This is a genomic window from Streptomyces sp. NRRL F-6676 (assembly GCF_000725625.1).
In the GTDB taxonomy this organism is placed as follows: Bacteria; Actinomycetota; Actinomycetes; order Streptomycetales; family Streptomycetaceae; genus Streptomyces.
Genome location: NZ_JOHS01000050.1, coordinates 1 through 48,051, shown reverse-complemented (window position 1 = coordinate 48,051; position 48,051 = coordinate 1). Strand labels below are relative to the sequence as shown.

The following is a 48,051-nucleotide window of genomic DNA, read 5'->3' as shown; positions in this document are numbered from 1 at the left end:
GCTCGGGTGGGTGGGGTTGGGTGGGGAGTGCGGGTGGGTGGGGGCTTGTCGCGCAGTTCCCCGCGCCCCTTACGGGGGCACGGTGAGTGCTCGCGCCCCCCGCGGCGGAGCCGCGCGAAGGACACAGCCCCGCGCCCCTTGCAGGGGCACGGTGAGTGCTCGCGGCCCTGCGGCGGAGCCGCGCGAAGGGCACAGCTCCGCGCGCCTTGCGGGGGCGCCCCGGCGCGTGGGGGGTCGTCTGGCTCGTAATAAAGTCGCCGCATGCTTGATGTCCTGACGTTGGTGACCGGGGTTGCCGCGCTGTTGCTCGGTGGGTGGTGCGGGTGGTCCGCCTCGCGGGATCAGCCGACGAAGGACTGGCACTTCATCGGCATGGCCGTTGTCTCCGCGCTCGCGCTTGTGCAGCTCGTCGTCGGTGTCGTGCAGCTCTCCCGGGGCGAGAAGCCCGAGCAGGGGACCACGATCTTCGTCGCCTATCTGCTGGGCGCGCTCGCGTGCGTTCCCGTGGCAGGCTTCATGTCGCTGGCGGAACGCACCCGCTGGGGTTCGGTGACCGTCGCGGCCGGCGGTGTGGTCCTCGCCGTCCTCGAAGTGCGGCTCTATGACATCTGGGGAGGCTGAGATGGCGGCGACACAGGAGCGGGACGCCGGGCGCGGCCGGCTCATCAGTGGGCCCGGCATGCTGCTGGTGTGGCTGTACGGCGTGATGGTCGTCGGCGCGGTGTCGCGCTCGGTGGTGCAGATCTCCACCGACTTCGACCGCGCGCCGCTCGCCTACTCGCTGTCCGCGGTCGCGGGCGTGGTGTACGGCTTCATCACGTACTCGCTGGTCCGCGGCGGGGAGGGCGCCCGCCGCGCCGCGCTGGCGTGCTGCGTGGCCGAGCTGGTGGGTGTGCTGACGGTGGGCACCTGGACGCTCGTCGAGCCGTCCGCGTTCCCGGACGCGACGGTGTGGTCGGACTTCGGGATGGGCTACCTCTTCATCCCCGTACTGCTTCCGCTGTCCGCGATCTACTGGCTGCGCAAGGGGAGTGCGGCCGGCGTCGCTTCCGCGTAACCGCCGGCCGCGCTGCCGCTCGGCTACGCCGTCGCCGCGTACGACGTCTCGGGGGCCGGCTTCTCCAGGACGATCATGCGGACGCCGTCGGGGCCCTCGGCGGTGCCGACCGTCTCGTAGCCCACCTTGCGGTACAGCCGCAGGTTGTTCTCGCTGCGGTGACCGGTGCTCAGCCGGAACCGCTTGGCGCCGCGCTCCTCGACCAGCGCTGCCTCGGCCGCGCGCAGCAGCCGGGCGCCGATGCCGTGGCCCTGCAACCGGGGGTGGACGCACAGCTTGCCGATGGCGGCGGCGCCGTCCTCGGTCACCGTGCCGTGCACCGAGCCCACGACCTCGTCGCCGAGGCGCGCCACGAAGACACAGTCGGCGGCGACCTCGGCGCGCACCGAGTCCAGCGGCTGGACCAGCGGGTCGATGCGGTAGTTCCCGTACAGCGCGGCTTCGCTCTGGAAGCAGAGGTATTGCAGTCTGAAGATCTGCTCGACGTCCTGCTCGGTCGCCACCGAGATGGTCACGCTCATGCCCATGTGCGCACGCCTCCCGCTCACCTGATCACCGGTCGTCCCCCACTCCTATCCCCGCCGTTCGCGGCCCGCAACCTCCGCCGCCAGCAATCGGCGCAGACAAGCCAGACATCTGGAACGTTCCGGTCCGAGACTGCCCTGTGAGATACCCAACTCCCCCGCGGTCTCCCGGTAGGTCAGGTCCCTCGGGGACAGCAGCGCGGCCATCAGTCCGGGGCAGCGGCCGGGCAGCCGGCGCACGGCGGCGTGGAGCGCGCGGTGGCGGGCGGCGGTGAGCGCCTGCTGCTCGGGGCCGGGCCCGCGGTCGTCGGCGGGTTCGCCGCCGTGGGGTGCGTAGGGCGTCTCGTGCCGGGTGGTACGGCGACTGCGGCGGGCCTCGGAGCGGACGGCCCGGCGCAGCCAGTCGGGCGGGTCGGCGGGCGGGGCGTCCGCGTCCAGCCGTTCCAGCAGGCGCAGCCAGACGGCCTGCTCCAGGTCGCCCGGTTCGGCGCCGGAGGCGTGGCCTTCCGCCGAGGCCTCCGCGGCCAGCAGCGGGCGCAGGGTGGTCAGCAAGTCGTGGGTCATGTGCGGCGTGACGCGGCCGCCCCGGCGCCGGTTGCCGGGGCGGCCGTACATCACCCGATCGAGGGGCCGGGGGGTGACGGGCCGTCAGGCTCTCCTGTGAAGCCCTAGTCGTTCCAGAAGTCCTCGCGGGCCAGGACGCCGGTGTCCGCGTTGTCGGTGAAGACGCCGTCGATGCCGGTGGCGAAGTACGCCTTGAACGCGCCGAAGGCGTCGCCGTAGCCGTCCGCGTCCGTGCCCTTGCGGAACTCGGCGGGGAGGAAGGGGTTCTCGTTGCGCATGGTGTAGGGGTGCAGGACGAGGCCCGCCCGGTGGGCGTCGGCGACCAGGGTGGTCGGGGTGGTGAGCCGGCCGGCGGAGTCCCTGGGGATGATCAGGTCGAGGGTGGGGCCGATGCCCTGGGCGTAGCCGGCGATCTCCTTGAGGCCCTTGGGGGTGATGAGGTCGGCCGTCGTGCGCGGGTCGCCGGTCGCGACGAAGTCCCAGGGGCGGGAGTCGGCGCCGGAGAGCAGCACGGCGAGCGGGTTGCCGACCAGTTCGCTCATCCGCCGGATGCTGGTGGGCTCGAAGGACTGGATGAGCACGGGAGAGTTCCGCCGGTGCTTGCCGTGCCGGCGCAGCAGCCGGGCGAGCCGCTCCTCGGTGCCGAGGCCCAGCTTGCGGAAGTAGGTGGGGTGCTTGATCTCGGGGTAGATCCAGACCTGCTTGCCGCGCCTGCGGGTCTGCTCGTCCTGCCACTTCAGGACCTCTTCGAAGGTGGGGATCTCGAAGCGCCCGTTGTAGAGGGTGTTGTGCGGGCGGTTGGCGGGGATCCGCTCGCTCGCGCGCAGGGTCTTCAGCTCGGCGAGGGTGAAGTCCTCGGTGAACCAGCCGGTGGTGGAGACGCCGTCCAGCACCTTGGTGGTGCGGCGGCCGGCGAACTCGGAGTGGTCGGCGACGTCGGTGGTGCCGCCGATCTCCGGTTCGTGCCGGCAGACGAGGTGGCCGTCCTTGGTGGGGACGAGGTCGCCGGCCTCGACGATGTCGGCGCCGAGGTCGAGCGCCAGTTCGTAGGAGCCGAAGGTGTGCTCCGGCCGGTAGCCGCTGGCCCCGCGGTGCCCGATGATCGTCGGCACGGGCAGGCCCTTCAGACCGCCGCCGTGCACGGGCCCCTTGCCCCCGGTGGCCCGCCCGGCTTCCGCCGCGCTCGCCGTGCCGGAGAGCCCGAGTACCGCGCCGCCCGCGCCGAGCACCGCGGCGCCGAGGAGCGCCCGGCGTCCGGTCCCCCGCCGCTGCCCGTCCGGCTCCCCGGGATCCGCCGGCCGGTCCGCCTGTCGAGACTCCATGCGCACTCCTTCTGGCTGTGATGGCCCGCACCTGCCAAAGCGGGACGATCGTAGGTGGCGGCGGGTGACGGTGGGGAGACGTGCAGCCGAACACGCGGGTGGGGCCGCATGTCGAGCGGCGTACCTCACACCGCTCCGGCGGGGGCGCGGGGCCGCGAGGACGCGCTGTCGCAGGTGAACGTGCGTCAATAGGGTGTATCCGTGGTGCGAACCCGGGATGCGCGCGGCGGTGACTCGCGAGTATCGTCCTCACCTGCACAGACTTCATCCTGGATCCATTGCCGTTTTCCCCGACACCGGAGGGCCCGTTGTCCCGCTTCGCGCTCATCAAGGCAGTACTCGGGCCGATCATGCGTCTGATGTTCCGCCTACGGGTGGAGGGCGCGGAGCGCATTCCGGCCGACGGCCCGGTCATCCTGGCCGGCAACCACCTCACCTTCATCGACTCGATGATCCTTCCGCTGGTCTGCGACCGGCAGGTGTTCTTCATCGGCAAGGACGAGTACGTCACCGGCAAGAGCCTCAAGGGCCGCCTGATGGCCTGGTTCTTCACCGGCGTCGGCATGATCCCGGTGGACCGCGACGGCGGCCGGGGCGGCGTGGCCGCGCTGATGACCGGCCGCCGGGTGCTGGAGGAGGGCCGCGTCTTCGGCATCTACCCGGAGGGCACCCGCTCGCCCGACGGGCGGCTGTACCGGGGGCGTACGGGCATCGCCCGGCTCACCCTGATGACCGGGGCGCCGGTCGTGCCGTTCGCGATGATCGGCACGGACAAGCTCCAGCCCGGCGGCTCGGGCCTGCCCAAGCCGGGCAAGGTCACGGTCCGCTTCGGCGAGCCGATGGAGTTCTCCCGCTACGAGGGCATGGACCGCGACCGCTACGTGCTGCGCGCCGTGACCGACTCCGTGATGGCCGAGGTGATGGAACTGTCCGGCCAGGAGTACGTGGACATCTACGCGACGAAGGCGAAGGCGGCGTAAGCGGCCACGCCTTCGTAACGTACGGCCAGGGACGGCGGGTTGCTCGGAGAGCGACCCGCCGTCGGCGTGGGCGGCGCGGCGGACGGCGGCGGCGGGCCCGGGGCCACCCGCCGTACCGGTACGGGCCTGCGCACCACGGCGTGCGGTGGGACGCGGCCCCGCACCCGGTGCTCACGGTCACGGTCTGCGGGGTTCGCCCGGTGCTCAGCGACAGGCGTTCAGTGCCAGGGCAGTTGGCCCCGGTGCGCCCAGTACGTCCGCGCGGGCTCGGCCAGCGCCTCCAGTCGGGCCTGTTGGCCGTCGTCGAGGTCGACGGCCGCCGCGTGCAGGTTGGAGGCGAGCTGGTCGACCGTCGCGGCGCCGGAGAGGACGACGCCGGCCCAGGGGCGGCGCAGGACGTACGCCAGGGCGACGGCGTCGCAGCCCGCGCCCGTCTCCTCGGCGACGGCCCGGAGTGCGGCCGGGGCGTTCGGGTCGGCCAGGCGGCCGTTGGCCATGCCTTCCTTGACGATCACCGTCAGCCCGGCGTCGTGCGCCTCGGCGAGGGCCGGGCCGGCCGAGGTCTCCAGGACGTTGTACGTCGACTGGACGGTACGGAAAAGCGGGGCGCCGTCGACCGTCACGGCGAGCGCGGCACGGATGGCGTCGGCCTGGGCGGGGCCGCTGGTGGAGAAGCCGACGGTGACGCCGCGCGCGGCGGCCTCGGCGAGCCGGGCGTGCAGTTCCCGGTCGGTGAGGGCGGGGCTGTCCGGCGTCACGGAGTGGATCTGGTAGAGGTCGAGCCGGTCGCCGAGAACCGCGTCGGTCTCGGCGCGCTGGCGTTCGTAGGTGGCCGTGCCGTGGTCCTTGACCTCGTGCTTCTCCGCGTCGGTGGTCCAGCCGGCGGTGTAGGTGTAGCCCCACTTGCTGCCGACGACGACATCGGTGACGTCCGGGCGGGCCCGCAGCCAGTCGGCGAGGAACTCCTCGGAACGGCCGTAGGAGCGGGCGGCGTCGAGGTAGCGCACGCCCTGGGCGTAGGCGGCGTCGAGGAGTTCGTGGGTGCGGGCGCGCAGGGCGTCGACGGTGCGCTCGGCCGGGAGGTCGCGGTCGCGGCCGAGGTTGATGTAGCCGGGGCGGCCGACGGCGGCGAGGCCGAATCCCAGGTGGCAGGTGGGGGTGGTGGCTGCGGCCAGCCGGGAGAAGGGCATCGCGGGTTCCGTTTCGTCGGCTCCGTCCGGTCGCCGACCAACGTAACCCGCGAGACCCTGTCCTCCCCCGCCGACCTGCTACTTCTTCGGGCCCGCCGCGTTCGCCCAGGCGTGTTGCGCGGCCAGGTTCTCCTTGACCTCGGCGAGCTGGACGGCGACCGCCTCCGGTGCCGTGCCGCCGCGCCCGTTGCGCGAGGCGAGGGCGCCGGGGACGTTGAGCACCGAGCGGACCTCGGGGGTGAGGTGGGCGGAGATCTTGGCGAACTGCTCGTCGGTCAGCTCGTCCAGTTCCTTGCCGTCGGCCTCGGCGACCTTCACGCACTCGCCGGCCACCTCGTGCGCGACACGGAACGGCACGCCCTGCCTGACCAGCCACTCGGCGATGTCGGTGGCGAGGGAGAACCCGGCCGGGGCCAGCTCCTCCAGCCGCTCGCGGTGCACGGTGAGCGTGGCCATCATGCCGGTGAAGGCGGGGAGCAGGATCTCCAGCTGGTCGATGGAGTCGAAGACCGGCTCCTTGTCCTCCTGGAGGTCGCGGTTGTACGCGAGCGGGAGGGCCTTGAGCGTGGCCATCAGTCCGGTGAGGTTGCCGATGAGCCGGCCGGACTTGCCGCGGGCCAGCTCGGCGATGTCGGGGTTCTTCTTCTGCGGCATGATCGACGAGCCGGTGGAGAAGGCGTCGTGGAGGGTCACGAAGGAGAACTCCTTCGTGTTCCAGAGGATGATCTCCTCGGCGATCCGGGAGACGTTGACGCCGATCATCGCGGTGATGAACGCGAACTCGGCGACGAAGTCGCGGGAGGCGGTGCCGTCGATGGAGTTGGCGGCGCTGCCGTGCTCGAAGCCGAGGTCGGCGGCGACCGCCTCCGGGTCGAGGCCGAGGGAGGAACCGGCGAGCGCGCCGGAGCCGTACGGGGAGACCGCGGTGCGCGTGTCCCACTGGCGCAGCCGTTCGGCGTCCCGGGAGAGGGCCTGGACGTGGGCGAGGACGTGGTGGGCGAAGAGCACGGGCTGGGCGTGCTGGAGGTGGGTGCGGCCGGGCATCGCCACGTCCGGGTGGGCCTCGGCGAGGCCGACGAGTGCGTCCTGGAGGTCGGCGATCAGTCCGCCGACGGTGCGGGCGTGGTCGCGCAGATACATCCGGAAGAGGGTGGCGACCTGGTCGTTGCGGGAGCGGCCGGCGCGGAGCTTGCCGCCGAGGTCGGGGCCGAGCCGCTCCAGCAGGCCGCGCTCCAGGGCGGTGTGGACGTCCTCGTCGGCGATCGTGCCGGTGAAGGAGCCGGCGGCGACGTCCGCCTCCAGCTGGTCGAGCCCGGCGATCATGCGGGTCAGCTCGTCCTCGGTGAGCAGTCCCGCCTTGTGCAGCACGCGTGCGTGGGCGCGGGAGCCGGCGAGGTCGTAGGGGGCGAGCCGCCAGTCGAAGTGGACGGACGCGGACAGCTTGGCCAGCGCCTCGGCGGGTCCGTCGGCGAAACGACCGCCCCAGAGCCGGACGTCACCGCTGTTGCTGCTCACTTGCGTGCTCCTCGGGGTGTCGATGGGACGCCGCCTCTCCGCGACGGGAGAACCGTGACGGGAGAACCTCGGCCTGCATGAGTATGCAGAACTCTGCATGAGTAGTCAATTTGCGGACGTCCGCGGGCCGGTCGCGTGAGCGGGCACCGTGGCCGTCCCGTGCGCCGGCCGGGGCGGCCGCGCTTCCGTCGTCGGGGGCCGGGTCCGCCGGGCATCTCAGGGAGCGAAATCACCCGGTCGACGGCGGGCCACCGCCGGATACTCGGGCGTATGGGAAAGACTCACGCGCGTATAGACGGCAGGCTGCGCACGTTCATCGAGGCGCAGCCGCTCTTCTTCACCGGGACCGCTCCCCTCTCCGCCGACGGCACGGTCAACGTCTCCCCCAAGGGTCTCAAGGGCTCCTTCGCCGTGCTGGACGAACGCACCGTCGCCTACCTCGACTTCGCCGGCAGCAACGCCGAGACCATCGCGCATCTGCGGGAGAACGGCCGCATCACGCTGATGTGGTGCGCGTTCGAGGGCCCGCCGAACATCGTGCGGGTGCACGGGCGGGGCGAGCCCGTCTTCCGCGACGACCCGCGCTTCGAGGAGCTCCTCGCGCACTTCCCGGACATCGACGCCGCCACGCACGGACTGCGCGCGATCGTCGTGGTGACGGCCGAGCTGATCCGGGACACCTGCGGCTACGCGGTGCCGTTCATGGCGTACGAGGAGGACCGCGAGCTGCACGGCAAGCGGTTCGCGCGGGAGGACGACGCCTCGCTGAGCGCGTACTTCACCAAGAAGGAGCACATCGCGACCAGCCTGGACGGACTTCCCGGGCTGCCGTTGCCGCTGCCGCCCCGTAGCGTCTGAAGGCATGCGCCCCGGTGTCGTCGCCGCCCTGTCCATCTCCGCCTGTCTGCTGCTCCTCGGTGCCGCGCCCGGCCCCGGGGCGCGGCGGGCACCGCTGCCCGACCGGATGGCGGACACCGGCGGCGGCACCCAGCTGATCACCGCGGTGGCCCCGGCCGCCGGCGCCACCACCGGCACGCTCACCTGGTGGGACCGGCGCGACGGCCGCTGGACGCGGACGGGCTCCGCCCCCGCCCGCTTCGGCGCGCGTGGCCTCGTCGAGGGCACCGCGCGCCGCCAGGGCACGAACACCACGCCGACGGGGCTGTACGACCTGCCGTACGCCTTCGGCATCCGGGCCGCGCCGCGCGGCACCGCGCTGCCGTACCGCAGGGTGCACCGGGACTCGTGGTGGTGCGAGGACACCGCCTCGGCGGCCTACAACCGGTGGACCGAGCCCCGCCCCGCCGACTGCCGGGCCGGTGCGGCCGAGCACCTGGCCGCGTACGACCCGCAGTACCGGTACGCGCTGGTCGTGGGCTTCAACTACCACCGTCCGGTGCGGGGGCGCGGGGCCGGGATCTTCGTGCACGTCAACGGGCGCGGGGCGACGGCCGGGTGCGTGTCCGTGCCCGAGGGGGCGATGCGGCGCCTGCTGGCATGGGCGGACCCGGCGCGGGGACCGCACCTCGCCGTCGGCACGACAGGTGGGGGCACGGCCGTGACCCGGTACTGAGGCCCTGCGTCAGGACACCGGCAGCCGGACCGTGAACGTCGTCGCCCCCGGTTGGCTCGCCAGCGTCACCCCGCCGCCGTGTGCCTCCACCACCGCCGCCACGATGGCGAGGCCCAGCCCCGCGCCGCCGCCCGCGGCGTCCGTACGGCGGCGGTCGGCGCGGGTGAAGCGTTCGAAGACGCCCGGCGCCACGTCCTCGGGCACGCCCGGACCGTCGTCGTGGACCGCGAGGACGGCCGTCGCCCCGTCGGACTCCAGCGACACGGTGATCTCGGTGCCCGCCGGCGTGTGCACGCGCGCGTTGGCCAGCAGGTTGGCCAGCACCTGATGGAGCCGGTGGGCGTCGCCGGTCACCGTCACGGGTTCCTCGGGCAGTTCCATCGTCCAGCGGTGGCCGGGGCCCGCGGCCCGCGCGTCGGTGACGGAGTCCAGGACGAGCCGGGTCAGGTCGACCGCCGTCCGCTCCAGGCCCCGGCCCGCGTCCAGCCGGGCCAGCAGCAGCATCTCGTCGACCATCTCGCCCATCCGCGCCGACTCGGCAGCGATCCGCTCCAGGGCCCGGGTCACCTTCTGCGGCACCGGGTCCGGGTGCAGCAGCGCCAGCTCGGCGTGGCCGCGCACCGAGGCGACCGGGGTGCGCAGCTCATGGCTGGCGTCGGCGGCGAACCGGCGCAGCCGCTCCTCGCTCGCGTGCCGTTTGGTCAGCGCGTCCTCGATATGGCCGAGCATCCGGTCGAAGGCGGTGGCGACCCGGCCCACCTCGCTGTGCGTGTCCGTCCCGCGGACGCGCGGCGGCAGTGCGACCTCGCCGCCGGCCAGCGGGAGTTCGCTGACCCGGGTGGCGGTGGCGGCGACCCGGTCGAGCGGCCGCAGCGACCAGCGCACCCACAGCGCGCCCGCCACGCCGGTCAGCGCGAGGGCGGCGCCGAAGACGAGCCCGGCGACCAGTTCGAGCCGGTGCACGGTGGCCTCGACGGGTTCCAGTGGCAGCCCGGTGACCAGCACGTCACCGTCCTTGCCCGCGGTCGCCGTCACCCGGTAGTCGTCCAGCGCCGACAGCTCGACGGTGTGGCCCCGGCCGTCGACGGGCACGGCGGCGAGGGCGCGCTCGTCGCGGGCGGTGAGCGCGACGGACAGGTCGCCGGGGTCGCTGCCGGAGCGGACGACGGCGGCCTGGGTGACGTGCGCGCCGACCAGCCGGGCGCCGAAGGTCCCGGCGGGCTGGCGGCGGGTGTCGCCGTGCTCGTCCCCGTCGTGGTCGTCCGCGGTCCGGTTCACCGAGGGCGGCGTCCCGCCGTGTTCCAGACTGGCCGGGAACCGCACGCCGACCTCCTGCAACTGCTCGTCCAGCCGCCCGGTGAGGAACCCGTCCAGCTCGACGACCGCGGCCACGCCGACCGCCGCGCAGCTCACGGCGAGCAGCACGACGAGGCCGGCGGTCAGCCGCGCCCGCAGGGTGCGGAACCGGGGCAGCACCCGGCCGAACCCCCTCATCAGGGGCCCGCCGTCGCCGGCTTGAGGACGTAACCGGACCCCCGCACCGTGTGGATCATCGGCGCGCGGCCCGCGTCGACCTTCTTGCGCAGATAGGAGATGTACAGCTCGACGACGTGCGCCTGGCCGCCGAAGTCGTAGGACCACACGCGGTCCAGGATCTGCGCCTTGCTGAGCACCCGGCGCGGGTTGCGCATCAGGAAGCGGAGCAGTTCGAACTCGGTCGGCGACAGCTCGACCAGCGCCCCGCCCCGGGTGACCTCGCGGGCCTCCTCGTCCATCACCAGGTCGCCGACGGTGAGCCGGGGGCCGTCCGCGACCTGACGGGCCATGCCCGCGCGGCGCAGCAGTCCGCGCAGCCGGGCGACGACCTCCTCCAGGCTGAACGGCTTCGTCACGTAGTCGTCGCCGCCCGCCGTGATGCCCGCGATGCGGTCCTCGACGGCGTCCCGGGCGGTCAGGAAGAGCACGCACACGTCCGGCCGCACGGTGCGCAGCGCGCGCAGCACGGCGAGGCCGTCGGTGTCGGGGAGCATCACGTCCAGGACGACGGCGTCCGGCAGCAGCGCGCGGGCGGCGGCGAGCGCCCCGGCGCCGTCGCCCGCGGCGCGCACCTGCCAGCCCTCGTAGCGCAGGGCGCCGGAGAGCACCTCGGCAAGGTCGGGGTCGTCGTCGACGACGAGCACCTTCAGCGGGGTGCCGTCGGGCCGGGCGAGCGCGGGGCGGCCGGTGCCGCGGGAGCGGGGCGTGTTCATCTCCCCTCCAGGATGCGGCCTGCGCGGGTCGGGCCGCCCGTGAGCGGCCTCTGAGTTTCCTCTGAGTACGTGCTGCGCCCCCTCCCGCCCCGGCCGGCGGGTTCTCCGTCGCCCACGAGGCCGTGCGGGGGTCCGGCCGCCGTCGTCCGGGCCCCGGCTCAGAGCCCGTTCAGAGGTTGCCGGGTGACGCTGGGCCCCGGCCGACGGCGGAAAGGACACACACATGACGACGGTCCACGGGCCCCGGGCGGCCACGACGCTGCCGCCCGCTCCCCGGCGCGGGCGCTCCCCCGCCGGTGCCGTCCTGGTCCTGCTGTGGGCCGGGGCCGCCGCGGTGCTCGCCCTGTGGTGGTACGGCACCGGCTCGGTGTCGGGCACCGCCGGGTGGCTGACCGGGGCGGGGCGGATCGCGGGGCTGCTGTGCGGGTACGCCTGCGCGGTGCTGGTCGGTCTGATGGCCCGCGTCCCGCTCCTGGAGGAGCGCGTCGGCTCGGACCGGGTGGCGCGCTGGCACGCGCGGGCGGGCCGGTACACGGTCTGCCTGCTGCTCGCGCACCTCGTGCTGATCGTCGCCGGGTACGCCGCCCAGTTCCGCGCCTCGCTCGTCGACGAGGCGCTCTCGGTCGTCCTCGACTACCCCGAGATGATCAAGGCGAGCCTGGGCACGGCCGTCCTGCTCGCGGTCGGGATCGTCTCGGCCCGTGCGGTGCGCCGCAGGGTCTCGCACGAGTTCTGGTACTACGTCCACCTGGGGACGTACGCGGCGGTCTTCCTCACCTTCTGGCACCAGCTCGCCCTCGGCGCCGACTTCGTCGGGAACGCCGCCGCGCGCGCCGCCTGGTACGCGCTCTATCTGGGGGCGGCGGCGCTGGTGCTGTGGTTCCGGGTCCTGGTGCCGGTCCGGCTCAATCTGCGGCACCGGCTGCGGGTGGACTCCGTGCACCGGGAGGCGCCGGGCGTGTACTCGGTCGTCGTACGGGGCCGGCGGCTGGAGCGGCTGGGGGCGCGCCCGGGGCAGTTCTTCCGGTGGCGGTTCCTGGCCCCCGGGCTGCGCTGGACCTCCTCGCCGTACTCCCTGTCCGCGCCGCCGCGCCCGGACCGGATGCGGATCACGGTCAAGGCGCTCGGCGGCCACAGCGCGGCCGTGGCGCTGCTGTGGCCGGGCACCCGGGTGTGGGCCGAGGGGCCGTACGGCTCGCTGACCGCCGACCGCGGCGAGGGCCGCAAAACGCTGCTGCTCGCCGGCGGCGTCGGCATCACCCCGCTGCGGGCGCTGTTCGAGACGCTGCCGGGCGACGTCACCCTCGTCTACCGGGCCCGTACCGCCGAGGACCTGGCGCTCGGCGGCGAGCTGGAGGCCGTCGCGCGATGGCGCGGACCGGAAGCGCGGGTGCTGTGCGCGCTCAACGGCCCGCGCGGCGAACGGCCGGGCCTGGGCGCCGAGTCGCTGCGCCGCGCCGTGCCCGATCTGGCCGAGCGGGACGTGTACCTGTGCGGCCCCCGGGGCTTCGCCGAGGACCTGTACGTGTCGCTGCGGGCGGCCGGGGTCCCGGACCGCCGTATCCACCACGAGTCGTTCGAACTGTGAGGACGCCGACGTGCACGCGTTGAGGAAGGACCGGCCGCTGCGCCGGATCGTACTGGCGAGCGCCGCCACCGTCTCCGGAACGGTGCTGCTGCTCGCGCTGAAGCCGCAGGGCGGGCAGAGCGCGGCGGGCGCGGCCGCGCCGGCCCCGTCGGTCTCGTCGGCTCCGTCGGCCGCCCCGGCCCCGTCGGCGAGCGGCGCCGGCGGCCGGGCCGTCACCGGCGGCGAGGCGCAGACGCGCTGGGGCCCCGTCCAGGTGAAGGTCACGGTCTCCGGCGGCAGGGTCACCGACGTGACCGCCGTCGAGTACCCGACCGAGAACCCGCGCGACCAGCAGATCAACTCCTACGCCCTGCCCCAGCTGCGCACCGAGGCGCTGGCCGCGCAGAGCGCGGACATCGACACGGTCTCCGGCGCCACCTACACCAGCGAGGGCTACAAGCAGTCCCTCCAGTCCGCGCTGGACGCCGCCGGACTGTGAACCACGAGGGCACGTCGCGCGGAAGCCGGTCCGTGAACCGCCGCGTCCGTTGAACACCCGGCTCGTGCCGCCCGTACTCCAGGCCAAGCGGGCCCCGGGCCCGACCACGCAGGACCACGGAGGAGACCGTGTCCACGATCGCCGGTGGCCGCGCCGCGCGGCGCCAGACGATGCGCCGCATCCGCCCACGCCGCTCCCCCGCCGTCCCGCTGCTGCTCGCCGTCCTCGCGGGCGCGGCCGGGGTGCTGTGGCTGTGGTGGACGAACACGCCGTCCCTGGCCGACACCAACGCCAAGATCCTCAACGCGGGCCGGATCACCGGTCTCCTCGCCGGCTATCTGATGGCCCTGGTGGTGCTCCAGATGGCCCGGGTGCCCGCACTGGAGCGCCGGGTGGGCTCGGACCGGGTGGCCCGCTGGCACGCGATGAGCGGCCGCTACACCATCAGCCTCGTCGTCGCCCACGTCGTCCTGACGATGTACGGGTACGCGTTGCAGGCCGGGAAGGGGTTCGGCGACATCGTCCGGCAGACGGTCGACTCCGTCGGACAGCTGCCCGACCTGGGCAAGGCGGTGATCGGCACCGGGCTGCTGGTGCTGATCGCGCTGCTGTCCATGGGGCCGGTGCGCCGCCGCATCCCGTACGACTTCTGGTACCACGTCCATCTGCTCACCTACGCGGTGGTGTTCCTGACCTTCTGGCACCAGCTCTCCACCGGCAACGACTTCGTCGTGGAACCCACCGCGAAGACGTTCTGGTACGCGCTGTACGGCTCGGTGACCGCGCTGGTGGTGTGGTACCGCATCCTCACCCCGCTGCGGCTGAACCTGCGGCACCGGATGCGGGTCGAGGCGGTGATCGAGGAGGCGCCCGGGGTGGTGTCGGTGCTGATCACCGGGCGCCGACTGCACCGGATCGGCGCCGAGCCGGGGCAGTTCTTCCGCTGGCGGTTCCTGGCGCCGGGGATGCGGTTCAGCTCGCACCCCTACTCGCTCTCGGCGGCGCCCCGCCCGAACATGCTGCGCATCACCGTCAAGGCCATCGGCGACCACAGCTCCGCGCTGCGCGGACTGACGCCCGGCACCCGGGTGTGGGCCGAGGGCCCGTACGGGGCGATGACCGCGCAGCGGCGCAGCCGGGGCAAGGTGCTCCTGGTGGCGGGCGGGGTCGGCATCACGCCGATGCGGGCGCTGTTCGAGACGCTGCCCGGCGCGGCCGGCGATCTGACGCTGCTGTACCGGGCCAACACCACGCAGGACCTGGCGCTGTGGGACGAGCTGGCGCGGATCGCCCAGGAGCGCGGCGCCCGGCTGATGTACGCGGTCAACAGCCCCGAGGGGGAGCGGCCGGACATCTCCGCCGACACCCTGCGCCGCAAACTGCCGGACATCGACCGGCACGACGTCTTCCTGTGCGGGCCGCCCGGCTTCGCACAGCAGGTCTACGAAGCACTGCGCGGCGCAGGCGTCCCCGCCCGCCGCATCCATCACGAGTCGTTCGAGATGTAGCGACGGGACGCACGGGAGTTCGTAGCAATGAAGAAGAGCCATCCCATACGCCGGATCGTGCTGGCCTCGGCCGCCACCGTGTCCGGGATCGTGCTGCTGCTGTCGCTGAAGCCGTCGTCCGGCCCGGCCGGCGCGGTCGCCGACGGCCCGGCGCCGCAGCGGACGGCGGCGGCCCAGGAGTCGCCGCAGGGCGGCACCGGGAAGCAGGCGGGCGCCACGACGGTCATGGGCGACGCCGCCCAGACCCAGTACGGCACGGTCCAAGTGCGCCTCACCCTCGCCGACGGCAGGATCACCAAGGCGGAGGCGGTGCGGGCGCCGAGCGGCGGTCACAGCACGGAGGTCACCAATGACGCGGTGCCCAAGCTCAACCAGGAGGCCGTCAGCGCGCAGAGCGCCGACATCGACGCGGTGTCGGGGGCGACGTACACCAGCGGCGGGTATCTGAAGTCCCTCCAGTCCGCGATCGACAAGGCCGGTGGCTGACCGGGTGAGCGACGACCGAGTGAGTGACGACCGGGTGGGCGAGCCTGCGGAGGCGCCAGCCGTGCTGCGTCACGCCGAGGAGGTGATGGGGACCGTCTTCTCCTTCGACGTGCGCGGTGGTGATCCGGACGCCGTGCGGCGGGCGCTGACCGAGGCGGTCGCCGGACTCCACCGCGTGGACGAGGTGTTCAGCACCTACCGCGAGCACAGCCAGATCTCCCGGCTCGCCCGGGGCGAGCTGGCCGTGGAGGAGTGCGATCCGGAGGTCGCGGAGGTGCTGGCGCTGGGTGCCGAGGCCGAGCGCCGCAGCGAGGGCTGGTTCAGCGTGCGGTACGAGGGCCGGCTGGACCCGACCGGCATCGTCAAGGGCTGGGCCTGCGAGCGGGCCGCCCGTGCGCTGGCGGCGGCCGGGGCGACCGGGGTCAGCGTCAACGGCGGCGGTGACGTGCAGCTGTTCGGCGTGCCCGGGCCGCAGCGGCCCTGGCGGGTCGGGATCTCCGATCCGTTGCGGCCGGGCGGGCTCGCGGCGGTGGTGTCGGCGGCGGGGGTGGAGCGGCTGGCGGTCGCCACGTCGGGGACGGCGGAGCGGGGGGCGCACATCGTGGATCCGCGGACGGCGCATTCCGCGGTGACCGATCTGGTGGCGGTCACCGTGGTGGGGCCGGCGCTCACCTGGGTGGATGCGTGGGCGACGGCGGCGTTCGCGATGGGGTCGCGGGAGGCGTTGGGGTGGCTGGAGTCCCTCCCGGACGCGGAGGCGCTGCTGATCACGGCGGGGAACGAGGTGCGGGCGACCAGTGGGTTGGCCGCGCGGCTGGGGTGACTTCCAGGCTGCGGCGAGTGGGAGCTTCGCGCGGGAGTTCTCGCCCCCGCCGCCCCTTCCCGTTCCCAACCCCCGGGGGCGGGCCCCCGGACCCCCGTACAGGGCTTTGCCCCGTTTTGCACAGTTCCCCGCGCCCCTGGAGGAGCTCAGTGGCCGTTCTGGGCCAGGCGCAGCAGATGGTCCGCCAGGTTCTGGCCCCCGGAGGGGTCCCTGCTGATGAGCAGCAGCGTGTCGTCCCCCGCGATCGTGCCCAGGATGTCGTGCAGTTCCGCCTGGTCGATCGCCGAGGCCAGGAACTGGGCCGCGCCCGGCGGGGTGCGCAGGACCACCAGGTTCGCGGACGCCTCCGCGGAGATCAGCAGCTCCGCGGAGAGCCGCCGCATCCGCTCCTCCTTCGCCGACTCTCCCAGCGGAGCGCGCGGCGTACGGAAGCCGCCCTCGCTCGGCACGGCGTAGATGAGGTCGCCGTCGTTGTTGCGGATCTTCACCGCGTTGAGCTCGTCGAGGTCCCGGGAGAGCGTCGCCTGGGTGACGCTCAGCCCGTCGTCGGCCAGCAGCTTGGCGAGCTGGCTCTGCGACCGCACCGGCTGCCGGTTGAGGATGTCCACGATCCGGCGGTGGCGCGCGGTGCGCGTCTGCGGCACCGCGGGCCCGCCCGCCTGGTCCTGGTCCTGCTCGTGATCCCGGTCCTGGTGCTGCGGCTGACTCATCGTCGTCTCACTCCGGATCTCCGTCCCCGTGGGCCTGCGCCAGGACGCCGGGGAGCGCCCGGAGGAACGCCTCCACCTCGTCGTCGCCGAGGTTCAGCGGCGGCATCAGCCGGACGACATCGGGGGCGGGCGCGTTCACCAGGAGGCCGGCGTCCTGAGCCGCCTGCTGCGCCTTCTGGGCAAGCGGCTCGGTGAGCACGATACCCAGCAGCAGTCCGGCGCCCCGGACATGGTCGATCAACGGGTGGCCGAGCCCCTCGATGCCCTGGCGCAGCTTCTCGCTCTGCCGCTTGACGTTGTCGAGCAGCCCCTCGTCGGCGATCGTGTCGAGGACGGCGAGCCCCGCGGCGCAGGCGACCGGGTTGCCGCCGAAGGTGGAGCCGTGGTGGCCCGGCCGGAGCAGTTCGGCGGCCCGGCCGAAGGCGACGGTGGCGCCGAGCGGCAGCCCGCCGCCGAGCCCCTTGGCGAGGGTGACGACATCGGGCAGCACGCCCTCGTGGGCCTGGTACTCGAACCAGTGGCCCGTCCGGCCGACGCCGGTCTGCACCTCGTCCAGGACCAGCAGCGAGCCGGTGGCGGCGGTGATCGCCCGGGCCGCCTTGAGGTAGCCGGGGGGCGGGACGACGACGCCGTTCTCGCCCTGGATGGGTTCGATGACGACGAGGGCGGTCTCCTCGGTCACCGCGGCGGCCAGCGCCTGCGCGTCGCCGTAGGGGACGTGGGTGACGTCGCCGGGCAGCGGCAGGAACGGGTCGCGCTTACCGGGCTGGCCGGTGAGCGCGAGGGCGCCCATGGTGCGGCCGTGGAAGCCGCCGTCGGTGGCGACCATGTGCGGCCGCCCGGTCAGCCGGCCGATCTTGAAGGCGCCCTCGTTGGCCTCGGCGCCGGAGTTGCAGAAGTAGACCTTGCCGTCCCGGCCGAAGCGCTGGAGCAGCCGCTCGGCGAGCGCGACCGGCGGTTCGGCCACGAACAGGTTGGAGACATGGGCGAGGGAGGCGATCTGCCGGCTGACGGCCTCGACGACCGCCGGGTGGGCGTGGCCGAGCGCGTTGACCGCGATGCCGCCGACGAAGTCGAGGTACTCCGTGCCGTCGGCGTCCCACAGCCTGGCGCCCGCGCCGCGCACCAGGGGCAGCCGGGGGGTGCCGTAGTTGTTCATCAGCGCGCCCTGCCAGCGGGCGGTCAGTTCCTCGTTGCTCACGACTCCCCCTGCTCGTGCTGCTCGTGCTGTTCGTCCGGCACGACCATCGTGCCGATGCCCTCGTCGGTGAAGATCTCCAGCAGGATCGAGTGCGGGACCCGGCCGTCGATGACGCGGGCGGTGGTGACGCCGCCCCGTACGGCGTGCAGACAGCCCTCCATCTTGGGCACCATGCCCGAGGAGAGCTCCGGCAGCAGTTTCTCCAGCTGGCTCGCGGTGAGCCGGCTGATCACCTCGTCGCTGTTCGGCCAGTCCTCGTAGAGGCCCTCGACGTCGGTGAGGACCATCAGGGTCTCGGCGCCCAGCGCCGCAGCGAGTGCCGCAGCCGCCGTATCAGCATTGACGTTGTAGACATGGTGGTCGTCCTGACTGCGCGCGATCGAGGAGACGACCGGGATGCGGCCGTCGGCGAGCAGGGCCTCGATGGCGCCGGTGTCGATGGCGGTGATCTCGCCGACCCGTCCGATGTCGACCAGCTCGCCGTCGATCTCGGGGGTGTGCTTGGTGGCGGTGAGGGTGTGCGCGTCCTCGCCGGTGAGGCCGACGGCGAGCGGGCCGTGCCGGTTGAGCAGCCCGACCAGTTCGCGCTGCACCTGCCCGGCGAGCACCATCCGTACGACGTCCATGGCGTCCTCGGTGGTGACGCGCAGCCCGGCCTTGAACTCGCTGACGATGCCGTGCCGGTCGAGGGCGGCGCTGATCTGCGGGCCGCCGCCGTGCACGACGACCGGCTTGAGCCCGGCGTGCCGCAGGAAGACGACGTCCTGGGCGAAGGCCGCCTTCAGGTCCTCGTCGACCATGGCGTTGCCGCCGAACTTGATGACGACGGTCTTGCCGTGGTGGCGGGTGAGCCAGGGCAGCGCCTCGATGAGGATGCGGGCCTTGGGGAGCGCGGTGTGCTTCCGCGTCTGGTTGCTCATGAGGAGTACGCGCTGTTCTCGTGGACGTAGTCGGCGGTGAGGTCGTTGGTCCAGATCGTCGCGGTCTCCTCGCCGGCCGCGAGGTCCGCCACGATGTGGACCTCGCGGTAGCGCATGTCGACTTTTTCGCGGTCCTCGCCGACGCCGCCGTTCTTGCAGACCCAGACGCCGTTGATGGCGACGTTGAGCGCGTCGGGCTCGAAGGCGGCCTTCGTGGTGCCGATCGCGGAGAGGACGCGGCCCCAGTTGGGGTCCTCGCCGTGGATCGCGCACTTGAGGAGGTTGTTGCGGGCGATGGAGCGGCCCACCTCGACGGCGTCGTCCTCGCTGGCGGCGTTGACGACCTCCACCTTGATGTCCTTGCTGGCGCCCTCGGCGTCCCGGATGAGCTGCTGCCCCAGGTCGTCGCAGACGGTGCGGACGGCCTCGGCGAACTCGGCGTACTCCGGGGCGATGCCGGAGGCGCCGGAGGCGAGGAGCAGCACCGTGTCGTTGGTGGACATGCAGCCGTCGGAGTCGACGCGGTCGAAGGTGACCTTCGTGGCCGCGCGCAGGGCGCTGTCCAGGGTGGCGCTGTCGAGGTCGGCGTCGGTGGTGAGGACGACGAGCATGGTGGCGAGGCCGGGGGCGAGCATGCCGGCGCCCTTGGCCATGCCGCCGACGCTCCAGCCGTCCCTGGTGACGACGGAGGTCTTGTGGACGGTGTCGGTAGTCTTGATGGCGAGGGCGGCCTTCTCGCCGCCGTGCGGGGACAGTTGAGCGACCGCCTTGTCGACGCCGGGCAGCAGCTTGTCCATCGGCAGCAGCACGCCGATGAGTCCGGTCGAGCAGACGGCGATGGTGCCGGCGCCGTGCCCGCCCGTCTCGTCGTGGCCGGCGGTGTTGAGGGACTCGGCCGCCTTCTCGGCGGTGGCGTGCGTGTCCTGGAAGCCCTTCGGGCCCGTACAGGCGTTGGCGCCGCCGGAGTTGAGGACGACGGCGCTCACCTCGCCGCCGCGCAGCACCTGCTCGGACCAGAGCACCGGCGCGGCCTTGACCCGGTTGGAGGTGAAGACGCCCGCGGCGGCGAGGCGGGGCCCGGTGTTGACCACGAGGGCCAGGTCGGGGTTGCCGTTCTCCTTGATGCCCGCTGCGACGCCGGAGGCGGTGAAACCTTTCGCGGCAGTGACACTCACGGTGCGACTCCGATCGTGGAGAGACCTGTCGTCTCGTCGAGCCCGAGGGCGATGTTCATGCTCTGCACGGCACCGCCCGCGGTGCCCTTGGTCAGGTTGTCGATGGCGCTGATCGCGAGGACACGGTGCGCGGCGGGGTCGTACGCGACCTGCACCTGGACGGCGTTGGAGCCGTACACGGAGGCGGTGGCGGGCCACTGCCCCTCGGGGAGCAGGTGGACGAAGGGTTCGTCGGCGTAGGCCTTCTCGTACGCGGCGCGCACGGACTCGGCGGTGACGCCGTCGCGGGCCTTGGCGCTGCACGTGGCGAGGATGCCGCGGGGCATCGGGGCGAGGGTGGGAGTGAAGGAGACGGTGACGGGCCCGCCGGCCACCGCGCCGAGGTTCTGGATCATCTCGGGGGTGTGCCGGTGGCCGCCGCCGACGCCGTAGGGGGACATGGAGCCCATGACCTCCGAACCCAGCAGATGCGGCTTGGGCGCCTTGCCCGCGCCGGAGCTGCCGGAGGCGGCGACGACCACGGCCTCGGGCTCGGCGAGCCCGGCGGCGTAGGCCGGGAAGAGCGCGAGCGAGACGGCCGTGGGGTAGCAACCGGGCACCGCGATGCGCTTGGACCCCTCCAGCGCAGCGCGGCCGCCCGGCAGTTCGGGGAGGCCGTAGGGCCAGGTGCCGGCGTGCGGGGAGCCGTAGAAGCGCTCCCAGTCGGCCGGGTCCTTCAGCCGGAAGTCGGCGCCCATGTCGACGACGAGGACGTCCGGGCCCAGCCGCTCGGCGACGGCGGCGGACTGCCCGTGGGGCAGGGCGAGGAAGACCACGTCGTGTCCGGCGAGGACCTCGGGGGTGGTCTCCTCCAGCACGCGGTCGGCGAGCGGGAGCAGGTGGGGCTGGAGCGCGCCCAGGCGCGTCCCCGCGTTGGAGTTCCCGGTGAGTGCGCCGATCTCGACCTCGGGGTGCGCGAGGAGCAGGCGCAGGACTTCCCCGCCCGCGTATCCACTCGCTCCGGCCACTGCCGCACGTACAGCCATGAACCCTCCATCCGTGATGGCATGACTATACGTAGCGTTGCAGAGTTATGCAATCGCGGGCTCAGGCCTCTCGCTGTGCGGGCAGACCCTCCCCCTTCGGCTGCATGATCATGCGGGAGACCACGAAGGTGAACGGAATCGCCGCGGCGGAGGCCAGCAGCGGGGCGAAGCGGCTGCCGGAATGCAGGACGTCGACGATCAGATAGAGGCCGGCGGTGGTGAGGAGGAAATTCGTGGCGTTGGTCAGCGGAAAGAGCAGGAATTTGCGCCAGGTCGGCCGGATCCGGTAGGTGAACCACGCATTGAGAAAAAATGAACCGACCATGCTGATCAGAAAACCCAGCACATGCGCGGCGAGATAGGGAAGCCTGGTCAGGAGCAGGAGATAGCAACCGTAGTACGTGCCGGTGTTCACCACGCCGACGGCGGAGAAGACGAGGATCTGCCGCGCCATCGGACGGGCGGGCGGCGCGGCGGCGGTCTCGGTCGTGCGGGTCGTGGACATCAGGGGACGAGGTGCTTCCGTGTGGTTCCCGTACCGGTCTCCGTGCCGCTGTCCGTGCCGCTCTCCGTCCCGCTCGCCAGGTGCGTCACGCCCTCCCCGGCCTCGTCGCCCTTTCCGGCCTCCCCGGTCTCCGCGCCCCGCACATTGCTCGCCTTCACCAGGAAGTGCGGGCGGCCCTTGACCTCGTAGTAGATCCGGCCGGTGTACTCCCCCACGACGCCCAGCATCACCATCTGCACCCCGGCCAGCGCCGTCACCACGGTGATCGTCGTGACGTAGCCGGGGGTGCGCACCCCGTTGACGAGTGCCGCGCCCACGATCCACGCGGTGTAGAGCGCGGCGCACAGCAGCAGGCCCATGCCGAGGTGGAGGGCGGTGCGCAGGGGCCGGTTGTTGAACGACAGCAGCCCGTCGAGGCCGTAGTTGAGCAGGGACTTCAGCGTCCAGGAGCTGCGGCCGTGGGTGCGCACCTCGTTCTCGTAGGCGAGCGTGGTGCCGGGGAAGCCGACCCAGGCGAACAGGCCCTTGGAGAAGCGGTTGTACTCGCTCATGGACAGCACCGCGTCCACCACGCGCCGGGACAGCAGCCGGAAGTCGCCGACGCCGTCGACGAGTTCGACGTCGACGAGCCGGTTGACGATCCGGTAGTACAGGCGGGCGGTGAGGGTCCGGGTGAACCGGTCGCCGCTGCGGTCGCGGCGGGCCATCACCTGGTCGTAGCCCTGGGCGTGCAGTTCGACCATGCGGGGGATCAGCCGCGGCGGGTGCTGGAGATCGGCGTCCATGACGATGACGCAGTCCCCCGTGGCGTGGCGCAGTCCGGCGAGCAGGGCGGCCTCCTTGCCGAAGTTGCGGCTCAACGAGACATACCGTACCCGCGGATCGCGCTCGGCGAGGGAGCGCAGCAGAGTCAGCGTGCGGTCGCGGCTGCCGTCGTCGACGTACACGAACTCGGTGTCGTGACCGAGCGGCAGCAGTTCGTCGGCGACCTTGCCAACCTCCTCGTGGAAACGTTCGATGACGTCTTCCTCGTTGTAACAGGGGGCGACGATCGAGATGAGCATGGTTCTCCAGTGGCGCGGTCAGCGAGCGTGGGTGACGCGCTCGCGCGGTGGTGCGGCCGCCGGCGGGGCCGAGGGCCCCGGGGTCCGACGGCGGCGGACGGCGGCGAGGACGGCGAGCGCCGCCGTGGCGAGCAGCGCGACACCTCCGATCGCGGAGCCCAGCCGCAGGCCGGGCGGGTGGAAGGTGCAGGTGAACGTGGTGGCGGAGCCGTCGAGGGGGACGGCGATCAGCCCGTGGTACGTGGCGGCGGGCCGTTCGGCCCCGTCGCCGGCGGCGCAGCGCCAGCCGGCGATCCGGGGTGCGGCGAGGACGGCGGTGCCCGTGCTGCCGGCCGGGAGCCGGGCGTGGACGGTGGCGCCGGAGACGGAGACCTCGGTGGCGCCGGTCTGTGTAAGCCGGTCGACGGCGGCGCGCAGCCGGGCGGGGTCGAGGCAGCCGACGGCGCCGGAGGGGACGGTGGTGCCGGCCCGGTTCGGGGTCAGCGCGATGCGCAGCCGGCCGGAGTCCGGGACGGTGCCGAGGGGTTGCATGGCCGCGGCCTGGCTGCCGTCGGCCTTGGAGCGGAAGCCGGCGGCGGAGGCAGGGGTCCCCGTGAGCCGTGCCGTGCCCGAGAAGTGCGGGGCCCACAGGAACGCCTCGTCGCCCGCCCGGCACCGCGCGGTGACGGCGGCCGGGCCGCCGGCCCCGGTGCGGACGGTGGCGCGGGGCACGGTGTAGACACGGCTGCCGAGCAGCAGTTCCTGGTTGCGGTAGGGCGAGGTGCCGAACCCGGCGGTGGAGCCCTTGTCCGGCCGCACGGTGACCAGGGGCGGCACCTGCCTGCGGGAGACGGTCACCGGACTGTCGTCCCGCGGGTTCCAGCGCTGGTGCTGGTCCGGCGGGGAGTGCACACGGGCGCCGACGGAGAACACGGCGTCGGTGACCGGGTTGTCCAGGCTTTGCAGACTGCGCCCGAGCGAGGTGGAGCCGCCGCCGAGCGCGGTGAGCGTCCGGCTGAGCACGTCGGCGGTGAGGCTGCTGTAGTACTGCGCGCCCTGGCCGCCGACCATCAGCGGGTCGTTGGCCACGGTCTGCTCCCGGCCGGGGTCGGTGCGGTAGCGGGGCCAGCCGTCGGCTTCGTCGACCGCCTTGGCCTGCTCCTCCTGGCGGCTGCCCCAGGGCGCGTAGTCGTCCATGTGGTTGAGCCGCAAGCGGGTGGCCACGGCGTCCGTCGCCCCGGCCTCGCCGAGCTGCGTGGCGGTGAGCAGCACCACCGCGAGACCGGCGAGGACGGTGCGGCGGCGGCCGGTACCGGGCGCCGCCCCGGCGCCCCGCTCCCCGGCGTACCGGGTGAGCAGGGCGAGTCCGCCCAGGGCGCCCGCGGCGGCGAGGAGCAGCACCGGCAGGGCGTAGGAGGGGTCCTCCAGGCCGCTGCGGCTCGCCACCGCGGCGAGCACGGCGAACAGCAGGCCCCCCGCGCCCAGGGCACGCCACCCGGGCGGCCCGTAGGCGAGCGCGTGCCAGGCGGCGCACACCAGCAGCGCGCAGAGCACGAAGGCCTGCCGGTACGGGCTGCCGTTGGGCGTGGTGAAGGCGTGCCAGGCCAGATGGGTCGGCGTCCACTGCATCGACAGCGCGACGGCGACGACCAGCACCGTCCACCCGGCCCGCTCGCGCACCGGTACGGCCCGGTGGAAGGGCAGGGCGAGGGCGAGCACGAGCGCGGTGACGCCGACGTAGAGGCCGGGGCTGGAGTAGGAGTACGTGGTCGGCAGCAGGCGGGCCAGCAGGTCCTCGCCTCCCACCGGCCGGAAGGTACTGGTACGGCCCGGGTAGGCGTGGCGGGTGCCGACGTACACGACCACGACCAGCGGTGCGGCCAGGCCCACCCCGAGCGCGGTGGTGAGTACGGCCCGGCCGGCCGCGGCGAACGCCCGCCGGCGCGGCAGTCCGCTGAGCCAGAGCCGCAGCAGGAGGACGAGGCCGGCGCCGAGGGTGGCCATGTAGGCGGTGTAGAAGTTGGCGGTCCAGGCGAGCGCCACGATCAGCACGCCCGCCACCCGGTGCCGCCCCTCCCGCGCCCACTCCCCCACCAGGCACAGCAGCGGCAGGGCGAGGAGGCCGTCGAGCCACATCGGGTTGTACGAGGCGTAGGACAGGGTCCAGCCGCACAGGGCGTACGAGGCGCCGAGCAGCCCGGCGGCCCACCAGGGGCCGGGGCGCAGGCGCGGCAGCAGCCAGGCCATGACGGCTCCGGCGCACGCGGCCTTCAGGAGGGTGATCACGTACACCGCGAGGTCGATCTCGTCCCGCGGGAAGAGCGCCACCAGCGGGGCGAACGGGCTGCTGAGGTAGGTGCCGAGGTCGGGCAGGAAGCTGGAGCCGTACCCGGACTGCCAGTTGACGAACAGTCCGCCGTCGGCGCGGCCGTGCAGCAGGTCCCACAGGTGCGCGTGGAAGGGCACGTACTGGTTGCCCAGGTCGTTGACGTCCCGGGTGCGGGAGCCGAAGGGGTAGCTGCGGGCCAGGACGTCGCCGACGCAGAGCGCGGTGGTGGTGAGCACCGCGGCGAGCAGCGCGGCGGCCCGCCCGTCGCGCGGGAGGCGCGCCCACGCCGCGGCGACACTCGGCCGGATCGACCCGTTCATACTCGGCAGACTCCCCATTGTTGATTCGCCCGTTAAGACGGGCAGACTTTCCGCATGGTTGTACTCGCTGATGGAATTTCCGCAACGGATTCGCGGTGATTCGGAATACGAACGAGTACGGAGGAGTTCTTTTCAACGGAATTCTTGCGAATGGAAGAACAAAAGCCGAAGCGTATGCGAAGCGGGGGTTAATTCACGGTCCCGTCCCGCGGGCGGCAGGATGGAGGGGTGCGGGCACGCCGACGGGGCGTGCGGCGGACCGGGGTGCGACGGAGGACGTGACGTGAGGGGCGAGTTCTGGCCGGTACCGGACGTGCTGGCGTATCTGGCCGGGGAGTGGCGGGTCGAGCGGTCGGCGCGGGACCTGTCCGGCGGCGAGGAGGGCCGGTTCACCGGGACGACCGGGTTCGCGCCGCTCGACGGGGGCGGGCTGCTGCACGAGGAGGCCGGGACGTTCGTCTGGCAGGGCGTGGCCCGGCCGGCGACGCGGACGCTGCGGTTCCTGCCGGGCAGCGGCGGGGCGGCCACGGCGGACGTGCGGTTCGCGGACGGGCGCCCGTTCCACGACCTGGACCTGAGCAGCGGGCGGTACGTCGCCGACCACCCGTGCGCGGCCGACTTCTACCGGGGCGAGTTCACCGTGCGGGACCAAGACCACTGGCGGACGGTGTGGCGGGTGGGCGGCCCGGCGAAGGACCTGGTGCTGACGACCGACTACGCGCGGGCGGACTGAGGGCGGGCGGGGGCACACGCCGACGGGCCGAGGACGGAAGCGGGCCGGGGCCACGCGCGGACGGGCCGAGGACGGGGCGGGCCGGGTTCAGGCCCGGAGCGGCTGGGGCGCGACGCCGTCGAAGCGGAGGTTCCAGTAGCCGGCGCGGCCGGTGAGAGTGGTCGTCGACAGCGGGTGGACGTCGAGGTTCCAGTACGTGGCCGGGGGCGCCTTCAGCGCGTAGACCAGGGCCGCGCGGACGACCGAGGGCTCGGCGACGGCGACGATGCGGCAGCCCTCCTCGGCGGGCCGGGTGTCCAGCCAGCCGCCGACCCGGGAGATGAACGACAGCAGGGACTCGCCGCCGTGCGGGGCGGCGCGCGGGTCGGCGAGCCAGGCGTCCACCGACTGCGGCTCGCGGGCCATGGCCTCGCCGAGGGTGAGTCCGCGCCAGCGGCCCATGTCGCAGTCGCGCAGGGCGAGTTGCACCAGAGGGGCGTAGCCCAGAGCGTCGCCGGTGGCGCGGCTGCGCGGGGTCGGCGAGCAGTAGCGCAGTTCGGCGGCGGCGAGCGGGAGCAACTGCCCGGCCACGTGCAGCACTTGGTCCCAGGCCGCCTGGTCGAGCGGTCGGTCGTCCTCGAAACGTTCGGCGAGCAGCGAGGCGTTGCGTGCCGCGGCGACGAACGTGACCCGAACGTGCATGCCGTGATGGTGGGCCGCGCAAGTACGCAGGTCAAGGGCCGTTACGCGCCAGTTACCGAGGGTATGCGTCTCCTCACCCGAAAAGGGAGGCGGCGAAGACGTCGTCACAGGCCGCCCGCAGTCGTCGTACGCCCTCGGTGATCTCGGCGGTGCCCGCGACCGCCGCGAAGCTCAGCCGCAGATGGGCGGCGGGGGGTTCGGCGCTGAAGTAGGGGCGGCCGGGGGTGAGCGCGACGCCGGTGCGCAGGGCGGCGGCGACCAGCGCGGACTCGTCGGTGCCGTCGGGCAGCCGCAGCCAGAGGTGGTAGCCGCCGGACGGCACATGGGGCAGGGCGAGCGCGGGCAGGTCGCGGCGGAGCGCGGCGGTCATCGCCTCCCGGCGGGTGCGCAACTCGGCGGAGACCGCCCGCAGATGGCGCGGCCAGGCGGGTGCCCCGACCAGTTCGAGGGCGGCCTCCTGCAACGGGCGCGGCACGAAGAACGTCTCGACGACGTGGATGGCCCGCAGCCGGTCCAGGACAGGGCCCCGGGCGGCCAGCGCGCTCACCCGGAAGCTGGGCGAGGTCACCTTGGTCAGCGAGCCGACGTGCACCACCACGCCGTCCGGGTCCTCGGCGGCGAGCGGCGGCGGCAGCGGGCCCGCGTCCTCGTGCACCAGCCGCCGTACGAAGTCGTCCTCGACGACGAACGCCCCGGCGGCGCGGGCGATCCGCAGCACCTCGCCCCGGCGCTCGGGTGCCAGTACCGCGCCGGTCGGGTTCTGGAACAGCGGCTGGCAGACGAGGACCCGGGCGCCGCTGGCCCGGAACGCGTCGGCGAGCAGGGCGGGCTTGAGGCCGTCGGCGTCGACCGGCACGGGGACCGGGCGCAGCCCGGCGGCGCGGGCGATCGCCAGCATGCCGGGGTAGGTGGGCGACTCCACCAGGACCGGGGCGCCGGGCGGGGCGAGCGCGCGCAGCGCGGTGGTGAGCGCGGACTGGCCGCCGGCGGTGACCAGCACGTCGGCGGCGGTGACCGGGCCGCCGATGCCGCGCGCGAACCAGTCGCGCAGCTCGGGCAGCCCCTCCATGGGAGGCCGGCCCCAGGCGCCCGGGCGGCGGCCGGCCCGGGCGAGCGCGGCACCCATCGCCCGCTCCGGCTGGAGCGAGGGGTGCAGATAGCCGCCGTTGAACTCGATCACCCCGGCGGGCGGGGCGGCGAGCGAGACGAGCACACCGGAGGCGTCGACGCTGCGGGGCACATGCTCGGTGGCCGGATCGGCGCTGAGCGCCACCTCCTGCCAGGCGGTGTCGCCGGCCGGGGCGGGCGCCTGGCGCGGGTCCGCGCGGAACGCTCCGGAGCCGGGGCGGGTGACGACCAGGCCCTCGGCGGCGAGCTGCGCCAGCGCGCGGGAGACGGTCACCGGGCTGACCCGGAACCGCTCCACGAGGGCCCTGCTGGACGGCAGCTTCTCTCCTGCGGAGTAGCGCTTCACCTCCGCCCGAAGGGTTCCTGCCAGGTCGGCGACGCTGTTACGCTCGTGCATGAGAGCAGAGAGTAGCGCTATCCCAGGTCGTGCGATAGCGGTCGACGGTGCGGGGCCGGGTCCCGGGGCGCGGCCCGGGACGAGTTCCGGTAGGGGTTCCAGGGATTCCGGGACGGGCGCCGTCCAGGCCGGGCTCGGTGTCGTCGCCTTCTCCCTCACGTTTCCCGCCACGGCCTGGGGGCTCGAGTCGTTCGGGCCCTGGTCGCTCGTGGCCGTGCGCAGCGTGCTGGCGGCGGTGCTCGCGGGCGGCTGCCTGCTGGCGCTGCGGATACCGGTGCCGCCGCGCCGGCACTGGGGCGGGATCGCGGTGGTGGCCTGCGGGGTCGTCGTCGGGTTCCCGCTGCTCACCACGTTGGCGCTGCGCACCTCGACGACCGCGCACGCGGCCGTGGTGGTCGGACTCCTGCCGCTGACCACCGCGCTGTTCTCGGCGCTGCGGGTGGGGTCCCGGCCGTCCCGGTCCTTCTGGATCGCCGCGTGCGCCGGGGCGGCGGCGGTGATCGCGTTCACGGTGGGGCAGAGCGGGGGCGCGCTGACGGGGGCGGACGCGTATCTGTTCGGGGCGCTGGTGGTGTGTGCGGCCGGGTACACCGAGGGCGGCCGGCTGGCGCGGGAGCTGCCGGGGTGGCAGGTGATCGGGTGGGCGCTCGTGCTGTGTCTGCCGGTGTCCCTGCCGGGGGCCTGGCTGGCGTTGTCGTACGAGCCGGTGGCGTGGGGGTGGCACGGCGTGGCGGGGGTGCTGTGGGTCGCGGTGGGGTCGCAGTTCCTGGGGCTGGTGGTCTGGTACCGGGGGATGGCGGCGGTCGGCATCCCCCGGGCGAGTCAGTTGCAGCTGGCGCAGCCGTTGCTGACCCTGGTGTGGTCGGTGCTGCTGCTCGGTGAACGGCTGACGTGGGCCGCGCCGGTGACGGCGGTGGCGGTGCTGGTGTGCATCGCGGTCACGCAACGGGCGCGGGCCTGACGCCCGTTGCCCCGCCGCGCCGGTGTACGCCCGGCGCCGTCGTCCCCGCCGCGCCGGTGGGCCCGGCGCCGTTGTCCCCGTCCCGTCGGAGGGCGGGGGCGGTCAGCGGAACCGTCGCCGGGTGGACGCGTCGGCCGGCAGGAAGGTCTCCATGTGCAGGCCCTCCAGGGCGGCGTCGGTGGGGGTGGTGAGCCGGGCCGAGGTGCTGAAGAAGCGAAGGGGTGGGCCCTCGTCCGTGGTGAGTTCCAGGGTGAGGACGGGGCTGCCGGGCGGTGCGGTGCGGCGGGTTCCGGCGAGGTGGCGCCCGGCCTCCTCGGCGAGGGCGAGGTGACGCGGGTCGTGGGTGCGCTCGGCGCGGTGGACGAGCTGGTGGTAGAGGTGCGAGGCCCACTCGGCGAAGTTGCCGATCCGCGGCGCCAGACCGTCGGGGTGCAGACACAGCCGGACGACGTTGACCGGGGGTTCGAGCAGTTCCGGCGCGCAGCCCGCGAGGAGCGTGTCGACGCCGGCGTTGGAGTCGACGACGTCCCAGTAGTCGTCCAGCAGCAGCGCCGGGTGGGGCAGATGCGCGTCGAGCAGTCCCCGCAGCCCCTCCATGACCGGGGCGAGCGAGACGTCGTCCAGGCCGCGGTCCCGGTACTGGGGCGCGTACCCGCCCGCCAGCAGAAGCCGATTCCGCTCGCGCAGCGGGACGTCGAGGTGGTCCGCGAGGTGCAGGATCATCTCCGGTGTCGGATGCGCGCGGCCGGTCTCCACGCGGCTGAGGTGCCGGGTGGAGACCGAGGAGCGGTTCGACAGCTCCTGCTGGCTGAAGCGGCGGCGCTCGCGCCAGCTGCGCAGCAGCGGGCCGACCTCGCGGGTGTCCGTGGCCGTGGTCATACCGGCAGCCTAGAGGGGCCGGGCGTGCCCGCCATGACCTCACAGGTCATGGTCCGGCGCACGCTGCGCCTCCACTCTTGGTCACGTCAACGCACCGACCGATCCGGAGGATTGACCATGGACACGAAGAGCGTCGTCGAGGCGTACCTGGCCACGTGGAACGCCGAGGGCGAGCAGCGGGCGAGGCTCCTGGCCGGGCACTGGGCGCCCGACGTGACCTACACCGACCCGCTGGCCGAGGTGACCGGCCATGCCGGACTCGCCGCCCTGATCGACGGGGTGCACGGGCAGTTCCCCGGCTTCGTGTTCACGCCCGTCGGCGAGCCCGACGCCCACCACGGCCAGCTGCGGTTCCGCTGGGGGCTGGGGCCCGAGGGCGCCGAGCCGGTGGTGATCGGCTTCGACGTCCTGGTCCTGGACGGCGAGGGCCGTATCCGCGACGTCCGCGGCTTCCTCGACAAGGTGCCCGCCGGCGCCTGAACCGGGGGCACCGAGGGGGGCCACCGGGCGGCGCGCGGCGGCCCCCTCAGTGCACCGGGCGCCGCCCCGGGCGTGCCACCCGGTCGTAGTGGTCCTCGACCACTGCCGTCATCGCGCCGATCGGGTCCGCGCCGACCTCCTTGGCGGAGAAGAAGACATGGCCCGTCACCTGGGGGTACTCCGCCGCGAACGTGAGGTGGCGGGAGAGTTCGGCCGGGTCCTGCCAGGCCTCCGGCTGCGCGGGGTCGCCCGCCTTGTACAGGGCCTCCCCGATGTACAGCTCCACGCCCGTGCCCTTGGCCACGGCCGACCACCACGGCACCAGTTCCGCGTAGTCCGCCGCCGGGAAGCCGATGTTCCAGTAGACCTGCGGGCAGAGGTAGTCGATCCACCCCTCGCGCACCCATTTGCGTGTGTCCGCGTACAGGTCGTCGTACGTCTGCACGCCCGCCCGCGTGGCCGAGCCGCGCGGGTCCGTGGCGGCGTTGCGCCAGACGCCGAAGGGGCTGATGCCGAAGCGCGCGGCGGGCCGCACCTCGCGGATGCGGGCGGCGGTCTCCAGGATCAGCTTGTCGATGTTGTCGCGGCGCCAGGCGGCCCGGTCGGGAAAGCCGTCGCCGTGCGCCGCGTACGCCTTGTCGTCGTCGAAGGTCTGGCCGGCCACCGGGTACGGGTAGAAGTAGTCGTCGAAGTGGACGCCGTCGACCCGGTAGCGGCGCACCGCGTCGAGCATGGCGTCCTGGACGAAGGCGCGGACCTCGGGCAGCCCGGGGTTGTAGTAGAGCTTCCCGCCGTACGGCACGACCCAGTCGGGGTGGCGGCGGGCGGGGTGGCTCGCCACCAGCCGGCCGGGGTCGGTGTGGTTGGCGACGCGGTAGGGGTTGCACCAGGCGTGCAGTTCGAGCCCGCGCGCGTGGGCCTCCCGCACGGCCGTGCCCAGCGGGTCCCAGCCGGGGTCCTGCCCCTGGGTGCCGGTCAGATACTCCGACCAGGGCTCGTACGGCGAGGGCCACAGCGCGTCGGCGGTGGGGCGGACCTGGAAGAAGACGGCGTTGAGCTTCCGCTCGACGGCGATGTCCAGGTGGGTCAGGAGTTCGGCCCGCTGCTGGGCCGCGGTCAGTCCGGGCCGGGTGGGGAAGTCGCGGTGGGAGACGGTCGCGAGCCACATGCCGCGCATCCGGTTGGTCCTGCCGCGCCGGCCCCGGCCGTCGCCGGAACTGTCGATGGCCGCCGCGTCGCCCGCTACCACCAGTGACGTCAGCGCGGCCATGGCGAACGCCCGCCGTGACAACCGTCCCATCGCACACCCCACACTCCGCGGACCCGCCCGGTTGCGGGTCGCCCGGCGCACCAGCATGCCCGACCCGGGCGATCGATCATCAGTACTTGGGGGTAACGTGCACGATCGGAGCAGGCGACGGACCACCCGCCCTGGCGAACGCAGCGGAACGAAGAGAAACAAAGGGGACGATGTGACCGACATCGAACGCGTCGGAGTGGTGGGCTGCGGCCAGATGGGTGCCGGTATCGCGGAGGTGTGCGCCCGGGCAGGTCTGGAGGTGCGGGTCGCCGAGACCACCGGCGAGGCCCTGGAGATCGGCCGTACCCGGCTGTACAACTCGCTGACCAAGGCGGCCGAGCGCGGCAAGATCAGCGCGGAGGAGCTGGAGTCGACGCAGGCGCGGCTGAGCTTCACCACCGATCTGGGCGAGTTCGCCGACCGCGATCTGGTGATCGAGGCGGTCGTCGAGAACGAGCAGGTGAAGACGGAGATCTTCCAGGTGCTCGACCAGGTGGTGACCCGCTCCGACGCGATCCTCGCCTCCAACACCTCCTCGATCCCGCTGGTGAAGCTGGCGGTCGCCACCTCGCGCCCCGACCATGTGATCGGCATCCACTTCTTCAACCCGGCGCCGGTGCAGAAGCTCGTCGAGCTGATCCCCGCGCTCACCACCTCCGAGGGCACGCTCGGCCGCGCCCAGCTCTTCGCCGAGAAGGTCCTCGGCAAGCACGCGATCCGGGCCCAGGACCGCTCCGGCTTCGTGGTGAACGCGCTGCTGATCCCGTATCTGCTCTCCGCGATCCGGATGTTCGAGTCGGGCATCGCCAGCCGCGAGGACATCGACAACGGCATGGAGATGGGCTGCGCCCACCCGATGGGCCCGCTGAAGCTGTCCGACCTGATCGGCCTGGACACGGTCGCCTCGGTGGCCGACAGCATGTACCAGGAGTACAAGGAGCCCCTGTACGCCGCTCCCCCGCTCCTCCAGCGCATGGTCGACGCGGGCCGGCTGGGCCGCAAGACCGGCTCGGGGTTCTACACGTACGCCTGACGTCCTTTCCCACGGACCCGGCACTTCCTCCCCGGAGAGTGCCGGGTCCGTGGCGTTCACACGGTGTGTGCGGGGCGGGTTCGCATATGCCAGTCGCACACTCTCCTCAGCGGTCGGGCGGAGGAGTTCACTCCTCATGCACATGCAACGAACGGGTCGACCAGGAAAGGAGCGGACCCGTGACCGCCGACCCCGATCATCCGGTCATCCATCCCGACGTGGCGGAGCTGCGCCGCCGGCTGGACGTGGCGCACGCCCGCGTCGAGGGCGGACTGGCCCTGCTCACGCACCGCACCGAGCAGACCGCCAAGGACGTCGACGAGCTGAGCACGCGGCTCGCCGCGCTGGAACACGCGCGCTGGCCGCTGCCCTCGCTCGCCGTCCTGACCGCCCTCGGCGCGCTCGTCGTCGCGGTCTGGGAGGCGCTGGGCCACTGACCGGCGGCGCAAGGACTCAGGGCCGCGTGTCCTGACCGAGTCGGAGGTGATGCAGGAGCAGTAACGCGGCCGCCATGTTGGCGGCCGGGACCTCGCCGCGGGCGACCAGGTCGGGGACGAGCTTGAGGGGCACCCACTCCCTGCGGTCCGATTCGAAGTCGTCCACGGGGTGGCCCGTGTAGGCGCCCTCGTCGGTCCAGTAGACGTGGTGGCGGGCGTCGGTGAGCCCGTTGGACGGCTCGACGCTCATCAGGTGCCGCAGCGGTCCCGGCCGCCAGCCGGTCTCCTCCTCCAGTTCCCGGGCGGCGGCCGCGGCGATGTCCTCGCCGTCCTCGACGACGCCCGCCGCGAGCTCCCACCCCCAGCTGTCGGTGATGAAACGGTGCCGCCACAGCAGCAGCACCTCGTTCGCCTCGTTGACCACGGTGGCCACGGCGACGGGCCGCAGCCGGATGAGGAAGTGGTCCAGGTGCCGGCCGTCCGGGAGGACGACGTCCGCCAGATTGACGCGGAACCAGCGGTTTTCATACACGGTTTGTTCGTTCTCTTTCGTCCACTGCACGGTTCTGCCACCTTTCGTCGAGTAGGTGGCAATATCGCAGCAGCGGTGGCGGGGCCTACAGCGGTACGCGGAGGGCGCCGTCGATAAGGGCGGCGGCCTCGGCCGTGCCCGCGCAGCCGCTGCGGACCAGATGCTCACGGACCGCGCGGAGCCGGTCGCGCAGCCGCTGGGACTCCATGCCGCGCGCGGCCTCCGTCATCTCCACGGCCGTCGCGGCCGCCTTCTCGGCGTTGCCGCGGCGCAGCTCGATGTGGCTCAGCATGGCGAGCCGGTGCACCCGGCCCCGGTCGTGCGCCGGGGTGCCGACCGCCGCGGCCGCGTGCCGCCCGGCCGCCGTGAGGTCGCCGAGGCTCAGCAGCGCCTCCGCCACCTGGACGTTGACCAGACCGGGCTGGACGTACCCGGTCTCGTCCGGTTCCCGGCCGCGCCGGATGTGCTCGGCGGCCGCCTCGGCCCGCCGGATGCAGGACAGCGCGCCGCTGCCGTCGCCGAGGTGCGCGTACGTCTTGGCCTGCATCGCGTACAGGTCCGAGGCGAGCGCGGGGGTGATCGTCTTCCCCGCGGCGCGCAGCGCGGCCTCGGCGAAGGCGACGGCCTGCCGGTACTCCCGCAGGAACAGCGACTGGTTGACGAGCAGCGCGATCACGTACGCGCCCAGCCCCCGGTCCCCGCTCGCCTTCGCCAGCCGCAGCGCCTGGTGGAAGTAGCGCTGGGCCAGCCCGTGGGCGTCGGAGTCGTACGCGCAGATCCCGGCGATCGCCACCAGGCCGCCGGTGGCGCGGTGCAGTTGGCGCCCGGTGGCGTCGGTGTAGCCGCCGCGCAGCAGCGGGGCCGCCTCGGCGTTGAGGAAGCCGACGATACGGGCGCGGGTCGCGACGCCGCCGGCCTTGCGGTACATCTGCTCGTAGTGGCCCCGGGCGGTGCGCAGCAGGTCGATGTCGGCGAGGCTCACGTGGTGCCGTCCGCCGCGCGAGACGTCGGTGTCCTCGGGCGGGTTCTCCCACTCCCACACCGGCATCACGGCGGGCGTGCCGGTGACGGCGGGGGCGCCGAGGACGTGCGGGCGCTGCTGTTCGTCGGAGCGCCACAGGGCGGTGGCCCGCTCGACGAAGCCGGAGAGGGTGGAGTGGCCGGCCGGGTGCGGGGCGGCCTGGTCGCCAGGGCCGCCGGGGAGGCCGAGCCCGATGTCGTCCAGCGTCACCGGGCGGTGCAGCCGGGCGGCGAGCACCTCGCAGATCAGGTCGGGGACCTGGCCGCGCGGGCGCTGCCCCTTCAACCACCGGGCGACAGCGGTGTGTTCGTACCGCAGGGCCAGGCCGCGGGCGCGGCCGGCCTGGTTGACGTGGGCGGCGAGGCCGGCGTGCGAGACGCCCGCCTCGTCGAGGATCGCGTCGAGCAGAGTGTTGGGCTGCATGGGTGCCCCCGGTCCCTCGGTGGGCACAGGGTAGTGCGGACCGGTTCACACGGGGTGTGAACGGAGTGCGCGCGTCCGGGGCGTGCGTTCGCTGCCGCGGGGGGTGGGGGGCCGGTTGACTGGGGTGCCTCGCAAGAGGCGGCCGGGCCGCCGGCTCCCCCTCGCACCAGACGGCGGCCCGCCCCCGGCGTATCGGTTCGCACCGGTACGCCGGGGGGGCCCAAGCCGCCCTCTCAAGGCTCACCGGGGGTACCTGGGAAACGCCGGGGGCGTGCGGGTGTGTACGTCAACTGCGGATGCATCGTGGCTTGTCGCGCAGTTCCCCGCGCCCCTTGGAGGGGCGCTGCGCGCCCGATCAGGGGCGCGGGGAACTGCGCGAGCAACCATGTACCGGCCGCAGCCGACGCACGACGCGAACCCCCTTGTGCAGAGGGGCCCGGGGCGTCAGCCCCGCAGTGTCGCCCCCGTCCGCTCGCCCGCGAGGGCGACCGCCGCGTCGCGCGCCGCCGACGCCTCGTCGACCGTGAGCGTCCGGTCCCCCGCGCGGAAGCGCAACGCGTACGCCAGCGACTTGCGCCCCTCCCCCAGCTGCTCCGCGTTCTCGTAGACGTCGAACAGCCGGACGGACTCGAGGAGTTCACCGGCACCCTCGCGCAGCGCGGCCTCGACGTCGGCCGCGGGGACCGCCTTGTCGACGACGAGCGCGACATCCTGCGTCGCGACGGGGAACGTCGAGATGCGGGGCGCCCCGAGGACGCCCTCCCCCGCCCGCTCCAGCACGTCGAGTTCGACCTCCGCCGCGCACGTCCGCTCCGGCAGGTGCATCGCCTTGACGACCCGCGGGTGCAGCTCACCGGCGTGTCCGACGAGCGTCTCCGCGCCGTCGACCACCGCGTAGAGCCCCGCGCACCGCCCGGGGTGCCACGGCGCGTGCTGCTCGGCGCGGACCGTCAGCTCCACGCCGTACTCGCCGGCGACGACCCGTGCCGCCTGGATCGCGTCCGCCCAGTCGGACGGGCGCCCCTTGCCCCACCAGCCGGCCTGCTCGCGGGCGCCCGCCAGGACGACCGCGGCCCGGCGCGGCTGGCGCGGCAGTGCCGCGTCGAGCGCGGCCAGGTCGGCCTCGGAGGGCCGGCGGTCGACCGGCAGCCGGGCCGGGATCCGCTCCTCGCCGGTGGGCCGGAAGACCAGGCCGGTCTCGAACAGCGCCAGGTCGTGGCTGCCGCGCCCGTCGTTGCGGCGCAGCGCGCCGAGCAGGCCCGGCAGCAGCGTCGTACGGAGGGCGGGCTCCTCGTCGGAGAGCGGGTTGACGAGGGTGACCAGCGTCCGGCGCGGGTCGTCGGCGTCCAGGCCGAGCTGGTCGAGGGCGGCCTCGCCGAGGAACGGGTAGTTCAGCGCCTCGACGTATCCGGCGCCGGCGAGCGCGCGGCCGACCCTGCGGTGCAGCCGCTGCCGCTCGGTCAGCCCGTGGCCGGGCAGCGGCCGGGGCAGCGTGGAGGGCAGGTTCTCGTAGCCCTCCAGGCGGATGACCTCCTCCGCCAGGTCGTTGGGGTCGGTGAGGTCGGGCCGCCAGGACGGCACGGTGACGAGCAGCTCGTCCTGCCCGTACACGTCGCACCCGATCTGCTGGAGACGGCGTACGACGGTCTCGCGGCCGTACGCCACGCCCGCCACCCTGTCCGGGTGGTCGGCCGGGATGGTGATCGTGTGCGGCGCGGAGGGCGCGATGATCTCGGTGACACCGGCCTCGGCGGTGCCGCCGGCGAGCAGCACCAGCAGGTCGACGGTGCGCTGGGCGGCGGCGGAGGCCGCCTCCGGGTCGACGCCGCGCTCGAAGCGGCGGGAGGCCTCGGAGGAGAGCTTGTGCCGGCGCGCGGTGCGCGCGACGGAGACGGCGTCGAAGTGCGCGGCCTCCACGACGACCTCGGTGGTGGTGCCCTCGGCGTCGTCGATCTCGGTGTTGGCGCCGCCCATGACGCCGGCCAGGCCGATCGGACCGCGGTCGTCGGTGATGACCAGGTCGTCGGTGGACAGCTTCCGGGTGACACCGTCGAGGGTGGTCAGCTGCTCGCCCGCCTCGGCCCGGCGCACGCCGATGGTGCCCTGGACGCGGGAGCGGTCGTACGCGTGCAGCGGCTGGCCGAGCTCCAGCATCACGTAGTTGGTGATGTCGACGGCGAGCGAGATCGGGCGCATGCCCGCCTTCTGCAACCGCCGGGTGAGCCAGATCGGGGAGCGGGCCTCGGGGTCGAGGCCGGTCACCGTGCGGGCGGTGAAGCGGTCGCAGCCGAAGGGGTCGGCGACCTTGACCGGGTGGCCGAAGGCGTTCGGCGCGGGCACGTCGAGCAGCGCCGGGTCGAGCAGCGGGATGCCGTAGGCGATGGCGGTCTCGCGGGCGACGCCGCGCATCGACAGGCAGTAGCCGCGGTCGGGGGTGACGGCGATGTCCAGGACCTCGTCGACGAGCTGGAGCAGCTCGATGGCGTCGGTGCCGACCTCGTACTCGGGCGGCAGCACGATGATGCCGTGCGTGCCGTCGTCACCCATGCCCAGCTCGTCGGAGGAGCAGATCATGCCGTGCGAGACCTTGCCGTAGGTCTTGCGGGCGCTGATCGAGAAGCCGCCCGGCAGGGTGGCGCCGGGCAGCACCACGACGACCTTGTCGCCGACGGAGAAGTTGCGGGCACCGCAGACGATCTCCTGCGGCTCGCCGGTGCCATTGGCCTGCCCGACGTCGACGGTGCAGAAGCGGATCGGCTTCTTGAAGCCCTCCAGCTCCTCGATGGTCAGCACCTGTCCGACGACGAGCGGGCCCTTGAGGCCGTCGCCGAGCTGTTCGACGGTCTCGACCTCGAGGCCGGCCGAAATGAGCTTGGCCTGCACATCGCGGCCGGTCTCGGTGGCCGGCAGCTCGACGTACTCCCGCAGCCAGGAAAGCGGGACCCGCATCAGATCTCCATCCCGAACGGCCGGGTGAACCGGACGTCACCCTCGACCATGTCTCGCATGTCTTCGACGTTGTGGCGGAACATCAGCATCCGCTCGATGCCGAACCCGAAGGCGAAGCCGCTGTACTTCTCGGGGTCGACGCCGCAGGCGGTGAGCACCCGGGGGTTGACCATGCCGCAGCCGCCGAGTTCGATCCAGCCCTCGGAGGAGCAGGTGCGGCAGGGCCGGTCGGGGTTGCCGACGGAGGCGCCCTTGCACACGTAGCAGAGCATGTCCATCTCGGCGCTCGGCTCGGTGAAGGGGAAGTAGTTCGGCCGCAGCCGGGTCTTCATCTCCGGGCCGAACAGCGACTGGACCATGTGGTCGAGGGTGCCCTTGAGGTCGGCCATGGTGAGGCCCTCGTCGATGGCGAGCAGCTCGATCTGGTGGAAGACCGGGGTGTGCGTGGCGTCCAGCTCGTCGGTGCGGTAGACGCGGCCGGGGCAGACCACGTAGACCGGCGGCTCGCGGTCGAGCATGCTGCGGGCCTGCACCGGGGAGGTGTGGGTGCGCAGGACGACGCCGCTGTCCTCGCCCTCGGCGCCCTCAACGCCCTGGACGAAGAAGGTGTCCTGCATGGTGCGGGCGGGGTGGTTGGGCGCGATGTTGAGGGCGTCGAAGTTGAACCACTCGGCCTCGACCTCGGGGCCCTCGGCGATCTCGTAGCCCATGGAGACGAAGACGTCGGCGACGCGCTCCATCATCGTGGTCAGCGGGTGCCGGGCACCGGCCGGGACGCGGTCGTACGGCAGCGTGACGTCGACGGCCTCCTCGACCAGCACACGGGCGTCCCGCTCGGCCTCCAGTTCGCTCTGGCGGCCGGCCAGGGCCTTGTTCACCGCGCCGCGGGCCATGCCGACGCGCCTGCCGGCGTCCGCCTTGGCGTGCGGGGGCAGGGCGCCGATCTCGCGGTTGGCGAGGGCCAGCGGGGAGGCGGGGCCGGTGTGGGCGACCTTGGCCTCGTGGAGCGCGTCGAGGGAGTCCGCGGCGGCGAAGGCGGCGAGCGCCTCGTCCCGCATGCGCTCGATCTGTTCCGGTTTCAACGCCTCGACCTCGACAGGGTCGTACGACTTATTGGGTGCCGACATCTCTTCCCGTGCTTCCGGTTGGCTGGCTGAAGGTCCCCGTCACCGATCCGAGCTGGGATCGTCACCGACTTCGGGACGCAAAGGTGCCAAAGGCCAAGTCTAACGGGGGTGAGGTGTGCGGATGCGCCCGTGGGTCGGGGCCTGCTCTCAGGTGAGGTAGGCCGGGAGCGCCACGGGCAGCGTAAATCGGAACCGCGCGCCGCCGCCGGGGGCGCGGCCGACCGTGATGACGCCGCCGTGGGCCTCGACGATGCCCTTGACGATGTACAGCCCGAGGCCCGTGCCGCCGCGCTTGCTGCCCCGCCAGAAGCGGGTGAAGACGCGGTTCATGGACTCCTCCGGGATGCCGGGGCCCTCGTCGCTCACCGTGACCGACGTGCCGGCCTCCTCCCCTTCGCGGGGGGACGCCGAGGGCGTGATCTCGATGGTGACGGTTCCCTCGCCGTGGCGCACGGCATTTTCCAGCAGATTGCTGAGCACCTGGTCGATCTTGTCGGGGTCGGCCCACAGCGCGGGCAGCGGGTGTTCCAGGCGGAGCAGGAACCGGTCGGCGGGCTGTCCGGCGGCGACGTAGGCCTGGATGTGCCGGCCGACGGCGGCGCCGATGTCGACGGGCTGGCGGCGGACCTCCAGGCGCCCGGAGTCTATGCGGGAGATGTCGAGGAGTTCGGCGATGAGCCGGGTGACCCGGTCGGCGTCGGCGTCGACGGTCTCCAGCATCAGCCGTTTCTGGTCGTCGGTGAACCGCTCCCATTTGGCGAGCAGGGTCGCGGTGAACCCCTTGACGCTGGTGAGCGGGGAGCGCAGTTCGTGGGCGACGGTGGCGATCAGCTCGGCGTGACTGCGCTCGGTGCGGCGGCGGGCCTCGGTGTCGCGCAGGCAGACGACGACGCGGCGGACGGGTCCGGTGGGCTCGGTGCGCACGTAGCGGGCGGAGACCAGGACCTCGCGGCCGCCGGGCAGCAGCAGATTGCGCTCCGGCTGGCGGGTGCGGGTGGCGAGGCCACCGTAGGGGTCGGTCAGCTGCCACCAGCGGCGGCCCTCCAGGTCCTCCAGCGGCAGGGCCTCGGCGAGAGGGCGGCCGAGGACGTCGGCGGCGCGGCGGGCGGTGACGCGCTCGGCGGCGGCGTTGAAGCGGACGACGCGGCCGCGCTCGTCGGCGACGACGAGGCCGTCGGGGAGGTCGTCGGGGTCGATACCGGCGTCGGTGCCGGGCCCGGCCGGGTCCGCGTCGGAATCACCGGCGTGGCCGCCCCGACCGTCCCGCAGGTCCCCGGACCCGGAATCCGGTCCGGCCCCGGAATCCGGCCCGGATCCGGTCCCGATCCCCGGTTCCCTGCTCGTGCCGACACTCATCCCCGCACCCCACCTCTCTTCCGGCGTGGGCCCCGAACCCTGGTCACCCTACTGGCCGTCGGTGACGGACCGGCACCCTCCGGCGGCGCGCTGTGCACGCGCGGACGCGTAGAGACATACGGCCGCGGCGGTCGCCAGGTTCAGACTTTCGGCCCTTCCGTGGATCGGGACGCGTACGACGGCGTCCGCGAGGGCGCGGGTCTCCTCGGGCAGCCCCCAGGCCTCGTTGCCGAACACCCAGGCGGTGGGGGTGCCCATGGTGCCCTTGTCGAGCTCGTCGTCGAGGTCGTCGGCCCCGGCGCCGTCGGCGGCGAGGACGCGCACCCCGGCGTCCCGCAGCCCGCCCACGGCCCGCTCGACGGTGACGCCCACGGCGACCGGCAGATGGAACAGCGAGCCGACGGAGGCGCGCACGGCCTTGGGGTTGTACAGGTCGACGGAGGCGTCGGTGAGGACCACCGCGTCCGCACCGGCGGCGTCCGCGCAGCGCAGCACGGTGCCGGCGTTGCCGGGGTCGCGGACGTGGGCGAGGACGGCGACGAGGCGGGGCCGGGCGGCGAGGATCTCCTCGAACGGCGTGTCGAGGAACCGGCACACCCCGACGAGGCCCTGCGGGGTGACGGTGGTGGAGATGTCGGCGATGACGTCGTCATCGGCGAGGTGCACGCGGGCCCCGGCGTCGCGGGCCGCGCCGACGATGTCGGCGTACCGCTCGGCGGCGTCGGCCGTCACGAACAACTCGACGAGCGTGGCGTCACCGCCCGCGTCCCGGTGCGCGGCCGCCTCCCGCACGGCCTGCGGCCCCTCCGCGAGGAACAGCCGCTTCTTCCCCCGAAAATTCCGCCGCCCGAGCCGCCGGGCGGCGCCGACACGGGGTGAACGGGGAGAGATGAGCATGGACTACCTTCAGGCTCGATGAACGGGCACCCGCATGCGGGCAGCAGGGGCGCCAGGCTGTGTTCTCTACGCGGCTCACCGTGCCCCGTAAGGGGCGCGGGGCCGTGTTCTCTGCGCGGCTCCGCCGCGGGGCCGCGACCAGCCCCCACCGGCGGTCAGCCGACAACGCACCCCCGGGGTCCAAGGGGCGGAGCCCCTTGAAAGGACGGGAAGGGTAAGGGCGGCGGGGGCGAAAACGCACTCGGCACCACCACCGCCCCGACGCAGTCGGACCCGCAGGCCGGCGAGGGCCTGCGGGTCCGATCCGGCGACGGCTCAGCGCCGACGCGACGTCACGCGGCCTTCGGCGCGTTGACGTCCGACGGCAGCGCCTTCTGCGCGACCTCGACGAGCGCCGCGAACGCGTTCGCGTCGTTGACCGCCAGCTCCGCCAGGATCTTGCGGTCGACCTCGACGTTCGCGGCCTTCAGACCCTGGATGAAGCGGTTGTACGTCATCCCGTTGGCGCGGGCAGCGGCGTTGATGCGCTGGATCCACAGCTGACGGAAGTCGCCCTTGCGCTTCTTGCGGTCGTTGTAGTTGTAGACCAGCGAGTGGGTGACCTGCTCCTTGGCCTTGCGGTACAGGCGCGAACGCTGCCCGCGGTAGCCGGAGGCCTGCTCGAGGATCGCCCGGCGCTTCTTGTGGGCGTTGACTGCCCGCTTGACGCGTGCCACTTGATTGACTCCTTGTAGCGGGGCCGCGGTCTGTCCTCACGCGGCCCGAAAACGACTGGGTCCCGGTCTCGGCGTACGGCGCTCAGCGGCGCCGTACGTCACTTGCCGAGAAGCTTCTTGATCTTCGCGGCGTCGCCCGGGGCCATCTCGGCGTTGCCGGTGAGGCGACGCGTCACGCGGGACGACTTGTGCTCGAGCAGGTGGCGCTTGCCGGCGCGCTCACGCAGCACCTTGCCGGAGCCGGTGATCTTGAAGCGCTTGCTGGCACCGCTGTGCGACTTGTTCTTCGGCATAGCGCCGTTCTCTCCTCGTCGGTGGCGTTCCGGTGCCCGGTTCCGAGAACCGGGCACGGTGGAACGTCGCTCTTGTATCGGTTACGTCCTGGAGGCTCGCGCCCCCGGGATCACGCCTCGGCCGGAGCCTCGGCAGGAAGCTCGGCCTCGTCGACGTCGTCCTGGTCGGCGTCCGCGGCGTTCTGCGAGCGGCCGGGGTGGGCCTTCGCCTCCGCCTTGCGGGCTTCCTGCGCCTGGCGGGCCTCGGCCATCGCCTCGGTCTTCTTCTTGTGCGGACCGAGAACCATGATCATGTTCCGGCCGTCCTGCTTCGGGTTCGACTCGACGAAACCGAGGTCCTGGACGTCCTCCGCGAGCCGCTGCAACAGCCGGTAGCCGAGCTCCGGCCGGGACTGCTCGCGACCACGGAACATGATCGTGATCTTGACCTTGTCGCCCTGCTTGAGGAACCGGACGACGTGACCCTTCTTGGTGTCGTAGTCGTGCGGGTCGATCTTCGGCCGGAGCTTCATCTCCTTGATGACCGTGTGCGCCTGGTTCTTGCGCGCCTCACGGGCCTTCATGGCCGACTCGTACTTGAACTTCCCGTAGTCCATGAGCTTGCACACGGGCGGACGGGCGTTCGCCGCGACCTCGACCAGGTCCAGGTCGTACTCCTGCGCAAGCTCCAGGGCCTTGGCAAGCGGGACAATCCCGACCTGCTCGCCGCTGGGACCGACAAGTCGCACCTCGGGAACGCGAATCCGGTCGTTGATGCGGGGCTCGGCGCTGATGGATCCTCCTCGGTTAGCACCACACGGCGGTCTGGCGGACAGCCGTGTTTTGTCTGGGTGACATAGGGACCAACCATCGCGGCGCATCAAAAATGCCCCGGACGGGACACAGGCGGAACTCCGAAATGCCGGAGCACCGCCGCGGTCGACCGCGGGGCGCGCTTTCGGACGACCGCACCGTCCGTACGGGGAAGTACGGAGCGATGACCGTCGTCTGACCGGTGACCCGCCGTCCCGGAGGGCGGTCGGGTGGGAGATCGGAGCCTCCACTTGCGGGCCGGACACATAAGTGTTCGGCCGGTCGTCACACAAGGTTAGCAGCCGGCGGAGGCGTGCGCTAATCCGGTGTCCGCCGCCACCGTACCCGCCGGACGCCCATGCCTCCGGTCCCTCCCCCCTCCCCGGCTCCGGTGTCAAGGGGGCGGGCGGCGGGCCCTATCGTGTCCCTCATGAGTGACACCTCCCCCTCGGACGGCCCCGACACCTCCGCGCAGGGCCCCGAGGCCCCCGGCACGCCCGGCTTCGACGACATGACCCGTGACATCGCCGAGGTCCCGGCGGTCGAGGTGATCGTGACCGTCGCGGTCAATCTGATGAGTGCCGCCGCCGTCAAGCTCGGGCTGACCGAGGAGGGCGACACGTACAAGGACCTGGACGAGGCCCGCAAGCTGGTGACCGCCCTCGCCGGGCTGCTGGACGCCGGCGCGACCGAGATCAGCTCCTTCCACGCCGCCCCGCTGCGGGACGGCCTGAAGTCGCTCCAGCTCGCCTTCCGCGAGGCGTCGCTCGTCCCGGACGAGCCGGGCCAGGGCCCGGGCGAGAAGTACACGGGCCCGGTCTTCGGCTGAGCACCCGCCCGTTCCTTCTCACCGCCTGACGTACAGCGCCTCGCCCGGCGGGTTCGTGCCCGCCGGGAGCAGGGCCAGATCCAGCCCGCGCACCAGGCGGGCGCGCAGCGTCTCGTCGGCCGCGAGACGGCCGGCGACCGCGCGGGCGGCGTCCTCCGGTGCCCCCTCCGGGTCCACGACGAGCGCCAGCGTGCCGTCCGCCCGGCCGGGGCCCAGATACGCGCCGAGCACCGCGGGCTCGGCGGCGACGGCGGCGCGCACGGCCTCCCGTACGGCGGGATCGGCCAGCGGATCGGTCGTCGTACGCCCCTCGGCGAGGGCGCGGAGCGCCGGGCCGGTCAGCTCGTAGGGCACCGGCCCCGCCAGGTCGAGCACGATCGTGTCCGCCTTCTCGTGCGCCGCGGCCCGCAGCGCCTGGTGCAGGGGGACGGCCACGGGGCGGGCGGCCGGGTCCCAGCGGGCGAGCGACGCGGTGGAGGTGAACGCGGGCAGCGCGGTGCGCCCGCCGGCCTTCAGCGTGGGCACGGCCATGTCGCTCGTCTTCTCCCGGCGCAGCCCGTTCTCGTCCTGTTCCACCTCTCCGAGCACGGCGACGACGGGCACGAGCAGCCGGGCGCCCTCCAGCGCCGCCAGGACGGGCCCGTGCGCGGAACGGTCCTCCGCCCAGGCGGCGAGCGCGGCGCTCAGCGCGGGGTCGGCGGTGCCGTCGTCGTCGGAGAAGCCGGGGTCGGGGATGTTCTTGTTCGCCACGGTCACCGACCCTATCGGGGGCGGGCGGCCCCGCCCGTACGGGTCCGGGCGGGCACGGCGGTCCGTGCGTTCACGATTTTCTCAGGGCTCTCTGATCCCTGTCTCATGCGCGTCCCATGGGGCGCACAGCGGGTGCTCCGAGCATCGCGGGCATGGAGTCCCGAAGAGCGTCCCGCCGTCGCGCCCGCCCCTCCCGGCGCCGTCCCCTGCTCGTCGTGCTCCTCGTGACCGCCGCCGTCGCGGGCGCCACGGCCGCGGGCACGGTGTATGTGCGGGGGCAGGCGCACGGGGGCGATCACGCCGTATCGTCGCCCTCGACGGCGGCGTCCGGCGCGGGTTCGGACGCGGCTTCGGCTTCGGGGAGCGGGGAGGCTTCGGTGGAACCTGCGACGGATCCGTCGGTGGACCGGGGCGAGGCGCTGGCCGCGGCGATGAAGGGGGTCGCCCTCCCGGACGGGGCGCGGGTGTCGGTGGCCGTGCTCGACGTGGACTCCGGTGAGCACGCCGCGTACGGCGACGCGGCGTTCGACACGGCGAGCATCGTCAAGGTCGACATCCTCGCGGCGCTGCTGCTCCAGGCGCAGGACGCGGACCGGTCGCTGACCGCGCAGGAGAAGACGTACGCCACCGCGATGATCGAGAACAGCGACAACACCTCCGCCTCCGCGCTGTGGGACACGATCGGGCGGGCGGACGGTCTCGACGCGGCCAACAAGCGGTTCGGGCTGACGGCCACACAGGGCGGCGACGGACCGCTGTGGGGGCTGACGCAGACCACCTCGGCCGATCAACTGCTCCTGCTCCAGCAGGTGTTCGGCGAAGGCGGGGCGGCCGCCGACCCGCTCCTGGACGAGGCCTCGCGGTCGTATCTCCAGGGGCTGATGGGCAACGTCGAGACGGACCAGAGCTGGGGGGTGTCCGCGGCGGCCGGTTCGGCGTCGGCGGCGTACGCCCTGAAGAACGGGTGGCTGGCGCGGAGCACCACGGGACTGTGGGACGTCAACAGCGTCGGGCGGATCACGGCGGCCGGCGGGGACCACTGTCTGGTGGCCGTGCTGTCCGAGGGGCACGCCACGCAGGCCAAGGGGATCGCGGTGGTGGAGGCGGCGGCCCGGGCGGCGGTCGGGGTGCTCTCCGGGGCTTCGTAGGAGACCCGGTCAGACAGGGCCGTCCGACGGGTGCCGGGTGCGCCACAGGACCACGGCCGCCACCAGCAGGACCGCGCCCAGGCCGCCCGCGAGGGGGCCCGCCCAGCCGGTGGAGCCTCCGTCGTCGTCCGTGCTGTCGGGGCCGGGGCCGAAGTACTTCTCGGGGTAGGCGGCGGCGTGCAGCTGCCGGGGTTCCAGCCGGGCCGCCGCCTTCAGGGCCGCCGCGGGGTCGACGAGGCCGAAGCCGCGGGCGTCGTCGCGGCCGCCGGTCGGGGCATTGCGGGCGGTGTCCTCCAGGAGCTGTTTGACCTGGGCCGGGGTGAGGTCCGGGTGGACGGCCTTGACCAGGGCGGCCGCACCCGAGACGAACGCGGAGGCGGCGCTCGTGCCCCAGCCCTCGTAGTACTGGCGGTCGGGGTCGGCGATGACGACGTCCACGCCGGGCGCGGCGACGGTGGCGTACCAGTGGCGGGTGGAGAAGGCGGCGCGAGTGCCGTAGCGGTCGACGGCGGTCGCCGCGATCACGCCCGGGTAGGCGGCCGGGTAGGAGATGTGGTCGCCCTTCTCGCCGCCGTTGCCCGCGGAGGCGACGACGACGGAGCCCCGCTTCAGCGCGTACTGGACGGCCTCGTCCTCGGCCGGTTCGGGGTGGGCGGACTCGGAGTCGTCGCCGAGGGAGAGGTTGATGACGTCGGCGCCGTGGTCGGCGGCCCAGCGGATGCCCTCGGCCAGGGCGTTGCCCCGGGTGTCGCGAGCCTTGGTGCGGGCCGGGTCGCCCTCCTCCAGGATGACGCGGACGGGGAGGATCCTGGCCTCCGGGGCGACGCCGAGGACGCCGTCGGCGTGGCCGGCGCCGTGTCCGTGGCCGGCGATGATGCCCGCCATGGCGGTGCCGTGCCGGGCCCAGGGGCGGTCGCCGCGGCCGGCGCCGAAGCCGATCATGTCCTTGCCGGCCAGGACGTTGCCGGCCAGGTCGGGGTGCTGGTCGTCGACGCCGGTGTCGAGGACGGCGACGGTGACGCCCTTGCCCTTGGTGGTCGCCCACGCCTCGCTGGTGTGCATCGCGTCCAGCGCCCACTGCTGGGCGCGTATGCCGTCGGCGTGGGCGGTACCGGCGGGGGTGAGGGCGACGAAGGCGGCGGCGAGGAGGGGGGTGAGGAGGCGGGCGGCTCGGCGGCGGGTGCGGTGCGGGCGGGGGGCGTGGGGGTGAGGGCGAGGGCCGTGGGTGCGGGTGCGGCTGCGGGTGCGGGTGCGGGTCGTCATGACGGTTCCTCCGTGGCGGAGGCGACCGCCGTGCGCAGCTTGCGTTCGACGCGGTCGGCGAGGCCCTTGGCCTCGTGGCCGAGGCCGGCCTGGGCGGGGGCGGTGGTGGCGCCGGACTCCATGGCCGCCGCGGCGGGTTCGGGGTCCGTGACCCTACGGCCGTCGGCGAAGCCGGAGACGGCGTAGACGACGACCGGGGCGTCGGTGAGCACGGACAGGGTCCACGAGGCGCGCTGGGCGTCGCCGAAGTCCGCGGCGACGGTGTCCTTCGCGGCGTACGGACGGGGCATCAGGTCGGCGCGGCGGTCCAGGCGCTGCTTGGCGAAGCGGGCCTTCAGAGCGGCCATGGCGGTGGCGTCGGCGCGGGTGAACAGCAGGCCGACGGTGGTGACATGGCTGCGGGTGGCGTCGGTGTACGTGGCGCGCAGGAGCCGGAGGCAGCCGACGGGGGCGAGGGCCTTGCGCAGCAGCGGGTCGAAGGCGTGGGCGCAGGTGGTGTCGGGGGCTACGGCGACGCGGGTCCAGGTGCGGTCGGAGCCGCCGGGGCCGGCGCCGTCGCCGTCGACGGTGGGGGGGAAGAGGCGGTCGACGGGGAGGGTGTGCCAGAGGTCGGCGGCGGCGGTGTAGGTGGTGCGGGCGTCGTCGTCGGCCGGGTCGCCGCCGGTGAGCCAGCTGCCGGTGGCCGCGCCGCCGAGGAGGCCGGCGCCCAGCACGAGGCAGGCCGCCGCTGCGGCGGCCCTCGTGCGTATGCGGTCGCCCAAGGGGTGGGGGCGGCTCGTGCGGGTGTCGAACGTTTCGGGGTCGGCGAGGGTGATGTGGGGGCGGGGGCGGGGGGTTGTGG

46 protein-coding genes and 2 pseudogenes are annotated in these 48,051 nt (G+C 73.4%); 17 read left to right on the top strand and 31 right to left on the bottom strand.

The genetic code is table 11. The annotated features are described in order from the left end of the window. Nucleotides 1-261 precede the first annotated feature (261 nt). Nucleotides 262-621 carry a hypothetical protein gene (locus IO29_RS25555; protein ID WP_030381872.1) on the top strand — a complete coding sequence of 120 codons (360 nt, stop codon included), beginning with the start codon at nucleotides 262-264 and terminating at the stop codon, nucleotides 619-621. Between the two features lies 1 nt (nucleotide 622). Continuing rightward, on the top strand, nucleotides 623-1,057 hold the full coding sequence (locus tag IO29_RS25550; protein WP_030381871.1) for a hypothetical protein: 435 nt from the start codon (nucleotides 623-625) through the stop codon (nucleotides 1,055-1,057). 23 nt (nucleotides 1,058-1,080) lie between these two features. Here the strand turns inward: IO29_RS25550 and IO29_RS25545 are convergent, their stop codons facing one another. The 3 genes from IO29_RS25545 to IO29_RS25535 all read right to left on the bottom strand — a co-directional run bounded on the left by IO29_RS25545 (nucleotide 1,081) and on the right by IO29_RS25535 (nucleotide 3,467). Further along, the gene (locus IO29_RS25545; RefSeq protein WP_030381870.1) at nucleotides 1,081-1,584 is read right to left on the bottom strand and encodes a GNAT family N-acetyltransferase; all 504 of its coding nucleotides are present in this window, start codon (nucleotides 1,582-1,584) and stop codon (nucleotides 1,081-1,083) included. A gap of 45 nt (nucleotides 1,585-1,629) precedes the next feature. Next, on the bottom strand, nucleotides 1,630-2,145 hold the full coding sequence (locus tag IO29_RS25540; protein WP_030381869.1) for an RNA polymerase sigma factor: 516 nt from the start codon (nucleotides 2,143-2,145) through the stop codon (nucleotides 1,630-1,632). Between the two features lie 104 nt (nucleotides 2,146-2,249). Next, a complete protein-coding gene (locus IO29_RS25535) occupies nucleotides 2,250-3,467 on the bottom strand; it encodes a glycerophosphodiester phosphodiesterase (protein WP_051707888.1) in 1,218 nt (405 codons plus the stop codon). Between the two features lie 350 nt (nucleotides 3,468-3,817). Here IO29_RS25535 and IO29_RS25530 point away from each other — a divergent pair, with 350 nt between their 5' ends. Continuing rightward, nucleotides 3,818-4,447 (top strand): lysophospholipid acyltransferase family protein, encoded by a 630-nt coding sequence (locus IO29_RS25530; RefSeq protein ID WP_234307623.1) that lies wholly within the window; start codon nucleotides 3,818-3,820, stop codon nucleotides 4,445-4,447. Nucleotides 4,448-4,665: 218 nt separating this feature from the next. On the opposite strand, the gene IO29_RS25525 is transcribed toward IO29_RS25530, so the two are convergent. Together IO29_RS25525 and argH are read right to left on the bottom strand one after the other, a co-directional pair. Then, the gene (locus IO29_RS25525; protein ID WP_030381866.1) at nucleotides 4,666-5,637 is read right to left on the bottom strand and encodes an aldo/keto reductase; all 972 of its coding nucleotides are present in this window, start codon (nucleotides 5,635-5,637) and stop codon (nucleotides 4,666-4,668) included. A gap of 78 nt (nucleotides 5,638-5,715) precedes the next feature. Next, the gene (gene argH, locus IO29_RS25520) at nucleotides 5,716-7,152 is read right to left on the bottom strand and encodes an argininosuccinate lyase (protein WP_030381865.1); all 1,437 of its coding nucleotides are present in this window, start codon (nucleotides 7,150-7,152) and stop codon (nucleotides 5,716-5,718) included. Nucleotides 7,153-7,422: 270 nt separating this feature from the next. Here argH and IO29_RS25515 point away from each other — a divergent pair, with 270 nt between their 5' ends. Next, nucleotides 7,423-8,010, top strand: coding sequence for a pyridoxamine 5'-phosphate oxidase family protein (locus IO29_RS25515; RefSeq protein WP_030381864.1), 588 nt, complete (start codon nucleotides 7,423-7,425; stop codon nucleotides 8,008-8,010). A 4-nt stretch (nucleotides 8,011-8,014) separates the two neighbouring features. Further along, nucleotides 8,015-8,725, top strand: a complete 711-nt coding sequence (locus IO29_RS25510; protein WP_030381863.1) for a L,D-transpeptidase family protein — start codon at nucleotides 8,015-8,017, stop codon at nucleotides 8,723-8,725. A 9-nt stretch (nucleotides 8,726-8,734) separates the two neighbouring features. Here IO29_RS25510 and IO29_RS25505 read toward each other — a convergent pair whose 3' ends face one another. Beyond that, complete coding sequence (locus IO29_RS25505; RefSeq protein WP_030381862.1) at nucleotides 8,735-10,219, bottom strand: sensor histidine kinase; 1,485 nt, start codon at nucleotides 10,217-10,219, stop codon at nucleotides 8,735-8,737. Next, entirely contained in the window at nucleotides 10,219-10,974 is a 756-nt protein-coding gene (locus IO29_RS25500; protein ID WP_030381861.1) for a response regulator transcription factor, read from the bottom strand. Before IO29_RS25500 ends, IO29_RS25505 begins: the two co-directional genes overlap by 1 nt. A gap of 223 nt (nucleotides 10,975-11,197) precedes the next feature. On the opposite strand from IO29_RS25500, the gene IO29_RS25495 reads away from it, so the two are divergent. The 5 genes and pseudogenes from IO29_RS25495 (at nucleotide 11,198) to IO29_RS25475 (ending at nucleotide 15,857) form a co-directional block, all read left to right on the top strand. Further along, nucleotides 11,198-12,562, top strand: a complete 1,365-nt coding sequence (locus tag IO29_RS25495) for a ferredoxin reductase family protein (protein ID WP_030381860.1) — start codon at nucleotides 11,198-11,200, stop codon at nucleotides 12,560-12,562. Between the two features lie 10 nt (nucleotides 12,563-12,572). After that, entirely contained in the window at nucleotides 12,573-13,040 is a 468-nt protein-coding gene (locus IO29_RS25490; RefSeq protein ID WP_030381859.1) for an FMN-binding protein, read from the top strand. 170 nt (nucleotides 13,041-13,210) lie between these two features. After that, entirely contained in the window at nucleotides 13,211-14,548 is a 1,338-nt protein-coding gene (locus IO29_RS25485) for a ferredoxin reductase family protein (protein WP_051707890.1), read from the top strand. A 27-nt stretch (nucleotides 14,549-14,575) separates the two neighbouring features. Further along, nucleotides 14,576-15,022: pseudogene (locus IO29_RS25480) on the top strand (FMN-binding protein); the annotation flags it as partial. Nucleotides 15,023-15,068: 46 nt separating this feature from the next. Continuing rightward, nucleotides 15,069-15,857, top strand: coding sequence for an FAD:protein FMN transferase (locus tag IO29_RS25475; protein WP_030381856.1), 789 nt, complete (start codon nucleotides 15,069-15,071; stop codon nucleotides 15,855-15,857). Nucleotides 15,858-16,003: 146 nt separating this feature from the next. Here the strand turns inward: IO29_RS25475 and IO29_RS25470 are convergent, their stop codons facing one another. The 8 genes from IO29_RS25470 to IO29_RS25435 form a co-directional block, all read right to left on the bottom strand. Next, nucleotides 16,004-16,567 (bottom strand): arginine repressor, encoded by a 564-nt coding sequence (locus IO29_RS25470; protein WP_030381855.1) that lies wholly within the window; start codon nucleotides 16,565-16,567, stop codon nucleotides 16,004-16,006. A 7-nt stretch (nucleotides 16,568-16,574) separates the two neighbouring features. Further along, nucleotides 16,575-17,768 carry an acetylornithine transaminase gene (locus IO29_RS25465; protein ID WP_030381854.1) on the bottom strand — a complete coding sequence of 398 codons (1,194 nt, stop codon included), beginning with the start codon at nucleotides 17,766-17,768 and terminating at the stop codon, nucleotides 16,575-16,577. Then, the gene (argB, locus tag IO29_RS25460; RefSeq protein WP_030381853.1) at nucleotides 17,765-18,688 is read right to left on the bottom strand and encodes an acetylglutamate kinase; all 924 of its coding nucleotides are present in this window, start codon (nucleotides 18,686-18,688) and stop codon (nucleotides 17,765-17,767) included. The genes IO29_RS25465 and argB overlap by 4 nt, the downstream gene beginning before the upstream one ends. Then, nucleotides 18,685-19,863, bottom strand: coding sequence for a bifunctional glutamate N-acetyltransferase/amino-acid acetyltransferase ArgJ (gene argJ / locus IO29_RS25455; protein ID WP_030381852.1), 1,179 nt, complete (start codon nucleotides 19,861-19,863; stop codon nucleotides 18,685-18,687). Before argJ ends, argB begins: the two co-directional genes overlap by 4 nt. After that, entirely contained in the window at nucleotides 19,860-20,888 is a 1,029-nt protein-coding gene (gene argC / locus IO29_RS25450) for an N-acetyl-gamma-glutamyl-phosphate reductase (RefSeq protein ID WP_030381851.1), read from the bottom strand. Before argC ends, argJ begins: the two co-directional genes overlap by 4 nt. A 61-nt stretch (nucleotides 20,889-20,949) precedes the next feature. Further along, the gene (locus IO29_RS25445; protein ID WP_106969875.1) at nucleotides 20,950-21,393 is read right to left on the bottom strand and encodes a GtrA family protein; all 444 of its coding nucleotides are present in this window, start codon (nucleotides 21,391-21,393) and stop codon (nucleotides 20,950-20,952) included. Beyond that, the gene (locus IO29_RS25440; protein WP_030381849.1) at nucleotides 21,393-22,457 is read right to left on the bottom strand and encodes a glycosyltransferase family 2 protein; all 1,065 of its coding nucleotides are present in this window, start codon (nucleotides 22,455-22,457) and stop codon (nucleotides 21,393-21,395) included. The genes IO29_RS25445 and IO29_RS25440 overlap by 1 nt, the downstream gene beginning before the upstream one ends. An 18-nt stretch (nucleotides 22,458-22,475) precedes the next feature. Beyond that, nucleotides 22,476-25,085 carry a YfhO family protein gene (locus tag IO29_RS25435; RefSeq protein ID WP_051707887.1) on the bottom strand — a complete coding sequence of 870 codons (2,610 nt, stop codon included), beginning with the start codon at nucleotides 25,083-25,085 and terminating at the stop codon, nucleotides 22,476-22,478. Nucleotides 25,086-25,368: 283 nt separating this feature from the next. Here IO29_RS25435 and IO29_RS25430 point away from each other — a divergent pair, with 283 nt between their 5' ends. Next, the gene (locus IO29_RS25430) at nucleotides 25,369-25,818 is read left to right on the top strand and encodes a DUF6314 family protein (RefSeq protein ID WP_030381847.1); all 450 of its coding nucleotides are present in this window, start codon (nucleotides 25,369-25,371) and stop codon (nucleotides 25,816-25,818) included. 87 nt (nucleotides 25,819-25,905) lie between these two features. On the opposite strand, the gene IO29_RS25425 is transcribed toward IO29_RS25430, so the two are convergent. Both IO29_RS25425 and IO29_RS25420 read right to left on the bottom strand, forming a co-directional pair. Next, complete coding sequence (locus tag IO29_RS25425; protein WP_030381846.1) at nucleotides 25,906-26,499, bottom strand: histidine phosphatase family protein; 594 nt, start codon at nucleotides 26,497-26,499, stop codon at nucleotides 25,906-25,908. 73 nt (nucleotides 26,500-26,572) lie between these two features. Continuing rightward, nucleotides 26,573-28,024, bottom strand: coding sequence for an aminotransferase-like domain-containing protein (locus IO29_RS25420; RefSeq protein WP_033226382.1), 1,452 nt, complete (start codon nucleotides 28,022-28,024; stop codon nucleotides 26,573-26,575). Here IO29_RS25420 and IO29_RS25415 point away from each other — a divergent pair. Next, a complete protein-coding gene (locus tag IO29_RS25415) occupies nucleotides 28,023-28,985 on the top strand; it encodes a DMT family transporter (protein ID WP_063738116.1) in 963 nt (320 codons plus the stop codon). The two genes, IO29_RS25420 and IO29_RS25415, sit on opposite strands and share 2 nt — an antisense overlap. 102 nt (nucleotides 28,986-29,087) lie before the next feature. Here IO29_RS25415 and IO29_RS25410 read toward each other — a convergent pair whose 3' ends face one another. Then, the gene (locus IO29_RS25410; RefSeq protein ID WP_030381843.1) at nucleotides 29,088-29,864 is read right to left on the bottom strand and encodes a helix-turn-helix domain-containing protein; all 777 of its coding nucleotides are present in this window, start codon (nucleotides 29,862-29,864) and stop codon (nucleotides 29,088-29,090) included. A gap of 117 nt (nucleotides 29,865-29,981) precedes the next feature. Here IO29_RS25410 and IO29_RS25405 point away from each other — a divergent pair, with 117 nt between their 5' ends. After that, nucleotides 29,982-30,344 carry a nuclear transport factor 2 family protein gene (locus IO29_RS25405; RefSeq protein WP_030381842.1) on the top strand — a complete coding sequence of 121 codons (363 nt, stop codon included), beginning with the start codon at nucleotides 29,982-29,984 and terminating at the stop codon, nucleotides 30,342-30,344. A 46-nt stretch (nucleotides 30,345-30,390) separates the two neighbouring features. Here the strand turns inward: IO29_RS25405 and IO29_RS25400 are convergent, their stop codons facing one another. Beyond that, on the bottom strand, nucleotides 30,391-31,644 hold the full coding sequence (locus tag IO29_RS25400) for a glycoside hydrolase family 10-like protein (RefSeq protein ID WP_030381841.1): 1,254 nt from the start codon (nucleotides 31,642-31,644) through the stop codon (nucleotides 30,391-30,393). A 172-nt stretch (nucleotides 31,645-31,816) separates the two neighbouring features. On the opposite strand from IO29_RS25400, the gene IO29_RS25395 reads away from it, so the two are divergent. Beyond that, nucleotides 31,817-32,677: a 3-hydroxybutyryl-CoA dehydrogenase gene (locus IO29_RS25395; RefSeq protein ID WP_030381840.1), complete on the top strand. Its 861-nt coding sequence runs from the start codon at nucleotides 31,817-31,819 to the stop codon at nucleotides 32,675-32,677. Between the two features lie 179 nt (nucleotides 32,678-32,856). Then, complete coding sequence (locus tag IO29_RS25390; RefSeq protein WP_030381839.1) at nucleotides 32,857-33,114, top strand: hypothetical protein; 258 nt, start codon at nucleotides 32,857-32,859, stop codon at nucleotides 33,112-33,114. 16 nt (nucleotides 33,115-33,130) lie between these two features. On the opposite strand, the gene IO29_RS25385 is transcribed toward IO29_RS25390, so the two are convergent. From IO29_RS25385 to infC, 9 genes and pseudogenes are all read right to left on the bottom strand, one after another. Further along, entirely contained in the window at nucleotides 33,131-33,676 is a 546-nt protein-coding gene (locus IO29_RS25385) for an NUDIX domain-containing protein (RefSeq protein ID WP_030381838.1), read from the bottom strand. A 55-nt stretch (nucleotides 33,677-33,731) separates the two neighbouring features. Further along, nucleotides 33,732-35,090, bottom strand: a complete 1,359-nt coding sequence (locus tag IO29_RS25380; RefSeq protein WP_030381837.1) for an NsdA family TPR-like regulatory protein — start codon at nucleotides 35,088-35,090, stop codon at nucleotides 33,732-33,734. 444 nt (nucleotides 35,091-35,534) lie between these two features. Next, on the bottom strand, nucleotides 35,535-38,039 hold the full coding sequence (gene pheT, locus IO29_RS25375) for a phenylalanine--tRNA ligase subunit beta (RefSeq protein ID WP_030381836.1): 2,505 nt from the start codon (nucleotides 38,037-38,039) through the stop codon (nucleotides 35,535-35,537). After that, nucleotides 38,039-39,166, bottom strand: coding sequence for a phenylalanine--tRNA ligase subunit alpha (pheS, locus tag IO29_RS25370; RefSeq protein ID WP_030381835.1), 1,128 nt, complete (start codon nucleotides 39,164-39,166; stop codon nucleotides 38,039-38,041). The genes pheT and pheS overlap by 1 nt, the downstream gene beginning before the upstream one ends. 147 nt (nucleotides 39,167-39,313) lie before the next feature. Next, entirely contained in the window at nucleotides 39,314-40,522 is a 1,209-nt protein-coding gene (locus IO29_RS25365; protein WP_030994031.1) for a sensor histidine kinase, read from the bottom strand. A gap of 48 nt (nucleotides 40,523-40,570) precedes the next feature. Next, nucleotides 40,571-41,419 (bottom strand): TrmH family RNA methyltransferase, encoded by an 849-nt coding sequence (locus IO29_RS25360; protein WP_030381834.1) that lies wholly within the window; start codon nucleotides 41,417-41,419, stop codon nucleotides 40,571-40,573. A 332-nt stretch (nucleotides 41,420-41,751) separates the two neighbouring features. Continuing rightward, on the bottom strand, nucleotides 41,752-42,135 hold the full coding sequence (rplT, locus tag IO29_RS25355; protein ID WP_030381833.1) for a 50S ribosomal protein L20: 384 nt from the start codon (nucleotides 42,133-42,135) through the stop codon (nucleotides 41,752-41,754). Nucleotides 42,136-42,233: 98 nt separating this feature from the next. Then, nucleotides 42,234-42,428, bottom strand: a complete 195-nt coding sequence (gene rpmI / locus IO29_RS25350) for a 50S ribosomal protein L35 (protein WP_003977225.1) — start codon at nucleotides 42,426-42,428, stop codon at nucleotides 42,234-42,236. Nucleotides 42,429-42,538: 110 nt separating this feature from the next. Further along, nucleotides 42,539-43,226: pseudogene (gene infC, locus IO29_RS25345) on the bottom strand (translation initiation factor IF-3). 424 nt (nucleotides 43,227-43,650) lie between these two features. Between infC and IO29_RS25340 the strand changes: the two are divergent. Further along, the gene (locus tag IO29_RS25340; protein ID WP_030381831.1) at nucleotides 43,651-44,049 is read left to right on the top strand and encodes a DUF1844 domain-containing protein; all 399 of its coding nucleotides are present in this window, start codon (nucleotides 43,651-43,653) and stop codon (nucleotides 44,047-44,049) included. Between the two features lie 18 nt (nucleotides 44,050-44,067). On the opposite strand, the gene IO29_RS25335 is transcribed toward IO29_RS25340, so the two are convergent. Beyond that, nucleotides 44,068-44,799: an SseB family protein gene (locus tag IO29_RS25335; RefSeq protein ID WP_030381830.1), complete on the bottom strand. Its 732-nt coding sequence runs from the start codon at nucleotides 44,797-44,799 to the stop codon at nucleotides 44,068-44,070. Nucleotides 44,800-44,951: 152 nt separating this feature from the next. Between IO29_RS25335 and IO29_RS25330 the strand changes: the two genes are divergently transcribed. Next, nucleotides 44,952-45,947 (top strand): serine hydrolase, encoded by a 996-nt coding sequence (locus tag IO29_RS25330; RefSeq protein ID WP_030381829.1) that lies wholly within the window; start codon nucleotides 44,952-44,954, stop codon nucleotides 45,945-45,947. Between the two features lie 9 nt (nucleotides 45,948-45,956). Here IO29_RS25330 and mycP read toward each other — a convergent pair whose 3' ends face one another. Then, the gene (gene mycP, locus IO29_RS25325; protein ID WP_051707886.1) at nucleotides 45,957-47,210 is read right to left on the bottom strand and encodes a type VII secretion-associated serine protease mycosin; all 1,254 of its coding nucleotides are present in this window, start codon (nucleotides 47,208-47,210) and stop codon (nucleotides 45,957-45,959) included. Next, the coding region (locus IO29_RS25320; RefSeq protein WP_037840594.1) for a hypothetical protein at nucleotides 47,207-48,051 on the bottom strand (845 nt) is incomplete at its 5' end. The genes mycP and IO29_RS25320, both read right to left, overlap by 4 nt.

Bases quoted from the DNA above. Each gene is read 5' to 3' on its own strand.
- IO29_RS25555 (WP_030381872.1), top strand. From the start codon at position 262: ATGCTTGATGTCCTGACGTTGGTGACCGGGGTTGCCGCGCTGTTGCTC.
- IO29_RS25550 (WP_030381871.1), top strand. From the start codon at position 623: ATGGCGGCGACACAGGAGCGGGACGCCGGGCGCGGCCGGCTCATCAGT.
- IO29_RS25545 (WP_030381870.1), bottom strand. From the start codon at position 1,584: ATGGGCATGAGCGTGACCATCTCGGTGGCGACCGAGCAGGACGTCGAG.
- IO29_RS25540 (WP_030381869.1), bottom strand. From the start codon at position 2,145: ATGACCCACGACTTGCTGACCACCCTGCGCCCGCTGCTGGCCGCGGAG.
- IO29_RS25535 (WP_051707888.1), bottom strand. From the start codon at position 3,467: ATGGAGTCTCGACAGGCGGACCGGCCGGCGGATCCCGGGGAGCCGGAC.
- IO29_RS25530 (WP_234307623.1), top strand. From the start codon at position 3,818: ATGCGTCTGATGTTCCGCCTACGGGTGGAGGGCGCGGAGCGCATTCCG.
- IO29_RS25525 (WP_030381866.1), bottom strand. From the start codon at position 5,637: ATGCCCTTCTCCCGGCTGGCCGCAGCCACCACCCCCACCTGCCACCTG.
- IO29_RS25515 (WP_030381864.1), top strand. From the start codon at position 7,423: ATGGGAAAGACTCACGCGCGTATAGACGGCAGGCTGCGCACGTTCATC.
- IO29_RS25510 (WP_030381863.1), top strand. From the start codon at position 8,015: ATGCGCCCCGGTGTCGTCGCCGCCCTGTCCATCTCCGCCTGTCTGCTG.
- IO29_RS25505 (WP_030381862.1), bottom strand. From the start codon at position 10,219: ATGAGGGGGTTCGGCCGGGTGCTGCCCCGGTTCCGCACCCTGCGGGCG.
- IO29_RS25500 (WP_030381861.1), bottom strand. From the start codon at position 10,974: ATGAACACGCCCCGCTCCCGCGGCACCGGCCGCCCCGCGCTCGCCCGG.
- IO29_RS25495 (WP_030381860.1), top strand. From the start codon at position 11,198: ATGACGACGGTCCACGGGCCCCGGGCGGCCACGACGCTGCCGCCCGCT.
- IO29_RS25485 (WP_051707890.1), top strand. From the start codon at position 13,211: ATGCGCCGCATCCGCCCACGCCGCTCCCCCGCCGTCCCGCTGCTGCTC.
- IO29_RS25470 (WP_030381855.1), bottom strand. From the start codon at position 16,567: ATGAGTCAGCCGCAGCACCAGGACCGGGATCACGAGCAGGACCAGGAC.
- argB (WP_030381853.1), bottom strand. From the start codon at position 18,688: ATGAGCAACCAGACGCGGAAGCACACCGCGCTCCCCAAGGCCCGCATC.
- argC (WP_030381851.1), bottom strand. From the start codon at position 20,888: ATGGCTGTACGTGCGGCAGTGGCCGGAGCGAGTGGATACGCGGGCGGG.
- IO29_RS25445 (WP_106969875.1), bottom strand. From the start codon at position 21,393: ATGTCCACGACCCGCACGACCGAGACCGCCGCCGCGCCGCCCGCCCGT.
- IO29_RS25440 (WP_030381849.1), bottom strand. From the start codon at position 22,457: ATGCTCATCTCGATCGTCGCCCCCTGTTACAACGAGGAAGACGTCATC.
- IO29_RS25435 (WP_051707887.1), bottom strand. From the start codon at position 25,085: ATGAACGGGTCGATCCGGCCGAGTGTCGCCGCGGCGTGGGCGCGCCTC.
- IO29_RS25425 (WP_030381846.1), bottom strand. From the start codon at position 26,499: ATGCACGTTCGGGTCACGTTCGTCGCCGCGGCACGCAACGCCTCGCTG.
- IO29_RS25415 (WP_063738116.1), top strand. From the start codon at position 28,023: ATGAGAGCAGAGAGTAGCGCTATCCCAGGTCGTGCGATAGCGGTCGAC.
- IO29_RS25420 (WP_033226382.1), bottom strand. From the start codon at position 28,024: ATGCACGAGCGTAACAGCGTCGCCGACCTGGCAGGAACCCTTCGGGCG.
- IO29_RS25410 (WP_030381843.1), bottom strand. From the start codon at position 29,864: ATGACCACGGCCACGGACACCCGCGAGGTCGGCCCGCTGCTGCGCAGC.
- IO29_RS25405 (WP_030381842.1), top strand. From the start codon at position 29,982: ATGGACACGAAGAGCGTCGTCGAGGCGTACCTGGCCACGTGGAACGCC.
- IO29_RS25400 (WP_030381841.1), bottom strand. From the start codon at position 31,644: ATGGGACGGTTGTCACGGCGGGCGTTCGCCATGGCCGCGCTGACGTCA.
- IO29_RS25380 (WP_030381837.1), bottom strand. From the start codon at position 35,090: ATGCAGCCCAACACTCTGCTCGACGCGATCCTCGACGAGGCGGGCGTC.
- pheT (WP_030381836.1), bottom strand. From the start codon at position 38,039: ATGCGGGTCCCGCTTTCCTGGCTGCGGGAGTACGTCGAGCTGCCGGCC.
- pheS (WP_030381835.1), bottom strand. From the start codon at position 39,166: ATGTCGGCACCCAATAAGTCGTACGACCCTGTCGAGGTCGAGGCGTTG.
- IO29_RS25365 (WP_030994031.1), bottom strand. From the start codon at position 40,522: ATGAGTGTCGGCACGAGCAGGGAACCGGGGATCGGGACCGGATCCGGG.
- IO29_RS25360 (WP_030381834.1), bottom strand. From the start codon at position 41,419: ATGCTCATCTCTCCCCGTTCACCCCGTGTCGGCGCCGCCCGGCGGCTC.
- rpmI (WP_003977225.1), bottom strand. From the start codon at position 42,428: ATGCCGAAGAACAAGTCGCACAGCGGTGCCAGCAAGCGCTTCAAGATC.
- IO29_RS25340 (WP_030381831.1), top strand. From the start codon at position 43,651: ATGAGTGACACCTCCCCCTCGGACGGCCCCGACACCTCCGCGCAGGGC.
- IO29_RS25330 (WP_030381829.1), top strand. From the start codon at position 44,952: ATGGAGTCCCGAAGAGCGTCCCGCCGTCGCGCCCGCCCCTCCCGGCGC.
- mycP (WP_051707886.1), bottom strand. From the start codon at position 47,210: ATGACGACCCGCACCCGCACCCGCAGCCGCACCCGCACCCACGGCCCT.